This is a genomic window from Dysosmobacter welbionis, assembly GCF_005121165.3.
Lineage (GTDB): Bacteria > Bacillota > Clostridia > Oscillospirales > Oscillospiraceae > Oscillibacter > Oscillibacter welbionis.
The window spans coordinates 1,857,533-1,914,521 of the sequence record NZ_CP034413.3 but is presented as its reverse complement, the minus strand read 5'-3'; the positions used below and the strand labels follow the sequence as shown (position 1 = coordinate 1,914,521).

Sequence of the window (56,989 nt, the reverse complement as noted above, 5' to 3'; positions counted from 1 at the left end):
GTACACTGTTGTCGGCAAGCTCGATCTGTCCAATGAGGGAGATGGTCGGATGCAGACGCTGACACAGCGCCGCAGCGTGCCGGTGGACGCGGCCAAGACCGCTGCCATCTTCGGCACGCTGCTGATCCATGCCTCCGCCGCCGGGGGCTTTGCGGGAGCGCCGGGGTCCTTTGGGTGGACCTCCGCCCTGTTCTGGAACTGCCTGCTGCGCAGCGCGGTGCCGGTGTTCTTCCTGTGCAGCGGCGCGCTGCTGCTGCCGCCGGAAAAGGAGGTCACCGTCCGGCGGGTGTGGACGAAGTACATCCCCCGCATCCTGGCGGCCCTGCTTTTCTGGGCCGCAGCCTATGAGGGTGTGGAGCTGCTGCGGGGCTGGCGCGCTGCGGGCGTGCTGGAGCGGACGGCCCTCCGGCAGGCGGCGCTGAATCTGGTGCTGTTCCATCACAAGAACCATCTCTATTACCTCCACATCATTCTGCTGGTGTACGCGGTGCTGCCCCTGACCCGCCGCCTTGTGGCGGCGGCGGACCGGCGGCTGCTGAACTACGCTCTGGGGATCTGGTTCGTGCTGGGGTGTCTGGCCCCCACGCTGAAATTCTTCCCGCCCCTGTCCCTCGTCGGCGGCATCCCTGCCCAGTACCCCATCAACCTGACTTGGTGCGCCGTGGGCTATGGTGTGCTGGGCGATGTCCTGACTCAGGAGGCGCCCCGCCACAGGCCCCGGACCTTCGTTTGGCTGTATTTGGCGGGCACGGCGCTGACCTTCGGCCTGACGCTGGCGGCCTCCGTCAAAACCGGGGCGCTGTATCAGGTGTTCCTCCAGGGGAGCGCCCCCGGCGTCTGTTTGCAGGCGGCGGGGCTGTACGGCTTCTGCGCCGCCCGGTGGCAGAACCGGGACCGCTGGCCCATGGCGGAGACCGTCTCCAAGGCGTCCTTCTGCATCTACTTGACGCACCTGTTCTTCCTGGACTTCCTGGCGGGCAGGGGCCTCTCCGCCGGGACGCTGCCGCCCGTCTGGGGCGTGCCGGTGCTGGCGGCCGCGGCCTTCGGGGGCGGCTTTCTGGTGTGGCTGGTCCTCCGGCGGGTGCCGGTGGTGAAAACCTATCTGATTTGAGGAGAAAACTATGCTGTATGCCCTTTGCGCCGCGCTGTCCCTGGCCCTGCTGGGCCTGGACCAGTGGGTGAAGCACTATGTCACCGTCAACATCCCCCTGGGGGAGGCCCAGCCCTTTCTGCCCGGGCTGGTAGAGCTGCGGACCGTCCACAACTACGGGGCGGCCTGGTCCAGCTTCTCCGGTATGCGCTGGCTGCTGGTGGCGGTCACCTCCGTCATCGTGATCGCGGTGGCGGTGGTCCTGCTCCGCCGGATCGTCCGGCACCCCCTGGGGGTGGCGGCGGGATTCCTGATCCTGTCCGGCGGCGTGGGGAACATCATCGACCGGGTGCGGCTGGGGTACGTGGTGGACATGTTCCACCTGGAGTTCTGGCCCTCCTATCCGGTGTTCAACGTGGCGGACATCTGCGTGGTGTGCGGCGCCGTGCTGGCGGTAATCTATTACCTATGGTTCTACGAGAAATACGACAAGAGAGGCAAGGCCCATGGAGACGCGGACGCTCCAAGTGAATCCTGAGGACACCGGCACCCGGCTGGACGCCTGGCTGGCCGGGCAGCTGCCGGACGTGACCCGCTCCGCCGCCGCCCGGCTGTGCGAGGAGGGGCGGGTCACCGCTGCCGGAAAGCCCCTGGCGAAAAACTACCGCCTGGGCGGGGGAGAGGCCGTGTCCGTTACCCTGCCGGACCCGGAGCCGGTGGACGTGGCGCCCCAGGACATCCCCCTGGATGTGGTGTACGAGGACAGCGACGTGATCGTGGTGAACAAGCCCAAGGGGCTGGTGGTCCATCCGGCCCCCGGCCACCCGGACGGCACGCTGGTCAATGCCCTGCTGCACCACTGCGGGGACTCCCTCTCCGGCATCGGGGGGGAGCTGCGGCCCGGCATCGTCCACCGGATCGACCGGGACACCTCCGGCCTCCTCATCGCGGCGAAAAACGACTTCGCCCACCAGAAGCTCTCCGCCCAGCTTCAGGACCACACCCTGGCCCGGATTTACCGCTGCATCGTGATCGGGAATCTCCGGGAGGACAGCGGCACGGTGGACGCCCCCATCGGCCGCCACCCGGCGGACCGGAAGAAGATGGCGGTGGTGGCGGGCGGCCGGAGCGCGGTGACCCACTGGTCCGTGCTGGAGCGGTTCCCCGGCTATACCTATGTGGAGTGCCGACTGGAGACCGGGCGCACCCACCAGATCCGGGTCCACATGGCGCACATCGGCCACCCCATTCTGGGGGACACGGTGTACGGGGCGAAAAAGCCCGTGCCGGGCCTCCAGGGGCAGTGCCTTCATGCGGTGGGGCTGCGGTTTCTCCATCCCCGGACCGGGGAGCTGGTGGAGCTGTGGTGCGACCTGCCGGAGGCGTTCCAGACCCAGCTGCGGAAGCTGGAGAACCGAGGATAGAACAACGCCGGGCCGCTCTCAGCGGTCCGGCGCGTTTGCACCCGGCAGCCGGGTGTCCGGCGGGTCCTGGTCCGGGGTGCGGGGGATCCACAGGGGGCAGGACTGATCCTCCCGCCGGTCCTTCATGCGGGGATGGGCGCAGTGGCCCAGGCTCAGGGGCAGAAAGCACCCGTTGGGGGCGTTCCGGGCCTGCCGCCCGTCCCGCCAGATGTAGTGCCGGGTAAAGTGGCCGCAGGAGCCGCAGTACACGTCATCCCGTTTCTCATATAGAGCCATTTTTATCACCTCATGAAAATTATATCGGCTACACCGATATAAGTCAATATCGCTTTCACCGATGCGGTATGTTATCGCTTGAGGTGATGGCATCATGTATTTGAGGAGAGTCAAGGAACTGCGAGAGGATTCGGACACACCGCAGAAAGTGATCGCGGAGTATCTCGGTGTGAAACAGAACACCTACTCAGACTACGAAAACGGAAAGATCAAGATACCGCTGGAAGTCTTTTTCAAATTGGCAGATTACTACAAGGTCAGCTTGGACTATTTAGCGGGCCGCACAGACAAGCGATAGAAGGAGGGCACCCATGTTCACAGCCATTCTCTGGGACTACGACGGCACCCTGGCCAACACGCCGGTGAAGAACATCGCCGTCACCAGGGCCGTCCTTGGCCGCCTGGACCCGGCCCTGCTGGACCCGCTGCCGGAGGCGCTTTCCTCCCTGGCCGCCTATCAGGCCGCCAACTACCGCTGGCGCAACTGGCGGGAGCTGTACCAGCACGCCCTCCGCGTCCCGGCGGACCGGCTGGACGAGGCGGGGGCCCTGTGGGGCCCCTGCCAGCTGGCGGACCGGACCCTGCCGCCCCTCTTCGGCGGGCTTTTGGAGGTTCTGCCCCGTCTGGCCGCCCTGGCCCCCATGGGCATCTGCTCCCAGAACGACAGCGGCAACATCCGCGCCGCCCTGGCCGCCCACGGCGCGGCGGACTGCTTTGCCGCCGTGGTGGGCCACGCGGACGTGGACTTCGCCCGTCAGAAGCCGGACCCCGCCGCCTTCCTGGCCTGCCTGGACCGGCTGGGGCTTCGGGAGGGGCGCTTCGCCTACATCGGGGACCACGCCGGGGACATCGCCTTCGGCCGCAATGCCCAGGCGGCCCTGCGGGCCATGGGCCGGGCGGCGGAGGTGGTCTGCGTGGCCGCCGCCTGGGGCGGCGCCCCGTCCGTGGATTTGGCGGCGGCGGACGCCGTGGCCGCCCGCCCCGCGGACCTGCCGGATCTGCTGGCAGACCTGTGACACAACAGCGGCCCCGCCGGGAAGTTCCCGGCGGGGCCGCTGTCTGCCTGCCGGAGGTTTCTGCTTGTGCTTTGTTTTCTGGTGTGCTATGATATTTTAGTTAAAGTATCTGCATTTGGAGGAACTGATTTGGAACGCGAAAACGTATTGATCCCCCAGGCGGACCTGGACCGCCAGCGGGAGTTTGAGGAGAAAATCCGCGGCCTGTTCGCCGCCCGGGAGGCTCACCCCGCGGCCTGTGTGGACACCTTCGGCTGCCAGCAGAATGTGGCGGACGGACAGAAGCTCATGGGGATGCTGGAGGCAAGCGGCTTCACCCTCACCCAGGACCCGAAGGAGGCCGATCTGGTGCTCCTGAACACCTGCGCCATCCGGGAGCACGCGGAGGACCGGGTGTTCGGCAACCTGGGCGCCCTGACCCACACCAAGAAGGAGAATCCGGAGCAGGTGATCTGCCTGTGCGGCTGCATGGCCCAGGAGCCCCGGGTGTCGGAGCGGATCAAAAAGTCCTATCCCCACGTGGATCTGGTGTTCGGCCCCCAGGCCCTGTGGAAGTTCCCGGAGCTTTTGTGGCAGGTGTATGAGACGAAGAAGCGGGTCTTTTCCGTCCAGGACGAGCACGGCACCATTGCCGAGGGCATCCCCGTGGTGCGGGAGAAGGGCGTGAAGGCCTGGGTCTCCATCATGTACGGATGCAACAACTTCTGCTCCTACTGCATCGTGCCCTATGTCCGGGGCCGGGAGCGGAGCCGGGACCCCCAGGCCGTGCTGGCGGAGGTCCGGCAGCTGGTGGAGGCGGGGTACAAGGACATCACCCTGCTGGGCCAGAACGTGAACTCCTACGGCAACGATCTGGATTTGGATTACCACTTCCCGGACCTGCTGGCGGACATCGACCGGATCCCGGGGGAATATCTCATCCGCTTCATGTCCAGCCACCCCAAGGACGCCACGCCCCGGCTGTTTGACGTGATGGCCGCAAGCTCTCATGTGGCCAAGCAGCTGCACCTGCCCTTCCAGTCCGGCAACGACCGGGTCCTGAAAGAGATGAACCGCCGCTACACCCGGCAGCAGTACCTGGATCTGGTGAACTACGCCAAGCGGGTCATGCCCGGGCTGGTATTGACCTCCGACGTCATCATCGGCTTCCCCGGCGAGACGGAGGCGGAGGCCATGGACACCGTGTCTCTGGTGGAGGAGGTGGGGTTTGACGCCCTGTTCACCTTCATCTACTCCCCCGCCCCGGCACCAAGGCCGCGGCCATGCCGGACCCGGCCACCCGGGCGGAGAAGCAGAAGTGGTTTGACAGGCTCCTGGAGGTCCAGAACAATATGTCCGCCAAGCTCCACGCCGCCTATGTGGGCAAAACGGTGCGGGTGCTGGTGGACGGCGAGAGCGACGACCCGGAGTACCCCCTGACCTCCCGGACGGAGGGCAACCGTCTGGTGCGGCTGAAAGGGGACAAGGCCCTGATCGGGCAGTTCGCGGATGTGGCCGTCACCGGCAGCAACACCTGGGCGCTGTACGGCGAGGCCGTTTAACGGTAGACCTCCCGCGCGAGGAGGAAGGCCCTGCGGGCGTAGGCGTCCTGATAGGCGCTGCCTGCGGCGGCGGAGGCGTCCTCATAGGAATCCAGCAGCGCACGCTGCTGATCGGTGAGGGTGGCGGAAAGCGCGGTCAAGGCGTCGTTCGCCTGCTGGAGGGGGAGGAAGTAGTCCTTGCCCAGAGAGGGGTACAGCTCGTCCTCCAGGGCGGTGAGCAGGATGTCGATGTAATCGGACATAGGGGATCACTCCTGAATTTGTTTGACAGACACGATTGTGTCTTTTATAGTACGTATCATAGCAGACATATTTGTGTCTGTCAAGAGCGGAAGAGGAATTATGACGTTTGCAGAACACCTTCTTCAACTGAGAAAGCAAAGGGGCCTGAAACAAACCGAGCTGGCAAAAATCATCGGCATCGGTTGGCGGGCCTATCAGACGTATGAGCGTGGAGAGCGGGAACCGACCCTGTCCACACTGATTGCCCTGGCGGATTTCTACGGCCTGTCGCTGGATGAGCTGGTCTGCCGGGAGCGGTAGGGGCGGAACTGTGTGTCCGCCCGCCGGATTTCCGCCGGACCCCTGCAGGACCGTAGGGGCGGTTATCAACCGCCCGGGGGATTCAGCTGGGGTGCCAGCTGGGCAATGCGCCCCCCATTCTCTTTTTGGTTGCGCCAAAAAGAGAACGCGCCGCGCCCGGTGTAAGAGAAAAAGGCGCCGGGCGCGCTCCGGTGCAGTGGCCCTCCGCGCGTACGGGGGTCGGCGTACCAGTGCCTGCTCCGATTTGGCCTTGCCTTCGGGCACGCTATGCTCTTCTGCGATTTCCCCGACTGCCGTCCCGTGGCGGATGGTGCGGAAGTTGTCGGGGTGCAAGAACGCATTTGACCAGCTTCTCTTTCCGCGCGTTCCGCTTCGCTACGCGCTGCCCGGGCGGTTGTAGAGGCCGATGCCCTCATCGGCCCGCTGCGGAGGCTTTCATCAACCACCGGCCAGCGGCAGCGAAAATCAGCGCAGCGTGTATCCCAGACTTCCCCGGGCTGAAGGTTTCCCCAAGGGCCGGGCGTTTCCGTCTCTGACCGCCGCGCGGGATTGCCAACCTTCCCCCGCCGGCGGCAGGAGGTCTGCGCCTGCGCAGACCGACCCGCCGAGACATTTTTTCTTTTCCACCGGGCGCGGCGCATTTTCTTTTTGATGTCTCAAAAAGAAAATGGGGGGCGCATCCCGCATGGACAATGCCCCCGGCGGGAGCCAGACCCCTGTGGCCGCCGTTCGGCGGCCTGCCCAGCCCAGCCATCCACATGGCTGATTTCCCGCGTCCCATGGGACGCACCCCCATAAAACGAATCCAAATCCTTTGATAGAAAGAGAATGAGGTGACCCTTTTGGCCGAACTCACCCCCATGATGAAGCAGTACCTGGAGATCAAGAAGGACAATCCGGACTCCATCCTGTTCTTCCGGCTGGGCGACTTCTATGAGATGTTCGCTGACGACGCGAAGCTGGCCTCCCGGGAGCTGGACCTGACCCTCACCTCCCGGGACCACGGCAAGCACGCCAAGCCCGAGGAGGAGCGGGTGCCCATGTGCGGCATCCCCTACCACGCCAGTGAGGCCTACATCGCCCGGCTCATCGCCAAGGGCTACAAGGTGGCCATCTGTGAGCAGATGGAGGACCCGGCAACGGCCAAGGGGCTGGTGAAGCGGGATATCATCCGGGTGGTGACCCCCGGCACGGTGATTGACGCCGCCTGCCTGGAGGAGAAGGCCAGCAACTTCCTCTGCGGCATCTACATCGACAGCCAGAACGCCGGCGCGGCCTTCTGCGACATCTCCACCGGCAAGACCCACCTGACGGCCTTCTCCGGCCCGGACCGGGTGGAGCACGTCGTCAACGAGCTGGGCCGCTTTTCCCCGGCAGAGGCGGTGGTGAACGACGGGGCCGCCTCGGAAAAAGCCCTGACCGACGCCCTGACGGAGAAGTTCCGCTGCCGGGTGGAAAACGGCGGCGAGGGCCGCTTCCGCCTGGCGGAGGCGGAGCGAAACATCCGCCGCCAGTTCGGGGAGGAGGCGTTTGACCGCCTGCCCAGGACCAACCCGGCCGCGGCCATGGCCCTGGGGGGATTGCTGCACTACCTGTACGAGACCCAGAAGACGGACCTCTCTCACATCAACGACCTGGACTACTACGAGCAGGGCCGGTTTATGGAGTTGGACCTGACCGCCCGGCGGAACCTGGAGCTGACGGAGACCCTCCGGGACCGGGAGAAGAGAGGCTCCCTCCTGTGGGTGCTGGACAAGACCAGGACGCCCATGGGCGGGCGGCTGCTCCGCAGCTGGCTGGAGCGGCCGCTGCTGTCCGTCACCGCCATCGCCAAGCGCAATGCCGCCGTGGCCGCCCTGGTGGAGAGCACCATGGCGCGGGAGGAGCTCATCGCCGCCCTGACGGGCCTGGGAGATATGGAGCGGCTCATCGGCCGCATCGTCTACGGCACCGCCGGGGGACGGGACATGGTGTCCCTCCGCTCCGCCATCGAGCGGCTGCCCGCCCTCCGGGCCCAGCTGGCGGCCTTCTCCGGCGGACGGCTGGCGGAGCTGGCCGGGGAGCTGGACGACCTGACGGAGATCGGGGCACACATCGGCGCGGCCATCTGCGACGAGCCGCCGTTCTCCGTCCGGGAGGGCGGCTTCATCCGGGACGGCTACCACGAGGAGGTGGACCGCCTGCGGCACATCATGAACGGCGGCAAGGGCGTCCTGGCGGAGATCGAGGCCAAGGAGAAGGAGCGCACCGGCATCCGGACCCTGAAGATCGGCTACAACAAGGTCTTCGGCTATTACATCGAGGTGTCCAACTCCTTCAAGGACCAGGTGCCGGACACCTACATCCGCAAGCAGACCCTGGTGAACGGGGAGCGGTACATCACCCAGGAGCTGAAGGACTTGGAACACGAGATCCTCACCGCCTCGGACCGGGTGGTGGCATTGGAGTATGAGCTCTTCACGGCGCTGCGGCAGGAGATCTCCGCCCAGAGCGCCCGCATCCAGCGGACTGCCGCCGCGGTGGCGGAGGTGGACGCCCTGGTGTCCTTCGCGGCGGTGGCGGTGCGGAACCACTACTGCCGCCCCACGGTGGACGAGTCTGGGGCCACCGAGATCCACGACGGCCGCCATCCGGTGGTGGAGCAGATGCTCAAGGACAGCCTCTTCGTCCCCAACGACACCTTCATGGGGGAGAAGGAGGACCGGGTGGCCATCATCACCGGCCCCAACATGGCGGGCAAGTCCACCTACATGCGCCAGGTGGCGCTGATCGTCCTCATGGCCCAGATGGGCTCCTTCGTCCCGGCGGCCAGCGCCCGCATCGGTGTGGTGGACCGGATCTTCACCCGCATCGGCGCCAGCGATGACCTGTCCGCCGGCCAGTCCACCTTCATGGTGGAGATGACGGAGGTGGCGGACATTCTGCGCCACGCCACGAAGCACTCTCTGCTGATTCTGGACGAGATCGGCCGGGGCACCAGCACCTTTGACGGCATGTCCATCGCCCGGGCGGTGCTGGAGTACTGCGCGGACAAGAAGCTGCTGGGGGCCAAGACCCTGTTCGCCACCCACTACCACGAGCTGACGGAGCTGGAGAACACCCTGCCCGGCACGGTCAACTACAACATCGCCGTCAAGACCCGGGGGGAGGACATCATCTTCCTGCGGAAGATCCTCCCCGGCGGGGCGGACCGCAGCTACGGCATCGAGGTGGCCAAGCTGGCGGGGCTGCCGGACAAGGTGGTCCAGCGGGCCAAAACGGTCCTGAAAGAGCTGGAGGAGGAGAACGGCGTTCAGTACGTAGCGGCCCGGAAAGAGGAGGACCAGGTGTCCCTCACCGCCATCGGCGAGGGGGAGGTGCTGGACGCCCTCCGCCGCTGCCAGCCGGACACGCTGACGCCCATTGAGGCGATGAGCCTGATCTACGAGTGGAAGCAGAAGCTCAACTGAGCACCCGGCCGGGCAGGCACGGCGGGATGCGCCCTCTGCCGCGGGGGACCGGACGCGCTGACGGCGCCCGGAGAGCGGCCTTCAGGCCGGGACAGGGGATTCCGCGGAAATGAGGGGCCTGGCGGCGGGCGGACACGCGCCGCCCAAGCCCAGCGGATCAAAAGAAGACCCCGGCGGATCCGCCCGCCGGGGAAAACGAGCTGAAACAGAAGCCGGACGAAAACCGGGAGGGAACGAGATGCCAAGAAGAAAGAGCGCCGCCTATATGTCGGCGGGGGAACAGATCGCGGGCACGGTGCTCTTTGTGATCTACCTACTGGTGCTGCCCTTTGTCACAACCCCGCTGTTCCGCCTGATCGGCGGACTGCTGGGAGTGACCATCAGCACCGGATTGCAGAATATCCTGTATTACTACATCCTCTTCGCCGCCACGGTCATCATTTTCCACGGCTTTCTGGGTCGGACCTCCCGGCACTTTGCAGAGAACCTGGGCGGGGCCTGCAAGTTCATGGCCATCGGACTGGTGGCCCTGTACGGCCTGAACGAGCTGGTGTACCGCCTGACAAGACTGGTGGTATCCAACCAGACCAACCTGAACGACACCACCATCTCCGCCCAGATCGAGGACGCGCCCCACATGACGCTGCTGATCGTCATTTTCCTGGCGCCCTTTGTGGAGGAGGTGCTCTTCCGGGGACTGGTGTTCGGGAATCTCCGGCGCAAGAGCGCGGCGGTGGGATACCTGGTCAGCTGCCTGCTGTTCGCCCTGCTGCATGTGTGGCAGTTCGCGGTGGTGAACCGGGACATCACGTATTTCCTGCTGATGCTCCAGTATCTGGTGCCCGGGCTGGTGCTGGCGTGGGTCTATGACCGCACCGGCACCCTGTGGACGTCCATCGGTCTCCATGCGGCGGCCAACGCCCTCTCCGCTTGGACCCTTGTGGCGTAAGAACCGAATTCCGGAATGATGAGGGGAGAAAGGGACAGATGAATTTTTGGGACGTATTTGGCGAGATGCTGGTCATCCTGTTCGCCATTGCGGCGGGCTATGCGGCCAACCGGCTGGGGTACCTGGGCGGGGAGGCGGACCAGAAGGTCTCCAAGCTGCTGCTGAACATCACCATGCCCGCCATGATCGTGGCGGCGGTGATCACCGGCGAGGAGCTGCCGGAGCTGGGGACCATCCTCTCCATCCTGGAGGTTGGCGTGGTGTTCTACCTGCTGGAGGCGGTCTTTGCCCTGGTGGTGCCCCGGTTCCTGCCGGGCACACAGGGGCAGAAGGGCGTGTGGCGGTATGCCCTGGCCTTCCCCAACGTGGGGTTCATTGGCTATCCCGTAGCGGTGGCCCTGTTTGGAGACGGCGCACTGTTCTATGCCGCCATTCTGGCGCTGCCCTTCAATCTCTTGTCTTACAGTCTGGGCCCGCTGCTGCTGGCAGGGGCCGCCCGCTTCCGCTGGAAGCAGCTGTTCACCCCCTGCATCGTGGCCTCTGTCCTGGGATTGGTGCTGGCGCTGACCCGGCTGCGGCCGCCGGCCCTGGTGGGCGAGATGCTGGACTTTGTGGGAGACATCACCGTGCCGCTGTCCCTGCTGGTGGTGGGCTCCCTGCTGGCGGGCATGTCAGCCGGACAGGTGCTGCGCTCTCCCAAGCTGTGGCTGCTGACGGCCATCCGCCTGCTGTTGCTGCCGGTGGCCCTGTGCCTGGTCCTCCGGGCGCTGGGGATCGACTCCCTGGTGCTGGGGATCGCTGTCACCCAGATGGCCATGCCCGTAGCAGTGAACGGGACGCTGCTGAGCATGGAGTACGGCGGAGACACCGAGTGCATGGCACAGATCACCTTCCTGACCACGGCGGCGTCCATCGTGACCATTCCCATCGTCGCCGTGCTGCTGCTCTGAGCTTAGAAAGGAAACCAATATGCCTCACATTCAACAACTGGAGTCCCACGTAGCGGACCTGATCGCCGCCGGTGAGGTCGTGGAGCGGCCCGCCAGCGTGGTGAAGGAGCTGGTGGAAAACGCCGTCGACGCCGGCAGCTCTGCCGTGGTGGTGGAGATCCGCCGGGGCGGCATGGGCATGATCCGGGTGACGGACAACGGCTGCGGCATCGCGCCGGAGGAACTCCCCACCGCCTTCCTGCGCCACGCCACCTCCAAGCTGCGGACGGAGGAGGACCTGGGGAAGATCGGTACTCTGGGGTTCCGGGGCGAGGCCCTGGCCGCCATCTCCGCCGTCAGCCGGGTGGACATCCTCACCCGCCAAACCGGCACGACGGAGGGAGCCGCCCTCCATCTGGAGGGCGGTGTGCCCGGCGCAGTGGAGCCCGCCGGTGCGCCGGAGGGCACCACCATCACGGTCCGGGACCTGTTTTACAACACCCCCGCCCGGCTGAAGTTTATGCGCAAGGACAGTGCGGAGACTGCGGCGGTGAACGGCCTCATGCAGCATCTGGCCCTGTCCCATCCGGACATCTCCTTCAAGTTCATCAAGGACGGGGTGGAGGCCCTGCTGACCCCCGGTGACGGAAAGCTGGACTCCGCCGTCTACGCTGCCCTGGGCCGGGACTTCGCCCGGGGGCTGGTGCCGGTGTCCGGCAGCGGAGGGGACATCACGGTCTCCGGTTTTGTCACCGCGCCGCTGATGGGCCGGGGCTCCCGGTCCATGCAGGTGTTCTTCGTCAACGGCCGGTTCATCAAGTCCCAGCTGCTGACGGCGGCGCTGGAGGAGGGCTACCGCAACCAGATCATGAAGGGTAAGTTCCCTGGCTGCGTCCTGTCCGTCACCCTGCCGGTGACGGCGGTGGACGTGAACGTCCACCCCGCGAAGACTCAAGTGAAGTTCGCCCGGGAGCACGATGTGTTCGACGCGGTCTACCACACGGTGCTAGATGCCCTGGGCAAGACCGGCGCTCCCGCCGCCGCTCCCGCGCAGGAGGCGCGGCTCCCGGCGGCCTCCCGGCAGGACTTCTTCCAGACCATGGACGCCAAGACGTTCCGGCAGGGCGGTGCAAAGCCCGCTCCCCAGCCCGCGGCTCCGGCCCGGCCCGCCTGGAACACCGAGCTGCGGGCGCCCGCCCGGGTGGCGGACAGCGGGCAGACCTCTTTTTACCAGACCAAGCGCTCAGAGTCCGCGGCCCAGGGCGCTCTGGGAAGGGCGCCCGCCTCTGTGACGTCGCCGCCAGACACGCAGCAAAGCAGCCCGCCTGCACCCTCCTGCAACAAAGGTGCGCTGGGCAGACCGCCTGTCTCCGTGACCGCCCCACGGGCGGAGCGGACGGCTCCCTCCGCCCCCTGGACCTCTGCCCCAGTGTCCGTCCCTGCAGAAAAGACGACCTCGCCGGAATCTGCTCCCCGCCCCTTTGTGCCCGCCATCCCGCCGGAGCGGCTGAAGCTGACGGAGGATCTACCGGGCCAGACGACTGTTCTGGAGACGAAAGAGGCACCCTGGCGGATTGCCGGAGAGGTGCTGCGGACCTATATCATCTGCGAGAGCGAGGACGGCAGCGTCTGGCTCATCGACAAGCACGCCGCCCACGAGCGGATGAATTTTGACAAGCTGAAAAATGCTCAGGAGCCCCCCATGCGACAGACGCTGCTGGCCCCCATCGCGGCGGAGTTAAGCCGGGAGGACGGGGCGCTGCTGCTGGAGAACCTGCCCCTGCTGGAGCAGTTCGGTTTTGCCTGCGAGGACTTCGGGGCCGGCGCCCTGCTGGTGCGGGAGGTGCCGGCGGACATCGACGCCGCCGACACGGTGCCCACTCTGGAGGAGTTTGCCGAGCGCCTGCGGACCGGAAGATCCCCGGATGAAAAGCGGGAGGCGCTGCTGCATACCATGGCCTGCAAGGCGGCCATCAAGGGCGGCTGGGTCAGCGATCCGGCGGAGCTGCGGGTGCTGGTGGACCGGGTGCAGAGCGGAGAGATCAAATACTGCCCCCACGGCCGCCCGGTGGCGGTGAAGCTGACGAAGTACGAGCTGGAGAAGATGTTCAAGCGGGCGTGAGACTTCGAAGGGGGACTGCGTCCCCCCTTGACCTCCCCCCACACCAGTGACGTCGGTCACTGGTGTGTGCGCCCGAGGCGCACAGGTCAACGGATTTTCGGCAGGTACACGCCCTGCCGAAAATGATTGAGATTTCTTTGTTCGCCCGCGGCGAACGAACTGGGAAAAACCGCAGGGTTTTCCCCAGCCCTTTTTCCTGGCGGAGATGGGAGTGACGAATTTTTCAGGAGGTTTCCTATATGGCAAAAAAGGAAAAACGGTTTGTGCGGACCAGTGTGGAGAGCACCGGCTTTGAGGAAAACTCTGTCTGGATGGACCGGGAGACCGGGGTCAACTACCTGTGGCATTCCACCGGCCATGCCGGCGGGATGACGCCCCTGCTGGACCGGGAGGGGAAGCCCATCATTACCACCCTTTTGGAGGAGAAGGAGTGATTTGCATGAAACTGCTGTTTGTCAACGGCTGCATCAGCCAGCGAGGGGAGGAATCCCGCACCCTGGTGCTGGCGAGATCGTTTTTGGACGCATGGCAGGCCAGGCATCCGGAGGCCGAGGTGGAGACTGTGGAACCAGAGGCCCTGCTGGCGCTGAAGCCCTTTGCGCCGGAGATGCTGAACGACCGGGACGCCCTGGCGGGGATCCGGTGCTTCGATGCGCCGGTGTATGATCTGGCCCGCCAGTTCCGGGCCGCGGACCGGGTGGTGGTGGCGGCACCCTTCTGGGACCTGACCTTCCCGGCGGCCCTGCGGACGTATATTGAGTACATCTCCGCCAATGGCCTGACCTATCACTACGAGGCCGACGGCTGCCACGGGGATTGCCGGGCAGAGAAGCTGGCTTATCTCACCTCCGGCGGGGATCTGGAGCAGCCCGAGAGTCTGGGTGTCCTGTACTGGAAGCAGCTGTGCGCCATGTTCGGCATCCCGGCGTTCAGCTATGTGTTTGCCGGCGGACTGGACCTGGATCCCGCCAAGACGGAGGAGATTTTGACGGAGGCCTGTGAGAAGGCCCGCAGGCTGGCGGAGGACTTCTGAAAAGGAGGCGGCTGCCGTAAGGGGGAGATTGCCGGCTGCGCTGGCACTGGTGCTTCTGCTGTCCGCTTGCGGAGGGCCCCCTTTACATCCGGGAGCGGATCGTATACAGTGAGTATATCGATGCATCAGAAGCGGAACAGCCTTGACAGGCGAGAGGAGAGACGGCGATGGCTGAGAAGATCATCTGTGTGGTGGGGCCGACGGCCTGCGGCAAAACGAAGCTGGGTGTCCTGCTGGCAAAGCGGTATGACGGGGAAGTGGTTTCCGCCGACTCCATGCAGATTTACAAGGGCATGACCATCGGCACCGCCGCCCCCACCGCCGAGGAGATGGAGGGCGTGCCCCATCACATGATTGCCGTGGCAGACCCGGCGGAACAGTGGTCCGCCGCCCGGTACGCCCGGGCGGCCGTCCCCATCGTGGACGACATTCTGCGGCGGGGAAAGCGGCCCATCCTGGTGGGCGGCACCGGGCTGTGGCTGGATGCGGTGGTGCAGGGCCGGACCTTCGCCGGCGGCCACGCCGGCGGCGCTGTCCGCAGGGAGCTCCAGGCCCAGCTGGCCCGGGAGGGCATCGGCCCGCTTCTGGAGGAGCTGCGGCAGGTGGACCCGGAGGCGGCGGAACGCCTCCATCCGGCGGATGAGAAGCGCATCCTCCGGGCGCTGGAGGTCTACCGGGAGACGGGAAAGACCATCTCCGCCCACAACGCGGAGACAAGGGACCTGCCGCCCCGGTACGACGCCGTGTGGATCGGCCTCCAGTTCCGGGACCGGGCGGACATGAAGACCCTGATCGACCGCCGGGTGGACGCCATGGTGGCGGCGGGCCTGCTGGAGGAGGTGGGGCAGCTGCTGGAAAGCGGCCTGCCCCGGGAGGCCACGGCTCTCCAGGCCATCGGATACAAGGAGTTCCTGGGGGTTCTGGACGGCACCGCCACGGTGGAGGAGGCCGTGGCGGAGGTGAAGCTCCGCTCCCGGCAATACGCCAAGCGCCAGCTGACTTGGCTGCGGCGAAATCCGGACATTCACTGGATCTGGTGGGAAAAAGACCGGGATTTTGCCCGGGCCCTCCAGGTTTCGACGGAAATCCTGGCCGCCGCTGGCGTATTCTAGCGGTGAGCGGACGGGAGACAGGGAAATCGTCCGACTCATACAGAAAAAAGGAGCGGACATATATGCAGACAAAAGCGAATTTACAGGACCTGTTTCTCCTCCGGGCCAGACGGGACAAGCTGCCCGTCACCATGTTTCTGATGAACGGCTTCCAGATGCGGGGCACCATCGCGGGGTTTGACGCCTTTGTGGTGGTGCTGGACAGCGACGGCCGGCAGCAGATCATTTACAAACACGCGATCTCCACCATCGCGCCGGTGCGGCCGGTGGATCTGGAGGGTGAGGAACCGGCCGTCGCGGGCGCATGAGCGGCCTGCGGACCCGTTTTGAGGCCCGCCGCCTAAAGGGCGGCACTTAGGCCGGGATCACGTTTTGCGGACCAAAACCTTGAGCACGGCGGGCAAAGCCCGCCGTGCCTGGGGAAATGAGAACTGGCGGGCAGAAAATCATTTCAAGCACACGACCTCCGCCATCGCGCCGGTGCGTCCGGCGGTGGAGCTGGAGGTTGTGGAGGTCTGCGCCTCCGCAGAGGGTCCTGCATGGGGCCGGGAAGGCTTCGCGGACAGAGACAAAGAGGTAACCATGAAAGAGAAAACCCTTGGCACAAAACTTTTGCTGGCAGCGGTCACGCTGGGCGTGCTGGCCTATTTCTCGATTCAGGCGGTGCGCTATTTCGGCGACCCGCTGACCACCACCATCGCCTACCAGTATCAGGTGGAGATGTCCACGGTGCTGTCCGGCTATGTGGTGCGGGACGAGGCGATCCTGACGGACGACACCAGCGGCCTGCTGCAGCTGCAGCGGGCGGAGGGCGAGCGGATCAGCGACGGCGGCGTGGTGGCGCTGGTCTACGCGGACCAGGCGACGCTGGACCGCCAGAAGGAGATCCAATCCCTCCATACCCAGATCGAACAGTTGCAGTACGCGGAGGAGGCGGCGCTGGGGGCGGAGGTCTCTCTGCGACTGGACGCCCAGATCCTCCAGACGATCCGCGACTACCGGGGCGCTCTGGCGGCGGACCGGCTGGACACGGCGGAGGACTGCGGAGCCGAGCTGCGGAGCCTGGTGATGAAGCGGGACTACACGTATTCCGATACGGAGGACCTGTCCGCCCAGATGGCGGAGCTCCAGAGCCAGTTGAGCAGCCTGCGGGCCCAGGCGGGAAGCTCTGTCCGGCAGATCACCGCGCCGCAGGCGGGGCTCTATTCCGCCGTGGTGGACGGATATGAGAACATTCTAACGCCGGAGAGCCTGGAGACGCTGACGCCCAGGACCCTGGCGGCCCTGGAGCCGGACGAGTCCCTGCGCTCCAACCGGGTGGGCAAACTGGTGCTGGGGGACACCTGGTACTATGTGACGGCCCTGGAGGAGAGCGAGGCCCAGACCCTGCAGGAGAGCGGGAGACTGAAGCTGCGCTTTGCCAAGGGCGTGGGCCGGGACTTGAGCGTGAAGCTGACCCATATCAGCGAGGCGGAAGGCGGCCGGGTGGTGGCGGTGTTCCAGGGGGACACCTATTTATCAGAGCTGACGCTGCTGCGCCAGCAGAGCGCCGAGGTTATTCGGCAGACCACCACGGGCATCCGAGTGCCCAAGGAGGCCCTGCGGGTGCGGGAGCGAACGGTTACGGACGAGGACGGGAACGAGTCCGTGGTGAGCGAGACCGGCGTCTACTGCATGGTGGGCATGAAGGCCCGCTTCAAGCCGGTGGACGTGCTGTACAGCGGAGATGACTTCGCCCTGGTGCGCTCCACGCTGGACACGGCAGAGGAGGTCAGCAAGACCCAGGAGCAGATTCGCCTCCGGGCGGGGGACGAGGTGATCATCACCGCCTATGACCTGTATGATGGAAAGGTGATTGGCAGCTGACAGAGAGATGGCCGCAGGGCGGCCGCTGGAAAGGAGTATTGGAACGCTGATGACAATTGCGGAGAACATTGCCCGGATCCGGGCGAACATGGCCGCGGCGGCCCGGGAGGCCGGCCGGGACCCGAAGGAGATCCTGCTGGTGGGCGCCAGCAAGATGAACGATGCCGCCGCCTGCCGGGAGGCCGTGGCAGCCGGCATCGACGCCCTGGGGGAGAACCGGGTGCAGGAGATGGTACAGAAGCTGGAGCAGCACGCCTACGACGGCGCCCCCCTGCACTTCATCGGCCACCTGCAGCGCAACAAAGTCAAGCAGGTGGTGGGCCATGTGGCCCTGATCCAGTCCGTGGGCTCTCTGGAGCTGCTGGACGAGATCGAGAAAGTGGCCGCGGCCCGGGGGCTGGTGCAGGACATCCTGCTGGAGGTGAACATCGGCCGGGAGGCTGCCAAGAGCGGCTTTGCACCGGAGAAAGTCCTCCCCGCAGCGGAGGCCGCCCTGGAGCGGACCCATGTCCGGGTGCGGGGACTGATGACGATTCCCCCGGCAGACGCGCAGAGGGATGCCAATTTCCGGTATTTTCAGGAAGTTCAGGCACTTTATGTTGACATGAACCAAAAATTGTTTCATAATGAATTAGAATATCTGTCCATGGGCATGAGCGGCGACTATGAGGATGCGATCCGTGCCGGCGCCACCATGGTGCGGGTGGGCAGCGCCATCTTCGGCGCCCGCCATTACAACTGAAAAAGACCGGAGCGCGGCTCCGATGGGAGGCTATTATGAGCTTATTGGACGAACTGAAAAAGTGGACCCACCCCTACGAGGATGAGGACGAGGAGTATGATGACTTTGAGGAGCCGGTGCGGCAAAACGCCTTTGAGGACCGGAAGCTCAAGGTGGAGGACCGCCGCAACAAGGTGGTGAATATCCACGCCACCACCCAGCTGAAAGTGGTGCTGGTGAAGCCGGAGCGGTTCGAGAACGCCTCCGAGATCGCGGACCACCTGAAGGACAAGCGGACCGTGGTGCTGAACCTGGAGTCCACCAACAAGGATATCGCCCGGCGGCTGATCGACTTTCTGTCCGGCGTGGCCTATGCCGGCGAGGGCAAGATCAAGAAGGTGGCTGCCAATACATACATCATCACGCCCTATCATGTGGATATCGAGGGCGATCTGATCGACGAGCTGGAGAACAACGGCCTCTATTTCTGAGCGGACACGAGGGGGTAACATCGCACTATGCTGACACCACAGGAAGTTTCCACCCACGCCTTTTCCAAGGCAGTGATGGGCGGATATAACATGGCCATGGTCGATGAGTTTCTGGACGAGCTCACCGATGATTACACCGCGCTCTACAAGGAGAACGCGGCGCTGAAGGCCAAGCTGAAGGTCCTGGTGGAAAAGGTGGAGGACTACCGTGCCACCGAGGACTCCATGCGCGCCACCCTGCTGACCGCCCAGAAGATGGCGGACTCCATCGTCCACGAGGCAGAGGCCAAGCGGGACGAGATCCTGGCCCAAGCGGAGACCAGCGCCCGGGAGAAGATCGGCCAGCTGCGCCAGGAGGTGGAGGCCGCCGAGGAGCGGCTGCACCAGGGCCAGCGGGATCTGGCCCAGTTCATTGCCGCCAGCAGGGAGATCTGTGAGAAGGAGCTGAAATTCCTGGAGCAGCTGCCCGAGCTGCCGGTGGAGGCGGCGGAGCCGATTTCCCAGCAGGAGCCGGAGGAGGCCGTCCAGCAGATCGAGGAAAAGGTGCTGGCCGCTTTCAGCGAGCAGAGCGTGGAGGAGGAAGCGGCCCCGGCGGAAGCGGAAGAGGCGTCTCCGGCGGCGGAGGATGACTATCCGGAGGGGGACCCCTTTGCGGCTGATCCTGTGGATGAGCCTACCCGCCGCATCAATCTCAACGATCTGAAGTTCGGCCGCAATTACTCCGGCGGCGATGACTGAACGATCAAAGCGGCTCGCAGGAGCCGCTTTTTTCTTTCCCGGTCCCGGCGCTCAACGTCTTTTGATTGGAGGAGTCAGCCATGAAGCAACAGCCCATCGTGGCCTTTCTGTACGACTTTGACAAGACCCTCTGCACCACCGATATGCAGGACTACGCCTTCATCCCCTCCCTGGGGATGACCCCCGCAGAGTTCTGGGCGGAGGCCAACGGCTTCGGCCGCAGGAACCGGATGGACGGTATCCTGGCCTATATGTACACCATGCTGCGGGAGGCGGCGCGGCGGAACCGACCTTTCACCCGGACGGACCTGGTGGAGAAGGGGCGGAGCATCGTGCTGTTCCCCGGTGTGGAGGACTGGTTCCGGCGGATCAACGACTTCGGCGCCGGCCAGGGTGTCCAGGTGGAGCACTACATCATCTCTTCCGGCCTGCGGGAGATCATTGAAGGCTCGTCCATCAGCGGGGAATTCAAGGAGATCTATGCCAGCGAGTTTTACTACGATGAGAGCGGTGTGCCCGTGTGGCCCAAGCTGGCGGTGAACTTCACCGCCAAGACCCAGTTCGTCTACCGGATCAACAAGGGCGTGCTGGACGTGTCCAACGACCGGGATCTAAACGCCTCCATGCCTGACGACAGCAAGCGGGTGCCCTTCACCAGTATGATCTACATGGGGGACGGCCTTTCCGACGTGCCCTGCATGAAGATGATGCGGGCCTACGGCGGCCAGGCCATCGCCGTGTACCAGGCCAGCAACCGCGCCGGTGTGGAGGACCTGCTGGCAAAGGGCCGGGTGGATTATATCTTCCAGGCGGACTACCGGGCCGGGTCTGCGCTGGAGGCCACGGTGCAGGACATCATCCGCAAAATGGCGGTGACGGACCGCTTGTGGGAGGAGAATGCCCGCCAGGTGCGCAGCATCGGGGGAGACGTGCTGCTGGGGCAGGTGGGCCTGTTCTGAGCTGGACGGCAAGGAAACAGCGGGGGAAGGCGCCGCAGCGCCTTCCCCCGAAAAATGTCTGAATCCGTGGGATTTTTCTTTACAATCCGTATCGTATTTGTTAAGCTATACGTTATGTATTTAACTCTGAAGGAGAGAGAACGATGGCTTCCACAACTGAATTTTCACGGACCCTGTCCCTGCTGCGGCAGGAGCGGGGCGTCTCCCAGCGAACTGCCGCAGGGGATCTGGGAATCTCCCAGGCCCTGTTGAGCCACTATGAAAACGGCATTCGGGAACCGGGCCTGGCCTTTGTGGTGAAGGCCTGTGATTACTACCACGTCTCCGCGGACTTCATCCTGGGCAGGACCCTGTCCCGGGAGGGGAACATGCTGACGGAGCAGGAGATCCTGAACGCTGCGGAACCGGGCAACATCCTCCAGGGCAGCGTGCTGGCCACGCTCCAGAGCAAGCTGCTCTCCGGCGCTGTGGGGGTGCTGTTCGGCCTGCTGGGCAAGCTGAACGACAAGGCGTCCATCAACGCCGCTGCCGGATATCTGGGCAGCGCGGTGTACCAGCTGTACCGCCATCTGTACCGCACCGCCGGCGCCAACGAGGCGTACTTCTCTCTGGACCCGGCCGCCTGCACCATGGGCACAGCGGAGGCGGACATGAAGCTCTCGGAGATCCAGTACACCCGGAGCCTGCGGTCCCTGGCGGCCAAAAAGGCGGCGTTCCCGGACCTGTCCAACGAGGCCCTGACCGCCGCATACCCCGGACGGTGTCAGAGCCTGACCCAGGTGCTGAGCACCGCGGATGCCCGTCTCAGCGGCCTGACGGAGAAGACCAGATGAGCTTTCAGTCTCTGGCCTTTTTCGGCTTTCTGGCCGCAGCGCTGGCGGTGTGCCTGACAGCGGGGCGGCGCAGCCCCGAGCGGGTGCGGCGATGCTGGCGGCGGCCTCCGCGGTATTCTGCCTTCTGGGCCCCGGAGGATGGACGGTGGTGCTGGGGGCATTGCCTGCCTGCTGGCAGGCATCTGCGTGACAGCATGGGCTATCCGCCGGATGGCCCGGTCCGGCGGCCGCCGCCGGACAATGGTTCTTGCCTGCGTCTATCACATCGCCATACTGGTGGGATTCAAGTATACGGAGTTCCTCACCGGCGGCGCGGTGGAGGTGGGCTGGGCTCCGCTGGGGCTGAGCTTTTTCACCTTCCAGCAGCTGTGGTTGCTGAAGGAGGTCTATACCGGGGAATATGTCCCCGCGCCGGGGGATTCCCTTCTGCTCTACGGGCTGTTTTTCCCCACCGTTACCTCCGGCCCCATCCTGCGGCCCGGAATCTTTTTCCCCCAGCTGCGGGAAAAGGGATTCCTCCATCCGGACTGGTCCGACGCCGCGGCGGGTATCTACGCCATCTGTTGTGGCACCATCAAAAAGGTGCTGCTGGCGGACGCCTTCGGCACTGTGGTGAACAACGGCTGGGTACATCTGGAAGAGCTCAGCGCTCCGGCGGCCTGGCTGGTGATTTTGGGGTATACGCTCCAGCTGTACTTTGACTTCTCCGGCTACTGCGACATCGCAGCCGGTGTGGCCCGGCTCTTCGGGCTCCGCCTGCCGATGAACTTTGACTCCCCGTATCGCAGCGCCTCTGTGACGGAATTCTGGAAGCGGTGGCACATCACGCTCACCACCTTCCTGCGGGAGTGCCTGTATTTCCCCCTGGGCGGCAGCCGCCGGGGCGCGATCCGGACGTATTGCAATATTCTCATCGTCTTCCTGGTCAGCGGCTTCTGGCACGGGGCCGGGTGGACCTTCCTGGTGTGGGGCGCCCTCCACGGCCTGGCCCAGGTGGTGGAACGGGTTTGGGGCAGGGGCCGGGACCGGCTGCCCTTTGTCCTCCGGTGGGGGCTGACCTTTCTCTTTGTCAACATCGCCTGGGTGTTCTTCCGGGCACCGGACTGTACCGGGGCCCTGGAGCTGCTGGGCCGGGCCGTCACCGGCGGCTTTGCAAAACCGGCGGCCTGGCTGCTGGAGGGCCTTTTCGCCGAGGAGACCAGCGCGGTGCAGATGCTGATTCCCGCCTTCACGCCCTGGAAAAACATCCTGCGGGTGGTGCTGCTGTATGGGGCGGGGATGGTTGCCGTCCTCTGGCCCCGGAACACCATCCGTCGGATGGAGGACTTCCGGCCTACGCTCTGGCGGGGCGCGGCCCTCACAGTGCTGACGCTTTGGTGTGTGCTGTCCTTTACCGGCGTCACCACCTTCATCTATTCCAACTTCTGAGGAGGGCCGTATGAAGCAAGCATATCGACGCTGGGTCTGCGGCCTTCTGGCGTGTATTCTGGTGCTGCTGGCGGTCTGCGGAGCCGTTGTGTACGTGGTGGATCCCTGCCTGTATTATCGGGTGCCGGACAAGTGGCAGCCGGTGCTGTTCAATGAGCGGTACCAGATGGCGGGCCTGGCGAAGAATGTGGAGGCGGACACCGTGCTGGTGGGCACCTCCATGGCGGCCAACTACCGCTCCAGCTGGATTCAGGAGACCTTCGGCACCTCCGCGGTGCGGCTCACCATCCCGGACGGGTATTACAGCGAGTTCGACCAGGTGATGAACGTCCTCTTTCGGACCCAGGAGCCGGAGCGGGTGATCTTCGGCCTGGATGTGAACACCCTGATCCGGGATGAGAGCGGTGTGACTGCGGCCATGCCGGACTATCTCTACAACGCCAATCCGCTGGATGACATCCAATATCTGCTGAACAAGGATACGCTGTATTACAGCGCCTACACCCTGCTCTCCAACCACTGGGGAGAGGGCGACACCATCGACGAGGGATTCACCTGGGACCGGAATGAGTGGTGGAACCATATCTCCGCCCTGGAGAACTATGACCGGCCGGAGATTGCGGCGGAGGAGCTGCCCGCAGATGCCTATCGGGACGATGTGGCCGCCAATCTGGCGGTGGCGGAACGGTGGGTCACAGAGCATCCGGACACGGAATTCGATTTCTTCCTGCCCCCGTACAGCATCCTCTTCTGGGACAAGGTCATTCGGGAGGGGAGGACGGAGGCGGTGTTTGCGGCCATCCGCCAGGCAGGGCAGACGCTGCTGCAGTATGACAATGTGAAGTTCTACGGCTATCTCATGGACCCGGAGATCGTCACGAATCTGGACAACTACTGCGACTATATCCACCACTCCGGCGGCGTCTGCCGGGAGATTCTCGCCATGCTTCAAAGGGAGGAGGGCCGCCTGACAGAGGAAAATCTGGAGGAGACCCTCGCCAACTGGCGGGAATTTGTGGTACACTATGACTATGACCAGTTCTGGGACGAGCGATTCTGGATTCAGTGGAACGCAGAACATGCCGCGGCCCCATAAAGCGGCGGCCCGGGGAGGAACCCTGTGACAGGAGACTCCCAGGCGGAGCAGAGCCGTCCGGCGGCGAAGGCCGCATCCGCTCCCTTGCGCCTCACCACCCCATAGAATCTCGGATTTTATGGGGCCCCCATTCCGATTGAAAGAACGGCGATGCGCGCCGGGCCCTTGATGCGGGCCTTGCGTGGACCGGCCGATGGAGGAATATCCGAATATGACAAAACAGAGCAACATCCGAAATTTCAGCATCATTGCCCATATCGACCACGGCAAGTCCACGCTGGCGGACCGGCTGCTGGAGAAGTGCAACGCCGTCTCCGCCCGGGAGATGGAGAGCCAGCTGCTAGACAACATGGACCTGGAGCGGGAGCGGGGCATCACCATCAAGGCCCGGGCCGTGCGGCTGACCTACCATGCCCAGGACGGGGAGGACTATGAACTGAATCTGATCGACACCCCGGGCCACGTGGACTTCAACTACGAGGTGTCCCGCTCTCTGGCCGCCTGCGAGGGCGCCGTGCTGGTGGTGGACTCCACCCAGGGCGTGGAGGCCCAGACTCTGGCCAACACATATCTGGCCATGGAGCACGACCTGGAGATTCTGCCTGTGTTCAACAAGATCGACCTGCCGGCGGCGGACCCCGCCAAGGCCAAGCAGGAGGTGGAGGACATCATCGGCCTGCCGGCCATGGACGCGCCGGAAATCTCCGCTAAGATGGGCACCAACATCGAGGCGGTGCTGGAGGATATCGTAAAGAACGTGCCGCCCCCAAGGGGGACCCGAATGCGCCTCTGAAGGCGCTGATCTTCGACAGTCAGTATGACTCGTATCGGGGCGTCATCGTCTACTTCCGCATCATGGAGGGGACCCTCCGCACGGGCCAGCAGGTGAAGATGATGGCCTCGGGAGCCACTTATCAGGTCATCGAATGCGGCCATCTGCTGCCCCTGGGCATGGAGTCCTGCGACAGCCTCCGGGCCGGCGAGGTGGGCTACTTCACCGCCTCCATCAAGAACGTGAAGGACACCCGTGTGGGCGACACCGTCACAGATGCCGCCAGCCCCACGGCCGAGGCCCTGCCCGGCTACCGGCCCGTGCAGCCCATGGTCTACTGCGGTATCTACACGGAGGACGGCTCCAAGTATCCGGACTTGCGGGACGCGCTGGAAAAGCTCCAGCTGAACGACGCCTCGTTGAGCTTTGAGCCGGAGAGCTCCGTAGCCCTGGGCTTCGGCTTCCGGTGCGGCTTTTTGGGCATGCTCCACATGGAGGTGATCCAGGAGCGGCTGGAGCGGGAGTTCGACCTGGATCTGGTGACCACCCTGCCCTCCGTCATCTACCACGTGTACAAGACCGACGGTACCATGGTCACGGTGGACAATCCCCACAACTACCCGGACCCGGCGGTGATCGAGCACGCGGAGGAGCCCTATGTCAAGGTGAACATCATCGCTCCCAACGAGTTCGTGGGCAACATCATGCCCATGTGCCAGGACCGGCGGGGGGAGTTCAAGGACATGCAGTACCTGGACACCAATCTGGTGGAGCTCCACTACCAGATGCCGCTGAACGAGATCATCTACGACTTCTTCGATGCGCTGAAGGCCAACACCAAGGGCTACGCCTCTCTGGATTATGAGCTCTCCGGCTACCGGTCCAGCGAGCTGGTGAAGGTGGACATGAAACTCAACGGCGATACGGTGGATGCCCTGAGCTTCATCGCCCACAGAGACAAGGCGTATCCCCGGGCCCGCCGGCTGTGCGAGAAGCTGAAGGAGAACATCCCCCGGCAGCTGTTCGAGGTGCCGGTCCAGGCGGCCATTGGCGGCCGGGTCATCGCCCGGGAGACCGTCAAGGCCATGCGGAAGGATGTGCTGGCCAAGTGCTACGGCGGCGACATCAGCCGCAAGAAGAAGCTGCTGGAAAAGCAGAAGGAGGGCAAGAAAAAGATGCGCTCCCTGGGAAGCGTGCAGATCCCGACGGAGGCATTTCTCGCAGTGCTCAAGCTGGACGAGTAAGCCCTCCTTCCCGGGCCAGCGGCCCGGCGCCGCGGGAGCGGCGTCAAGCGGTTTCGGAAGGAAACCCTTGGAGCGGGCAGGCTCAGCCTGCCCGCTCTGATTGGATGAGGGGTCCCCGTAGAACCGGAGGTCCTGTGGGGTATGGCAAAGAGAAGATGTACTCCCTGGGAAGTGTGCAGATCCCGACGGAGGTATTTCTGGCAGTGCTCAAGCTGCGTCGTGCATGGAAGACCCGCCGCGGGCGATAGCCTGCGGCGGGTCTTCTGCGTTTATGGGGCGGGGGACGGCGTGCCGGCCGGAAGGCGGCGGCAAGTCACCAGCAGCACGCCGGGCATCCCCTCCAGCGGGGAACACCGCAGATGGTAAGGCGCTCCTTCCGGGGCCGGGAGGACCAGCTCCACAGAGGGAACTGCCTCCAGCTGGGACAAGACAGCCTCCAGGGAGAGGGCTTTCCGCAGGGCGGTCCGCTGGTGGGAGGGCGGCAGCTGCTGGAAATACCAGGCGGCCAGGGACCGGCAGGTGGCGTTCTCCGGCAGACGGCCTGCGGACGGTCCATAGGCACGGCAGGCACCGGAGCGGGCGTCCGCTGTCAGGACCAGCTCGTAATCCTGCCTGGTCAGGGTATCCAACAGAGTGCTTTGCAGCCTGCGGAAGCTCCGGTCCCACAGCTGGAAAAAGACTTCCAGATGCAGCGTGTCCGGGTTTTCCGCCATCTCTGCTTCTATCCGGACCCAGGACGGGCCGCCCTTTCCGGTAGAGATCCAGTGGTCCATGGAGAATTGGAACACGCCTTCTGCAAAGGCATCCGACAGAGCATCCGGAGAGAAGAGAGCCTGGAACCGCGCCCGCTCCTCTGCCTCCGGCAGGGCAGAGGCCATCTGCTGGAGGCAGGCGCCTGCGGTACGGTCGAACAGCGTGCGCAGCAGGTGCCGGGACGCGGCCTTGGCGTCCAATGTCTGTCCGGCGGTCAGATCCAGCCGGGCGGAGGCCAGACAGGCCCTGGCCTGCCGGCGGTGCCGGGCGGCCAACTGCCGGAAGTGTTCCGCAGCCGCCCGGCGGCCAGTCACATCTTCCGCTTTGCCCAGCAGACGGTACACATTTCCGGCTTCATCGAATAGGCTCATCCACGACACCTGATAGCGTCGCCAGCCGGTGTCCTCATAATCCGCCCGATAGGTGCAGGAGACCGTCCCGGGATGCGTGATGGCCCGACGGACCGCGCCTGCCAGCCGCCGCCGGTCCTCCGGGTGGAGGTAGGACGCGGTGAGCAGGCTCTTCAGATAGCCGGAGACGGTGCGGGAGGTCCTGCGGCCGCTGGTGCTGTGCCGCTGGATCTGGGCCAGGTCCCGGGCGGGGTCATAGTCCAGTGTCAGGAGGGAGGTGTGCTCTAACAGCAGGTCGTACATCCGGGAGCGGATCTGATGCTCGGCCTGGGCCGCGGCCTCTTGGGAGATATCGGCACAGGCGATGTATGCCAGCCAGGAGCCGTCCGGCTGTTCCACCCAGGACATGTGGAGAGAGAGGCAGAGTTCCCGCCCGCCGCCCAGGCAGACCCGACAGGCCCGGCGCAGGGGCAGGCCGCACTCCCGGGACCGAACAGCTGCGGCCAGCAGTTCCTCCCGCTCGCCCGTCGGCAGGCCGCTGCCCGGGTCTTCCGCCAGACGGCGGGCCAGAGCTGCGGGCGAGAGGCCCAGCAGCCGGGAGAGAACCTGATTGGCCCGCAGCAGCTCCACGCCACCGTCAGGTCGGCGGCGCAGCAGGCAGAGACCTACCGGCATCCGGTCCAGCAGCGTCTCCGCATCCCGCAGAGCCGTCTCCCGCCGGGAAAGGGCCGCCTGCAGGTCCTGCCCCTCCCGCCGGAGGCGGTCGATATCCAGAAAGACGCCGCGGAAGACCGTGGCCCCCTGGCGGGTCGACAGGATTTCCGCCCGGAGATTCACCCAGACTGCCCCACCGTCCCGCCGCAGCAGGCGGAAGTCGTGATCCACGCCCCGTTTCTCCCGCGCCGCGTCCAGCAGTTTCTGGAGCAGCGCCGGCCAGTCCGCCGGAGCCACCAGAGCGGAAAAGGCCCTGCCGCCCCGGTCCAGCAGCGCCCGCCGGGACCACTGGGTCAGCTGGCACAGCTGCCGGCTGCAGGCAAGGCACCGCAGTCCCTCCCGGTTCAGCTCCAGATCCGCGCCGGGCAGGAGCTCCGGCAACGCGCCGCTCTGGGCTCCGGCCCCCGACCGGGGATCCAGCAGGCAGGCCACCGTGCCGTACATCACCTGATAGCAGGTAACGGTGAGGGTTTGGCCCCCGGCGGTCACATAGGGGAAGGAGGCGGAGGAGCCGGAAAAAGCTACGGCCTGCATGGGCGCCAGCTGCTCCAGCGCCCGCTCTGACCCGAGCTGGGACAGGCGGCGGCCCTGCACCTCCTCCGGGGAGAGCCCCAGAAGCGCCGCCGCGGCAGGATTCAAAAAGCGGCACACCAGATCCACCATCTCCCCGCTGCCGTTGGTCAGTATCTCCGCCAGGGCGAAGGGGATGGGGCTGTCCCGGAAGGGCTGGGTAAACTTGTCCAGATGCTTTGCCACAGGATGCGCCTCCTCCCTGATTTTGCTGCCTTTATTATAAATGGCGGGCCACCGCATGACAACGGCGCCAGAAGAAATTTCTTTGTCCGGCAGTCCAAAATACCTTGCGGCCCGACTGCGGCGCGTTTTCGGGTGGAGCGGAAGTCTGCCTCCCGCTTCCGAAAGAACGCCCGGCAGACCCGCACATTGTCCAGCGCCGTCCAGAGGCGGGGCCGGGGCGGCGTCGATGCCGCCGTTGATGCAGCGGATGTCCGGCAGGTGGCCGAAGACATCGTCGCTGGTGATGATCCGGCCCTCTTGGGGAATGGGGAGGTGGGTGCTGCGGCAGATGGCAGCAGCGGAATACATGAAAGGGCTCTTTGGCGGTATAGCAGATCCGCTGGTTCCGGGGATCGGAGAAGAATGCCTCTTCGTCCTCCCGGGCGGGCATCCGGAATGCATGCAAACAGATCATAGGCGCACTCCTTTGCCGGAGCAGTTCTTCCGCCTGTGCAGATGAGCCGCTTTTCCTGCATCATAGCCCATTGGTTACTGCTTTGCAAGAGAGGCAGTGCGGCGGGAAATAGATCGACCTTTGCGAAAATGCACAAAAAGTAATACCTTCATCCCTGGAAAAGTCTACCGTGCCGCACTGCACGGGGGGATTGACTGCTTCAGAAAAAAAACGCATAATAACATCTAATAGGGATTTTCCGGTCGATGCGCCGGAGAGGGAGGACGACATGAAGAAGGGATATCTGGTATTACAGGATGGCCAGGTGTTTGAGGGCTTCCGGTTCGGGGGGCCGGCGGACGCCGTGGGCGAGCTGGTGTTCACCACCGGCATGTGCGGCTATCTGGAGACACTGACGGATCCCAGCTATGCTGGACAGATCGTGATGCAGACCTATCCTCTGATCGGCAATTATGGGATCATTCCGGAGGATTTTGAAGGCGCGTGTTGCGTCCGGGGCTACGTGGTGCGGGAGTGGTGCGAGGAGCCGTCCAATTTCCGCTGCCAGGGAGACCTGGACGCTTTTTTGCGGGACCGGGGCGTGCCGGGGCTCTGGGGTGTGGACACCCGGGAGCTGACCCGGATCATCCGGGAGCACGGCGTCATGAACGCCGCGATCTGTGATGAGGTTCCGGCGGATCTGACGGCGGTGAAGACCTATGCCGTCACCGGCGTGGTGGAGGCGGTGACCTGTAGAGCAGCATCCGCCCACCCGGCGGAGGGAGAGGAGCGGTTCCGGGTCAGCCTGCTGGACTACGGCGCCAAGCGCAACATCGTCCGGGAGCTGCAAAAGCGCGGCTGCACCGTCACTGTCCTGCCTGCGCAGACCAGTGCAGAGGAGGTGCTGGCGGCCAAGCCTGACGGCGTCATGCTCTCCAACGGCCCCGGGGATCCGGCAGAGAACGTCTATCAGATTGAGCAGATCAAAAAGCTCCTGGGCAAGGTGCCCCTGTTCGGTATCTGCCTGGGCCACCAGCTGACGGCCCTGGCGGTGGGGGGCGGCACCTACAAGCTGAAATACGGCCACCGGGGGGTCAATCAGCCCGTCCGGGACCTGGACGGCGTCCGCACCTACATCACCAGCCAGAATCATGGCTACGCCGTGGACGGTACCAGCCTGCCGGTGGGGAAGGTCCGCTTCATCAACGCCAACGACGGCACCTGCGAGGGCATCGACTATCCGGACCTGCGGGCATTCACGGTCCAGTTCCATCCAGAGGCCTGCACCGGGCCCAAGGACACATCGTTCCTGTTCGACCAATTTGTAGCTCTGATGAAAGGGGGTGACCGGTAATGCCGCTGGATAAGAGCATTCAGAAAGTGCTGGTCATCGGCTCCGGCCCCATCGTCATCGGCCAGGCGGCGGAGTTCGACTACGCCGGCGCCCAGGCCTGCCGGGTGCTGAAGGATGCCGGCATCAACGTGGTCCTCTGCAACTCCAACCCCGCCACCATTATGACGGATCAGGCCATGGCGGATGAGATCTACCTGGAGCCCCTGACCGTGGAGACCGTCAAGCGCATCATCAAGAAGGAACGCCCCGATTCCATCCTGGCGGGCCTGGGCGGCCAGACCGGCCTGACCCTGGCCATGCAGCTGGACAAGGAGGGCTTTCTCCAGGCCCAGGGCGTCCGCCTTCTGGGGACCGACGCAGCGGCCATCTCCCGGGCGGAGGACCGGGAGCTCTTCAAGGAGGCCATGGCGGAGATCGGCCAGCCGGTGATTGCCTCCGACATCGCGGAGACCGTGGACCAGGCCCTGGCGGTGGCGGAGAAGATCGGCTACCCCGTCATCGTGCGGCCCGCCTTTACCCTGGGCGGCGCGGGCGGCGGCGCGGCCAAGGATCCCGACGAGCTGAAGATCATCGCGGGCACCGGCCTGGACGCCTCGCCCATCACGCAGATTTTGGTGGAGAAGGCCATCTTCGGCTGGAAGGAGATCGAGTTCGAGACCATGCGGGACAGCGTGGGCAACGTGATCGCCGTCTGCTCCATGGAGAACCTGGACCCGGTGGGTGTCCATACCGGCGACTCCATCGTGGTGGCCCCCACCCAGACCCTGGCGGACAAGGAGTTCCAGATGCTCCGCAAGGCGTCTCTGGACATCATCACCCACCTGGGGATCGTGGGTGGCTGCAACGTGCAGCTGGCATTGAACCCGGAGAGCTTTGAGTACGCGGTCATCGAAGTGAATCCCCGGGTCAGCCGGTCCTCGGCCCTGGCCTCCAAGGCCACCGGCTACCCCATCGCCAAGATCACCACCAAGATCGCTCTGGGCTACACCCTGGACGAGATTAAAAACGACATCACGGGCAAGACCTGTGCCTGCTTCGAGCCCACCCTGGACTATATCGTGGTGAAGATGCCCAAGTGGCCCTTCGACAAGTTCGCCGATGCCAGCCGGGCCCTGGGCACGCAGATGAAGGCCACAGGCGAGGTGATGGCCATCGCCCCCAGCTTCGAGATGGCCTTGCTCAAGGCTGTCCGGGGCGCGGAGATCGGCATGGACACCCTGAACCGGAAACCGGACCACGGGGACGACGCCCCCATCCGGGAGCGGCTCCGCCGAGTGGACGATCACAGGCTCTTCACGGTGTTCGAGGCGCTGAAATCCGGCGTCACCGTAGAGGAGATCCACGACATCACCAGAATCGACCCCTGGTTCCTCTGCAAGCTGCGGAAGCTGGCGGCGTTCGAGGCTTCCATTGCAGACGGCCTGTCGGAGGCGCAGTACCGGGAGGGCAAGCGGCTGGGCTATCCCGATGAGGCTCTCCGCAGGCTTTCCGGCGGCGGAGAACTGCCGGAGCACCGGGATGCGGTGTACAAGATGGTGGACACCTGCGGCGCGGAGTTTGACGCGGAGACGCCCTATTTCTACTCCACCTATGACCGGTTCTGCGAGTCCCGGGCCTTCCCCCGCAGCGGCAAGCCGGTCATCATGGTGCTGGGCTCCGGCCCCATCCGCATCGGCCAGGGCATCGAGTTTGATTACTCCTCTGTCCACTGTGTCTGGACGCTGAAGGAGCTGGGCTACGACGTGGTGATTGTCAATAACAACCCGGAGACTGTCTCCACGGACTACGACACTGCCGACCGCCTGTATTTTGAGCCGCTGTACCCGGAGGACGTCATGCACATCATCGCCGTGGAGAAGCCGGTGGGCGTGGTGGTGGCCTTCGGCGGCCAGACGGCCATCAAGCTGACGAAATTCCTGGACAGCCGCGGCATCCCCATTCTGGGCACCAGCGCCGAGTCCATCGACATGGCGGAGGATCGGGAGCGGTTCGACGCGCTGCTGGAGCGGTTTTCCATCAAGCGGGCCGCCGGCCGGGGCGTGCTGGGTATGAATGAGGCGCTGGAGGCAGCGAATGAATTGGGGTATCCTGTTCTGCTGCGGCCCAGCTACGTCATCGGCGGCCAAAACATGGTCATCGCCCACAACGATGAGGAAGTCCGCCGCTACATGGAGATCATCCTCTCCGGCAAGATTGAGAACCCGGTGCTGGTGGACCAGTACCTGATGGGCAAGGAGCTGGAGGTGGACGTCATCTCTGACGGCACCGATGTACTGATCCCCGGCGTCATGCAGCACATCGAACGTACCGGCGTCCACTCCGGCGACTCCATCGCCGTGTACCCGCCCTTTTCCATCGGGGACAAGATGCTCCAGACCATCGTGGACTGCTCCGAAAAGCTGGCCCTGTCCCTCAAGACCCGGGGGCTTATCAACATCCAGTACCTGATCTATCAGGGAGAGCTGTACGTCATTGAGGTGAACCCCCGGGCCAGCCGGACGGTGCCCTATATCTCCAAGGTCACCGGCGTACCCATGGTGGACCTGGCCACCCGGGTCATGGTGGGCCAGCCCCTGAAGGCCCTGGGCTATGGCACAGGCCTGTACAAACGTCCGCCCTACGTGGCGGTGAAGGTGCCGGTGTTCTCCTTCGAGAAGATTACCGACGCCAACGCCGCCCTGTCCCCGGAGATGAAATCTACCGGCGAGGTGCTGGGCCTGGGCGCCAATATGCAGGAGGCGCTGTTCAAGGGCCTGGTCTCCGCCGGGTACAAGGTGGAGAAGAGCGGACACGCGGGGGTATTGATCTCCGTGAACCGCCGGGATCAGCCGGAGATTGTCAACATCGCCCGGAAGCTGGATGAAATGGGCTTCCGCCTCTACGCCACCGACGGCACCGCACGGGAGATCTCCCGCCTGGGCACGGACGTGGAGGTGGTGGGCAAGCTGGGCCGGGACAACCGGGTCTTCCAGCTGCTGGAGTCCGGCAGGATCGACTACGTGATCCTCACCGGCTCTACGGAGCCGGAGTATATCCGGGACTTCATCCACCTGAACCACCGGTGCGTCCAGCTGGGCATTCCCTGCCTGACCTCGCTGGATACGGCCGGTGCCCTGACGGACATCCTGGCCAGCCGCTACAACCAGGAGAACACGGAGCTCGTCGATATCTGCCATCTGCGGACGGAGCGGCAGAAGCTGCCCTTCGCCAAAATGCAGACCTGCGGCAACGACTACATCTTCCTGGAGAATTTCAGCGGGGAGATCACCTGCCCGGAGTCCCTGTGCGTCACCCTCTGCGACCGGCACTACGGCATCGGCGCCGACGGCATCATCCTCATGGAGGGATCCCGGAAGGCGGATGCCAAGATGCGGATGTTCAACGCCGACGGGTCTGAGGGCTCCATGGCCGGCAACGCCCTGCGGTGTATGGCGAAGTACCTCTATGACAACGGTATCGTCCGCAAGGAGGAAATGACCCTGGAGACGGACAAGGGCACCAAGACCGTCCGGGTCTACACCACCGACGGCAGGGTGACCTCTGCCTGCGTGGACATGGGCTACGCGACCCTGGACACCACGGCCCTCCGGCTGAATATCCCGAAGCGGCAGGTGGTGAACTATCCGGTGGAGATTGCCGGGCAGCCCTGGGAGATCACCTGCGTGGACATGGGCAATCCCCACTGCGTGGTGTTCTGTTCCCGGGTGGACGGCGTGGATGTGGCCCGGATCGGGCCGCAGTTTGAACATGCGCCTTATTTTCCGGACCGGATCAACACGGAGTTTATCCGGGTGGTAAATCCCAGCACCATCAAGATGCGGGTCTGGGAGCGGGGCAGCGGTGAGACGCTGGCCTGCGGCACCGGCGCCTGTGCCGCGGTGGTGGCGGCGGTGGCCAACGGCCTCTGTGAAAAGGGACGGGACATCACGGTCCGGGTCCAGGGCGGCGACCTGGTGGTGCATTACACCGACGAAGCCGTCACCCTCACCGGCGATGCCAAGCTGGTCTACACCGGCGTAGTGGAGTACTGAGCGCAGCACAGCCCCGGCATCCGTTTAGATGCCGGGGCTGTAAAATTTCTGTAGGGACCAGGAAAGCCGCCCGGTTTGGATTGACACGATGCAGCGGCCCCGGTAGAATGGAGAAAACCGGCCCCGGGCCGAGAAGAGAAAGGAGCACACCATGGAATATCAGATCGAGGGAGCACCGCTGCCGGTGGTGATCTGCCAGCTGGAGGCCGGCGAGACCATGCTCACCGAGCGGGGGAGCATGAGCTGGATGACCCCCAACATGAAGATGGAGACCAGCACCAACGGCGGTCTGGGGAAGGCGTTTGGGCGGATGCTCTCCGGCGACTCCATTTTCCAGAACCGCTACACCGCCCAGGGCGGCCAAGGACTGATCGCCTTTGCCTCCAGTTTCCCGGGCAGCATCCGGGCCTTTGACATCGGTCCGGGCCGGGAGCTGGTGGTGCAGAAGAGCGGCTTCCTGGCCAGCGAGGCGGGCGTCCAGCTGTCCGTCTTTTTCCAGAAGAAGCTGGGCTCCGGCTTCTTCGGCGGCGAGGGCTTCATCATGCAGAAGCTCTCCGGCCGGGGGATTGCCTTCACCGAGTTCGACGGGCATATCGTGGAATACGACCTGGATCCCGGTGAGTCCCTGGTGGTGGATACCGGATATCTGGCGGCCATGGATGCCACCTGCTCCATGGATATCCAGGCGGTCCCGGGGCTCAAGAACATGGTGTTCGGCGGTGAGGGGATCTTCAACACCATTATCACCGGACCGGGCCATGTCTATCTCCAGACCATGCCGATCTCTCAGGTGGCAGGGGTTCTGCGGCCCTTCATGCCCACAGCGAAGTGACTTATGCATCGATACAAAGAAACCGGACCGCCCTCTTTGGGCGGTCCGGTTTTTTATGAGAGAGAAGATTACTTCTCGTCCTTGATGGCAGCCTGTGCCGCAGCCAGCCGGGCGATGGGCACCCGGAAGGGAGAGCAGGACACATAATCCAGGCCCGTCCGGTGGAAGAACTCCACACTGGAGGGGTCGCCGCCGTGCTCGCCGCACACGCCCAGATGCAGCTCGGGGTTGGTGGCGCGGCCCATCTTGCAGGCCATATCCACCAGCTTGCCCACGCCGGTCTGGTCCAGCTTGGCGAAGGGATCGTTCTCGTAGATCTTCTTGTCGTAATAGGCGTCCAGGAACTTGCCCGCGTCATCACGGCTGAAGCCGAAGGTCATCTGAGTCAGGTCGTTGGTGCCGAAGGAGAAGAAGTCCGCCTGCTTGGCGATCTCATCGGCGGTCAGCGCGGCCCGGGGGATCTCGATCATGGTGCCCACCAGGTACTTCATGTTGGAGCCGGCCTCCTTGATGATGGCATCGGCGGTCTCCACCACGACCTTCTTCACGTATGCCAGCTCCTTGACCTCGCCCACCAGGGGGATCATGATCTCAGGCACCATGGTCCACTCGGGATGCTTGGCCTGGACGTTCAGCGCAGCCTTGATGACGGCGCGGGTCTGCATGGCGGCGATCTCCGGATAGGTGACCGCCAGACGGCAGCCCCGGTGACCCATCATGGGGTTGAACTCGTGCAGGCCGGCGATGATGGCCTTGATCTCCGCAACGCTCTTGCCCATGTCCTTGGCCAGCAGCTCGATGTCGGCCTCCTCAGTGGGCACGAACTCGTGCAGCGGGGGATCCAGGAAACGGATGGTGACAGGCAGGCCCTCCATAGCCTCATAGATGCCCTCGAAGTCGGACTGCTGCATAGGCTCCAGAACAGCCAGAGCGGCCTCACGCTGCTCCACGGTGTCGGAGCAGATCATTCGGCGGATGGCGGGAATGCGGTCTGCGTCAAAGAACATGTGCTCGGTCCGGCACAGGCCGATGCCCTCAGCGCCGAACTTCCGGGCCTGGGCGGCGTCGTGGGGGGTGTCCGCATTGGTGCGGACCTTCAGGCGGCGGTACTGGTCGGCCCAGCCCATGACCCGGCCGAACTCGCCGCCGATAGAGGCGTCCACCGTGGGGATGGCGCCGTCGTAGATCTTGCCGGTGGAACCGTCGATGGACAGCCAGTCGCCTTCGTGGAAGGTCTTGCCGGAGAGCTCAAACTGCTTATTCTCCTCGTCCATCTTGATGGCGCCGCAGCCGGAGACGCAGCACTTGCCCATGCCGCGGGCCACCACGGCCGCGTGGGAGGTCATGCCGCCCCGCACAGTCAGGATGCCCTGAGCAGCTTTCATGCCCTCGATATCCTCAGGAGAGGTCTCCAGCCGGACCAGGACCACCTTCTCGCCGCGCTCGGCCCAGGCCTTGGCGTCCTCAGCGGAGAAGACGACCTTGCCGCAGGCGGCGCCGGGAGAGGCGGCCAGGGCGCTGCCGATCACGGGGGTCTTCTTCAGCACCTCGCCGTCAAACTGGGGATGCAGCAGGGTGTCCAGGGTGCGGGGATCGATCATGGCCACGGCCTGCTTTTCGTCGATCATCCCCTCGTCCACCAGGTCGCAGGCGATCTTGAGCGCAGCGGCAGGGGTGCGCTTGCCGTTGCGGGTCTGCAGCATGTAGAGCTTGCCGTTCTCCACGGTGAACTCCATATCCTGCATATCGTGATAGTGATCCTCTAGAATCTTGCAGACCTTCTCAAACTGGGCGAAGGCCTCGGGGAACTTTTCGCTCATTTCGCTGATGGGCATGGGAGTCCGGATGCCGGCCACCACGTCCTCGCCCTGGGCATTGGTCAGGAACTCACCGAACAGCTTCTTCTCGCCGGTGGCGGGGTTGCGGGTGAAGGCCACGCCGGTGCCGCAGTCGTCGCCCATGTTGCCGAAGGCCATGGACTGGACGTTGACGGCGGTGCCCCAGGAGTAGGGGATGTCGTTGTCCCGGCGGTACACGTTGGCGCGGGGGTTGTCCCAGGAGCGGAACACGGCCTTGATGGCGCCCATCAGCTGCTCCTTGGGGTCGGTGGGGAAGTCTGCGCCGATCTTGGACTTGTACTCGGCCTTGAACTGGCCGGCCAGCTCCTTCAGGTCGTCGGCAGTCAGCTCCACGTCCTGGGTGACGCCGCGGGCCTCCTTCATCTGGTCGATGAGCTGCTCAAAGTACTTCTTGCCCACTTCCATCACCACGTCGGAGTACATCTGGATGAAGCGGCGGTAGCAGTCCCAGGCCCAGCGGGGGTTGCCGGACTTCTTGGCCAGCACGTCCACCACGTCCTCGTTCAGACCCAGATTCAGGATGGTGTCCATCATGCCGGGCATGGAGGCCCGGGCGCCGGAACGCACGGAGACCAGCAGGGGGTTCTCCAGATCGCCGAACTTCTTGCCGGTGATGCCCTCCAGCTTGGTGATATACTCCATGATCTCCGCCTGGATCCCGTCGTTGATCTTCTGGCCGTCCTCATAGTACTGGGTGCAGGCCTCGGTGGTGATGGTGAAGCCCTGGGGCACCGGCAGGCCAATGTTGGTCATTTCGGCCAGATTGGCACCCTTGCCGCCAAGCAGCTCCCGCATGTTGGCGTTGCCCTCGCTGAACAAATAGACATATTTTTTGCTCATGTAGTCCAAACCTCTCTTTCCTGCCGCAGTCGAAAGTCGGGTGGACTCCAATCTGCGGTTAAACGATTAGCCCATTTTGATAACGATAACATTATATTGGGAATTTTTTCGGAAAACAATACATAAAAATGCTAAGAAATTTGGGGATAGCTGGAGTATTTTCACAAATGTTTGTGCAATCCACACAATTAACAGTTGCGCAACAAAGAAAATATTTACGTTCTTTCCTTTTTCGGGGCCATGTGGTACAATGGCTCCAGTGTGCCCGCCGGAAGGCCGCCGGGCGCCCCAAACACCCGGCGCCGCCGGAAAATCTGCAGATCAGCCCGTGCTCACAGCGGGAAAAGGAGAGTACGCCATGTCCCTGTTCGGCCTGCGGCCGGAGGAGCCAGCCGCCATCCGCATCCGGGAGGCCGCCACTCGCGGCACCCTGTCCCACGCCCTGCTGCTCACCGGCAGCGGCGACCGGATGTCCGCCGCCTGCTTTGCCGCCGCCGCCCTGGAGTGCACGGGGGAGGAGAGCCGCCCCTGCGGCGTCTGCCCCGCCTGCCGGAAGGTGCTGGCGGGCATCCATCCGGACGTGATCACCGTCCGGGACCCAGACCATAAGAACATCGCCGTGGACGTGGTGCGCGCCATCCGGGCAGACGCCTACATCCGCCCCAACGAGGGGCGGCGGAAGGTCTATGTGTTTCCGGACTGCGCCCTGCTGACGGAACAGGACCAGAACGTGTTGCTGAAGGTGGTGGAGGAGGGGCCGCCCTATGCGGCCTTTCTCTTCTGTGCGGAAAATGCCGCTGTGGTGCTCCAGACCCTGCGCTCCCGGTGCGTGGAGCTGAAGCTGCACCCGGCTGCGGAAGGCGGCGGTGAAGAGGTCCAGGCGGCAGAGGCCCTGTGCCGCTGCCTGGCCGCCCGGAAGCGGGGAAAGGTGACGGAGCTGGCGGTGCGGCTGGAGAAAAAGCGCATCACCCGGGAGGACCTGTCCGCCCTGCTGGAGCGGAGCCGGGCCCTGTGCGCGGCGGCGCTGCTGCTGCAATATGGACAGGAACCGGAGGAAAGCTGCCGGGAAATCGCCCCAATTCTCGCGAAAAACTTGACAAAATCCCAAATCATGCGCACAATAGAGCTGTTACAGAAGTATCGCGGGGAGTGCACGTACAACGTGGGAACCGGCCATGTGCTGGGCGCCATCGCGGTGGAATTGGAGGGCATCCTTTGACAGAAGTTATCAGCGTCCGCTTTCGAGGCGGCTGTAAAAATTACTATTTCAATCCAAACGGCAACCAGGTGAAGATGGGAGACCAGGTGATCGTGGAGACCGCCCAGGGCCCGGAATTCGCCACCTGCACGGAGGGGAACCACGAGGTGGAGGACTCCGCCATTGTCAAGCCCCTGAGCCCTATGCTGCGGATGGCCACGGACAGCGACCGCCGCACCGTGGAGCAGAACAAGAAGCGGGAGAGCGAGGCCTTTGACATCTGTGAGAAGAAGATCGCCGCCCACGGGCTGGAGATGAAGCTGGTGAACGTGTCCGCCAGCTTTGACGGCAACAAGATCGTCTTCTACTTTACCGCCGACGGCCGGGTGGACTTCCGGGAGTTGGTGCGGGATCTGGCCGGGGTGTTCCGGGCCCGGATCGAGCTGCGGCAGATCGGCGTCCGGGACGAGGCCAAGATGATCGGCGGTCTGGGGATCTGCGGCAGACCCTTCTGCTGCTCCCAGTTTCTGGACGGGTTCCTGCCCGTGTCCATCAAAATGGCCAAGACCCAGAATCTTAGCCTGAATCCCACCAAAATCTCCGGCACCTGCGGGCGGCTGATGTGCTGCCTGAAATACGAGCAGAACGTCTATGAGGACGCAGCCAAGCGGATGCCCAAGGCAGAATCCTTTGTTCAGACGCCGGACGGCCCCGGCAATGTGAAGAGCGTGGACCTGCTGCGGGAGACCGTGAAGGTCAGCCTGGACAGTGCGCCGGAGCCTTTGAAGTGCTATCACAACTGTGAGGTGTGCGTTCTGCGCAACGGCAAGGGCAGCCGGGAGGGCATCGCCATTCCGGAGCGCCCCGCCCGCTATGTGGAGCCGAAGGAGGCGGAGGAGTTCCGGGAGGAGGCCCCGGCCCTGATGCCGCCCTTCTATATGGACACGCAGCTGGAAGAGGCGCCCATGCGGGAGAAGATCGGCGCACCCGGCAGCGGCGACGGCAAGCCACGCCGCCGGCATCGGGGCGGCCGCCGGAGAGGGGGAGCCAAAAGCGGAGAGGGGGTCGAGCAGCCCAAGGCCGAGGCCAGGGGGCCGGAGAAGAAGGAAGGGCGGCCCCGTCCCCCAAACAGGAGAGCAGGCCTGCGCAGCCCAAGCCGACAGAAGCCAGACCTGGGGAGAACAGGGCGGCGGCCCCGGACGGTGAAGGCGAGGCCAAGCGCCGCCGCAGGCCCCACCACCGGGGGGGCGCCGCCGGAACAAAAACGGCGGCGAGGGCGGCGGTTCCGCCCCCAAGAGTGAGTGAATCCGGCTGGACCGCCGCCCCTTTTTCGGGCGGCGGTCTTTTGAAATGCCGGGAGAGCAGGCAGATGGAGCGGATCTGCCTTTTCAGAGAGATAGGATGGAGGAGTTTTTATGGGAAAATTTGACGGTGTACTGCTGGCCAGCGATTTTGACAATACCCTGCTGAATACGGAGACGGCCCGGCGCACGGGCGCCGAGGTGCCGGAGGTGTCCCGCCGGAACTGGGAGGCGCTGGAGTATTTCATGGCCGGCGGCGGGAGATTTGCCATCGCCACCGGCCGGGCGCTGGCGGCCTTCATCAAATTCGCGGATCAGGTGCCCATGAACGCGCCGGGCATTGTGTGCAACGGCGCGGCCCTGTATGATTTTCAGAAGGGGGAGTATCTGGAGACCATTCTGCTGGACGAGAGCACCCGCCGGCGGGGACAGGAGACTCTGGACCGATTCCCCACGCTGGCGGTGGAGGCATACCACATCGACAACGTGATCCACGCCGTCCGGCCCAATCTCTATACCCGCCAGCATGAGCACGTCACTCATGTGAGCGTGGTGGAAAAGCCCTCCCTGCTGGATGTGCCCCTGCCGCTGGGAAAGATCATGTTTGAGGAGGACCACGCCGTTTTGGAGGAGGTCAAGGCGTTTCTGCAGTCCCAGCCCTGGGCGGGGGAGTATGAGATCTTCTTCTCTGACCGGACACTGCTGGAGGTCACCGCCAGAGGCGCCACCAAGGGTGGCATGGTGGCCCGGCTGGCGGAGCGGCTGGGCATCTCCCGCCAGCACGTCTACTGCGCCGGGGACGAGGCCAACGACCTGTCCATGCTGACCTGGGCGGCGGAGGGATTTGCCCCCGCCAACTGCGTACCCGCTGTCCGGGCCTGCGGGGCCACCATCGTGGCAGATGCGGACCACGACACTCTGGCGGACATCGTGTCCCGCCTGGACAAAATGTACGCCTGAGCGCCGGAAACACCGCTCCGCTACCTGTGGTAGCGGAAATTCCAGGTTTGGTTGCTGGCATGTCCCGGTATCGTCTGGTATCCTGAACGTGTGAAAACGGCAGGGGAGGGAAGCGCCATGACCTTTGGAGAGAAGCTGCAAAAGCTCCGGACCCGGGCGGGATTGAGCCAGGACCAGCTTGCCAAGCTGCTGGATGTGAGCCGCCAGGCGGTGAGCAAGTGGGAGCGGAACGAGGCTATGCCGGAGGTGGAGAAGCTCGTCCGCATCAGCCGCCAGTTCGGCGTGTCCACGGATTACTTATTGCTGGAAGAACTAGAGGAGCCGGAGACGGCCAATACCACGGCTCCTGCGGCGGGCCTGTGGGTCCGGGTCAAGCAATGGTACCGGAACAGGGGCTATCTGCTGGCCTGGGTTCTGGCGGCCTGGGGTGTCTGGAACCTGGTTGACCTGGCTGTTCTTGCGGCCAATACATACCAGCAGGCGCAGGACCTCGAGAATTTTGCCTGGGTGAAATACGTGCAGATGGTGTATATTCCCACAATGATTCCCCATGTGCTGCTGATTCTCGTGTCTGTGATTCTGGTATTCCGGGGCCGCCAATTGGCAGGGCGGCTTCGTTGGTATCATCTGGGCTGGCTCCTGGTGCTGATGGGTCTGCTGAACATGCGGCTCCCCCTTCCCGCGCCTCTGCGGTTTTTGCAGACGGGGCCGGTCTGGAGTATTTCCACTGCGTTGCTGGTGTATCTGGCGGAGTATGGGCCGGAGAATATGTGGGAATTTGTGGAGGTGACTTTTTGGGACGACCTGCCCTGTCTTCTGGTGACCATTTTGGGCTTCGCCATCCTCATCCTGGGCTGCCGGTATGATCAGAGAACCTCCCTCCGCAAAATCGAATAACCGATGAATCCCTTGCGCCGCAGCGATAAGCCGCTGCGGCGCTTTTGCCTCTCCAAAATTTTTTTCGAATCCACTTGACAAATCTGGAGAATGTGCTATTGTATTACTTGCTTAGTACAACAACACAAATGGGAGGTGCTTCTGTGAAGTGGCAGTTTTCCAATGACGCGCCGATCTATTCCCAGCTGATCGCGCAGATCAAGGTGGGCATTGTCTCCGGCGCGTTCCCGCCGGGGGAGCGGCTGCCTTCCGTGCGGGACCTGGCTACGGAGGCCGGGGTGAATCCCAACACCATGCAGCGGGCCCTGACGGAGCTGGAGCGGGACGGACTGGTATACAGCCAGCGAACCACGGGTAGATTTGTGACGGAGGATCAGGCCATGATTGCATCTGCAAAGAGAAGTTTGGCGGAGCGCCACATTCAGGCGTTCCTGGAGGCCATGACCCACCTGGGCTATGGCCGGGAGGAGATCCTGACGCTGCTGCGGCAGGAGGAGACCAAGGGAGGAGAAGACAATGGCAGTTCTGGAATGTAAAGATCTGAGCAAGCACTACGGCAACGCGCCGGCGCTGAACCATGTGAGCCTGGCGGTGGAACCGGGCCGGATCGTGGGATTGCTGGGCCCCAACGGCAGCGGCAAGACCACCCTCATCAAGCTGGCCAACGGCCTGCTGACCCCCAGCGAGGGAGAGGTGCTGGTATGCGATATGGCCCCTGGAAAGGAGAGCCACGCCAGCGTCAGCTACCTGCCGGAGCGGACCTGCATCCCCACTTGGATGTCCGTGAAGCAGCTGCTGGATTTCTATGGCGACTTCTACCGGGACTTCAATCGGAAGGCGGCGGAGGAGATGCTCACCCATCTGAACATCCGCCTGACCCAGCGGATCAAGCAGATGTCTAAGGGAACCCGGGAGAAGGTGCAGCTCATCATGGTGATGAGCCGGGCGGCAAAGCTGTATCTGCTGGATGAGCCCATCGGCGGCGTGGACCCCGCCACCCGGGACTACATCCTCTCCACCATCATCGGCAATTACAATCCCGAGGCGGCAGTGATTATCTCCACCCACCTGATCGCCGATGTGGAAAAGGTTCTGGACGAGGTCATTTTCATCAATCAGGGCCAGGTGGTGCTCCAGTCCTCTGTGGATGAGATCCGGGAGGAGAAGGGCATGAGCGTGGACGCCCTGTTCCGGGAGGTGTTCAAATGCTGACGAAACTCTTGAAGCACGAATTCCGTGCCACGGCCCGCATCATGGGGCCTTTGTACCTGGTTCTGCTGGCGGTGGCCCTGGGCTTCAATTTCTCCGCCAGGCTGATGGACTCAGGCAACTTTGTGCTGAATATGCTGGCCGCTTTGGTGGTCATGGCCTATGTGGTGGCCATTACCGCCGTGTTCATTGTGGCGTTCATTCTGATGCTCCAGCGGTTCTACAAAAATCTGCTGGGGACGAGGGCTACATCATGTTCACTCTGCCCGCCTCGGTTCACCAGCATGTGTGGAGCAAGCTGATCGTCTCCGCCGTGTGGTTCATCGCCACCGGCGTGGTGGTGTTCCTGTCTGTTTTTGTGGCGGCCTTCAACGTGAGCTTCTTGACGGATTTGGCGAGTGTTTTCCCCAAGCTGTTCCAGCAGATGACCGCCTACTACGCCGTCAACGGCACCGTTTTCGCGCTGGAGCTTCTGGCGCTGATGCTGGCAGCCTGCATGAGTTTCTCCCTGCAGTTCTATGCCGCTCTGGCGGCGGGCCACAGCTTTGCCAACCATAAGATGGCCCTGTCCGTGGCGTTCTTCTTTGTGTTCCAGTTTGTGGTGCAGATGGCGGGGGCCATCGTTCTGGTCCTGCTGGACGAGGGGCCGTTGCACCAGTTCCTGCTGACGCTGGATTTCCAGCTCACCGGCGTGGCGGCGGTCCACTTCACGATGGTGGCTTTGCTCCTGCTGACAGTGCTCTACGGTGCGATTTTCTATATTGTAACCACAATTACCTTGAAAAAGCGCTTGAATCTGGAGTAAACTGGACCATACGCTTCCGGCGGGCCGTGGGAGTGATCCCACGGCCCCGGAAATCTTAAGGGAGGCCGCCATGCCCGTAGAGGAAAACCTGATGCAAGCGATCCTGCTGACCTTCGGCACCGCTATGGTGCCGGTGCTGGAGCTCCGGGGCGCCATTCCTGTGGGAGTGGCGGCGGGACTCTCCCCGGCCGCGGCCTGCCTGGTGTCCATCCTGGGCAATATGGTGCCGGTGCCTTTTATCCTGCTGCTGATCCGCCGGATCTTCGACTGGCTCCGGGGCACCCGCCTTTTCGGCCCCAGGATCGACTGGCTGGAGCGCCGGGCTCACCTGAAGGGCCGGATGGTGCGGAAGTACCGCCTGCCGGGACTCATCATTCTGGTAGCCATCCCCCTGCCGGGGACTGGGGCCTGGACGGGGGCTCTGGTGGCGGCCCTGCTGGACATCCGGATGCGCCACGCGCTGCCCGCCATCTTCCTGGGCGTGGTGATTGCCGGGGCCATCGTCACCACGCTGACCTACGGCGTGGTGCAGCTGTTTTGAATCTTATAAGGGGTTCGTTATCTATGAGGAAATTCCTTTTTGCATGTGGCATGATTTCCTTGATGCTGTTTACCCTGACCGCCTGCGGCAGTGAGGACCCGGCAGAGGAGATCTCCCGAGCGCTGCACATCGATGTGTCCGCCGGAGAGGAGATCTCCTCTTCTGACACCCACGGCGGCTTCCACGGCGACGGCATTTCCTGCGTTGCCCTGCAGTTTCCTGACAGCCAGGTAGCCGACGCCATTGCGGCGAACGCCGCCTGGACACCGCTTCCCCTGGACGAGACGGCCCAGGCACTGGCCTATGGCGTCACCCGAGAGGACGGCGGCGAAGTTTTCAGCGCGGGCCCTTATCTCACCGATGACAGCGGAGATCCCCTGCTGCCGGGGATCGCCAATGGCTTCTACCGCCTGATTGACCGCCACAGTGACGCCGGGGATGGACAAAACCTTCTGGAGCGGGCTTCGCTGAATGTCACCTTGGCCGTGTATGACGCGGACAGCGACACGCTGTATTTCTGCGAAATGGATACCTGACTGACATCCCGGTGGGCGAACGAGGGCAGAAGGAGATCCAACCCATCCGCAGGGGCCGATACCCTCATCGACCCGCAGCCCAGATGCCCCGTGACCGCCGGGGGAACGGCAGCGGGGAGAGCCCTCAACGAACCCCACCCACTGAAAAACACAGGAGGCAGCCATGAAAAGACATATAATCCCCTGTATCCTTTCCCTGACTCTGCTGCTGACCGCCTGCGGCGGGGAACAAGCTGCGGCCGACACCGCTGAGGAGGCAGTGAAGGACCACTACTACCAGATTCTGGACGCCGCCGGTAAAGAGCTGTACACCGTCACAGACAGCGGGGCCGTGGCAGAGATCGACGCCCTCATCAACAAGGCCGGCGGCGAGAACGCCGACCACGGGAATGCGGAGGGAGACCCTCTCTACACTTATGTCTACTGGCAGGAGACTACCCTCCACGCTGGGGAGGACCCGGATGCGGAGCGGGAATACCTGGAGGTCTTCCGGACCCAGGTGCGGCAGGGCAGCAACGCCGTCACCACGGAGGTCCTGTCCGATACCCTGGAGGGCGTTGGGAGCTTTGTAGGCGTGGAAGGACTGGGCGGTCTGCTGACGTTTACCGCTGAAGTGCCCCGGGAAACGGCGGACGCCCTGCGGGACCCGGCGCAGTTTGCCGGGGCGTGAGCAATACAAAATAGATGCGGCGCATCCGTTTCAGGGTGCGCCGCACGTTTGCTTTTAGGGGTGTGCCGGCCCATACCACTCCCCAGGGAGGCCTCCCTGACGGGAACAAAAAAGAGCGGGACACACAGCATCCCGCTCTTTGATCAACCCTCTGCGGAGAATACCTTCCGTCCCTCGCTCCAGACCGCCCGGATGGCGCCGCCCTGACGCAGATACACCGCCCGCTCCAGCCGCTCCTGGGGCGTCATGGGATGGGGCTGGGGAAGATCATCGTCCGCCAGGACCAGGGCGTGGAGATGATTGCCTGGGGCAAAGCCCGGCTGCTCGGCGAAGTATGCCGCACCGGCGGAGGTGGCCAGGTACCAGCCCTCCGGCACCGTGAGGAAATCCGTCTCCCAGTTGTCCAGCACCCGCCGGGCCTTGGAGGCCCGGATGGAGGCGGCCACCACATCGAACATGTGCAGGTGGTCCCCACCGGCAATGTCGCTGCCCAGGGCCACCTTCACGCCCTCATTCAGCATGGCCCGCACCGGCGCCACGCCGGAGCAGATGTTCTGGTTGGAGTCGGCGCAATGGACCGCTGTCACGCCGGCGTCCCGCATGGCCTGCCGCTCCCGCGCATCGGACCAGACGCAGTGGGCCATGACGGCGCGGCTGGTCCACAGGCCGTATTTGGCATAGGTCTCCCAGTACTGCTGGCAGCCCGGGTGGAGCTGGCGCACCCAGGCCATCTCTGCCTGGTTCTCCGACAGGTGGGACTGGACGGGGAGATCCCGCTCCGCCGCCAGTTTGCCCAGAAACGCCATCAGCTCATTAGTACAGGAGGGGGTGAACCGGGGCGTCAGCATGGGCTTCACCAGGCGGAAGTCCTGACAGGCATCCAGCCAGCGGAGCGTCTCACGCCTGGACTCCTCTGTGGTCTCCTCCAACAGGCCGGGGGCAGCGTTCCGGTCCATGTTCACCTTGCCCACGTAGCCGGTGACGCCGGCCTTCTCCAGTTCCTCCATCAGGATCAGCGTGGCGTCCGTGTGGAGAGAGGAGAACATGCACACCCGCGTGGTGCCGTTTGCAATAAGCTCCCGGGCCAGGCGGCTGTAAATCTCCCGGGCGTAGCCTGTGTCCGCGAACCGGGCCTCTGTGGGAAAGGCGTATGCGTTCAGCCAGTCCAGCAGGGGCAGGTCCATGCCCATCCCCAGCATGGGGTACTGGGGCGCATGGAGGTGCAGATCCGCAAAGGACTGGAGGATCAGCGCGTCTCCCCAGTCCTCCACCGGGGCACCGGCGTACTGCTCGGGCAAAGACCCGTACACACCCCGGATGAGGCCGTCCTCGGCCACCAGATATCCGCCCGGCAGGGCATCCAGCTGTCCCAGGGTGGGAGCGGACAGAATAGTTCCCTTGATGATCGTCAGTGACATGGCAAATCTCCTTTTGTTTCCGTTCCGGATTTTTCAGACAGAAAAGAAGCGCCTGCCGGCAGGGGATGGCCCCTTCCAACAGACACTCATAGAAGAGCCTTCGGCGGCTCCGTAGAGACGTTCGCGCCATGACAGCGAACTTATATGAGCTTTTCCTGCTGCCTATACCATATCACACATCGTCCCCGGATGCAAGCCCTGTCACGCCGGGAAGTCCTGCCGCTTATACTGGCATACGGGCGGTGTTCCGCCTGAATCAGAGAAAAGGCGTTGGTGCTATGCTGCAGTCTCTTGGCTGGGCGGCCCTGGGTACGGGCTTCACATTTTTGATGACCGCTCTGGGCGCGGCCATGGTGTTTTTTTTCGCCGGGGAACCCCGGCCCCACTTTCAAAAGACCCTGCTGGGCTTTGCTGCTGGAGTCATGACGGCGGCCTCCGTGTGGAGCCTGCTGCTGCCGGCCATCGACCGGGCCGCAGAGGGGGCGCTGCCGGACTGGCTGCCCGCCGCGGGCGGAATGCTGTTGGGCGTGGTCTTCCTGTCCGCTCTGGATGCCTTGCTGCCCCATCTGCGGCGGGACCGGACCTGGCAGGATGCCTCTTGGCGGCAGACCACTCTGCTGATGACAGCCATCACCCTACATAACGTCCCGGAGGGGATGGCGGTGGGGCTGGCCTTTGCCCTGGTGTCCGGAGGGGAGGGCTTTGCCGGGGCGGCGGCCCTGGCCATGGGCATCGGCATCCAGAATTTTCCGGAGGGAGCCGCCGTGGCTCTGCCCCTGCGGCAGGGCGGCTGGTCCCGTCCCAGGGCCTTTGTGGGGGAATGCTCTCCGGCGCCGTGGAGCCGGTGTTCGGCGTGCTGGCGGCACTGGCCGCGGCCGGCGTGGACCCGCTGATGCCCTGGTTGCTGAGTTTTGCTGCCGGAGCGATGCTGTACGTGGTGGTGGAGGAGTTGATTCCCCAGGCCCACAGCCGGGCGGGGACCTGCGGTTTTGTGATGGGGTTCCTGGTGATGATGGTGCTGGACGTGGCACTGGGCGGCTGAGACCGCCCTCTGGACTCCGGCAGAAAAGGGCCGGGAGGCCGCCTGCAGGCGGTCTCCCGGTCTTGCGCAGCTCAGGCCTCTCTGCTGGGCTGCAGAGCCAGAATCACCAGAGTGGCTTCGCCGTCCCGAACGGTAACGCTGCTGTTGCTGTTCAGGGAAAAACGGGTAGCCTCCTCCACGGAGATGATGAAAGAGGCAGAGCCGGATACACTGGTATTGTCGATACCGGTCCGATTGTAGACGCCGTACTCCAGATGACCGCGTCCTCCGTAGCCCGGTGTGATTTGAAGATATCCGGCGGTCAGAAGGTTGGCGGCAAAGTGGTAGGCGATGAGATATACTCCCGGTTGCAGGAGGAGCTGAGTGGTAGATTCCTGCACAATGTGGCCGGTCACATCCGTTGCTGCCGCACTCAAAGAGATTGAGCTGCCGTTGAAAAACTCCTGCTGGTAGGTGACAAAAGACGCATAGGCCGGAATACCCGACGGACCCTGAGGTCCTTGGGGACCCTGGAGTCCTTGTGGGCCCTGGAATCCTTGTGGGCCCTGAGGTCCTTCCGGCCCCTGAGGCCCTTGCGGCCCCTGGGGTCCTTCCGGCCCCTGAGGCCCTTCCGGTCCCTGAGGCCCTTGCGGCCCCTGAGGTCCCTCCGGCCCCTGGGGTCCTTCCGGCCCCTGAGGTCCTTCCGGTCCCTGGGGTCCTTCCGGCCCCTGAGGTCCTTCCGGCCCCTGGGGTCCTTCCGGCCCCTGGGGTCCTTCCGGCCCCTGAGGTCCTTCCGGCCCCTGAGGTCCTTCCGGTCCCTGGGGTCCTTCCGGCCCCTGAGGCCCTTCCGGTCCCTGGCAGCCGATTGGCCCCCGGGGTCCAGCCGGGCCCGGATTACCCCTTGGAATGGCAAAGTCCAGCTCCACACCGCAGGGCGTGGGCGAGGCGGTTACCCGGGCCCGGGTGCCGGGGGGTGTCGTGACAGTGCTGCCCACCGTAACAGTGGGAATGATACAACACGGGGGATAACAGAAATCCCCCTGAGAATAGTGCATATACAGAAGCCTCCTCTCTGAAGGGCTAGGCCAGTATATGCCCCACAGGCCCCCTTGGGTGCGCGCTTATCCGATGGGCAGGCCGGTGAGATACCGCCGGACCACGTCCAGAGCGTGGTTGGCGGCCAGCTCCTGGATGCGGTCCCGCCGGCGGCGGCCGGAGTCCGTCCGGCGGCAGAAGGTGCCCTCCGGCGTGGCCAGGCCAATGTACACCAGCCCCACCGGGTTGTCCCGCTCATCCCGGTCCGGGCCCGCCACGCCGGTGACGGACACGGCGATGTCTGCCCCGGTGATCTGCCGGGCGCCCTCCGCCATGGCCCGGGCTGTCTCCTCCGACACGGCGCCGTACTGGTCCAGCGTTTCCTGGGGCACGCCCAGCACCGCCGCCTTGACAGAGGTCCAGTAGCTGACCACGCCGCCCCGGTACACGCTGGAGACGCCGGGCAGGGCAGTGATCCGCTCCGCCACCCGGCCGCCGGTGCAGCTCTCCGCAGTGGACAGGGTGAGATTCCGCTCCTTCAGCAGCTGGAAGCACACCGCTTCCAGGCCCTTCACATCCACGCCGTACACATAGTCTCCCAAAGCCGCGCGGACCTCTGCCACCACCGGGGCGAGCATGGCCTCCGCCTCCTCTGCGCCGGCGGCCTTGGCGGTGGCCCGCAGCCGCACCTCGCAGGGCTTGGCATAAGTGGCTAGGGTGGGGTTCACCATGCGGACCATCCGGTCATGGAGCAGCTGGTCCACAGAGCTCTCGCCCATGCCGAAGGTCATGATATCGTGGGAGACGATGACCTCTTTGGAGAGGGCGCGGAGGTACGGCTCCACGCACCGGCGGAGCATAGTCTCGCACTCGTGGGGCGGCCCCGGCAGCATCAGCACATGGACGCCGTCCGCTTCAAAGGCGCAGCCGGGGGCGGTGCCCACCGGATTGTCGAACACGGTGCAGCCCTCCGGCAGCTCCGCCTGCTGGGTGTTGTTTTCCGGCATGGGCACATGGAGGGCGGACTGATAAAAGGCCCGGATGTCCTCCAGAATATCTTCGTGCAGCACCAGCTTCTGGCCGAAGGCCGCACAGATGGTCTGCTTGGTCAGATCGTCGTAGGTAGGACCCAGGCCGCCTGTGGTGAGAATGATGTCGGCCCGGTGCCGGGCAATGTCCAGAGCCTCCCGCAGGCGCTGAGGGTTGTCCCCCACTACCGTGTGCCAGAAGACGTTGACGCCCAGGGTGGACAGGCTCTGAGAGAGCATCTGGGCGTCGGTGTTGGCGATGTTACCCAGCAGGATCTCTGTGCCGACGGCGATGATCTCCGCGGTGTGTGACATGGAAAGACCTCCTTTTTGAAACAGCGGCCCCGCCGGCGACAGGCGGCGGGGCCGGGAACAGATTGGATCAGATCCGGGCCGGATCCGTGGACTTCACCCGCACCCAGGTCTCGTCCGCCAGGGCCTTCTGCACCAGGGACTCCACGTCCAGGGCGGCCTCCGCCTGCCGCACATCTTCCAGCCGGGGCCGGGTGGCGGGGTGGCGGGGCGTGAACACCGTGCAGCAGTCCTCATAGGGGAGGATGGAGGTGTCGAACACCCCGATCTCCCGGGACATGCGGATGATCTCCACCTTGTCCATGCCGATCAGGGGCCGCAGCACCGGCAGGGAGGTCACATCCTCGGTGACCCCCAGGGCCAGCATGGTCTGGCTGGCCACCTGGCCCAGGGACTCGCCGGTGACCAGGGCGCCGGCGTTGGCCTTCCTGGCGATGGCCTCGGCGATGCGCATCATGAACCGGCGCATAATGAGGGTGAAGTACTCCTCCGGGCAGTTCCGCCGGATCTCCTCCTGGATCTCCGTGAAGGGGACGATGTGGACCAGCAGCCGCCCGGTCCAGGCAGTCAGCAGCCGGGCCAGCTCCAGTACTTTGTCCTGGGCCTGCTGGGAGGTGTAGGGCGGGGAGACAAAGTGGACCATCTCCAGCTCCACGCCCCGGCGGGCCATCATCCAGGAGGACACCGGGGAGTCGATGCCGCCGGAGAGCAGGCTCACCGCCCGGCCGCCCATGCCGATGGGCAGGCCGCCCGCGCCGGGAACAGAGGGAGTATGAACATAGGCGTACTTCTCCCGGATCTCCACAAATACTGTCAGATCGGGAGTGTGGACATCCACCGCCACATGGGGGAACAGCTCCGCCAGATCGCCGCCCACAGCTTGGCTCAGCTGGATGGAGTTCATGGGAAACATCTTGTCTGCCCGCTTGCTCTCCACCTTGAAGCTCTTCGCAACGGCAAAGGCGTCCGCCAGATAGGTCCGGGCGGCCTCCACAATGGCGTCCACTGTCTTTTCACAGGGCACGGCCCGGGCCACGGCGGCAATGCCGAACACCTGGCGGCAGGCGTCCCAGGCGGCCTCCATATCGCAGTCCTCTCCCTGGGGCTCCACGTAGATGGTGCTCTGCCGGAGGGAGCACTGGAAGCTGCCGCAGTTTTTCACCCGGCGGCGGACGTTGGCCAGCAGCTTGTCCTCAAAGGACTGGCGATTCTGTCCCTTCAGGACCACCTCGCCCAGTTTCAGCAAAAAGATCTCCTGCGGGGCAGGGGAAGCATTCATCATAACGGACCTCCATATCAGAACAGTTTGGAATATCGGCCCCTATTATAGCGCATTTTTCCGGGAATAGAAAGCCTGTTTTGTAGGGAAGGGCCAGCGGCGCGAAAAAAATAAAAAAATTTTCCGCACGGTGCAATAAAACCTCTTCTGGCGCCGTTAATGGTGCAGAAGGGGCGGGAGAGACCCGCCGAATGCAGAACATGAAAAGGAGAATGAACAATGAAGCAGAACGGTTTCTGGAAGGGCTTCGGCTCCGGTTTGGTCCTGACGGTCCTGATCGCAGCACTGTGCGTCACGGCCACCGCCACCTCCAAGCGCAGCATCCAGGTGGAGGACGGCATCGGCATCACCCTCAACGGCGCCAGATTCACCCCGCGGGATGCCGCCGGAAAGCAGGTCCCCGTGTTCCTCTACAACGGCACCACCTATGTCCCCGTCCGGGCCATCAGCGAGGCCATGGGTATGGACGTGTCCTTCAACTCGGCCACCCGCACGGTCCAGCTGACCACCGCGGACCGGACCGCCAGCCAGCAGGGCGCCTCTTCCGCCTCCGGCAACTATATCAGTGCCGACCGGGCCAAGCAGATCGCCCTGAATGACGCCGGTGTCAAAGAGGCCAACGCCGTGTTCCTGCGGGCCAACCTGGACTGGGATGACGGCCGGATGAAGTATGAGGTGGAGTTTTACAGCGGCACCACCGAATATGACTACGACATCGACGCCGTCACCGGCGCCATCCTCAGCTCCGATCGGGAGCTGGAGAATTTCCAGATCTGGAACAACGGCACCAGCCGCCCCTCCGGGAACGGCAGCAACTCTTCCAGCGGTGACTATATCACCGCAGAGCGGGCCCAGCAGATCGCCCTGGCGGAGACGCCCAGCGGCTCCACGGTGGTGAAGTGCCAGTTTGACTGGGATGACGGCCGGGCGCAGTATGAAGTCGAGATCCGCAACGGCTGGACCGAGTACGAATTTGAGATCGACGCCGTCACCGGGACCATCTTCAGCCGGGACATCGACAACGACCGCTGGTGATCTTCCCCAGAGCCCCAAAGAGACGCCCGTCAGGGCGTCTCTTTTTATGGGGGAAAAGGAGCTCTTGCCCGCCGTCCAGCCCTCTGCTATAATGGAGGGACAACAGGGGGAAACCAAATTATGGAGGGGAAGTTTATGAAGATCGTGGCCATCAACGGCAGTCCCAGAAAGAACGGCAACACCGCCCAGGTGCTGGAGGTGGTCCGGCGGGAGGTGGAGGCCGCCGGGGTGGAGTTCCAGGTGTTCCAGCCCGGGGCGAAGGTCCATCCCTGCATGGCCTGCTACCACTGCCTGAACACCGGCAGCCTCCGGTGTGTCCAGACCGACGATATGGTCAACGACATCATCGCCGCCTGCATCGAGGCGGACGGCATCCTGCTGGCAGCTCCGGTGTATCACGGCGGTATTTCCGGCAATATGAAGTGCGTGCTGGACCGGCTGATGCTGGCGGCGGGCTGCGGGGTGAATCAGCTCCACCACAAGGTGGGGGGCGCCCTGTGCACCCTGCGCCGCAGCGGCGGCATGGAGACGTATCAGCAGCTGCTGGGCACCATGGATGCCATGGAGATGGTCATCGTCACCTCCGACTACTGGGGCGCCGTACACGGCGCGGACCCCGGCGAGGCCCTGAAAGACGAGGAGGGCATGGAGGTGGCCGCCCGCCTGGGCCGGGATATGGCCTGGATGGTGAAGGTGCTGGCGGAGAGCAGGGTCCCTGTGCCGGAGAGCACGCCCCGTCCCATGATGAACTTCATCCGGTAAAGAGGAGAGTCGGCGATTGGCGGAAGGAGGAATCTGGAGAATGAGCCCGCTGTATTATGGTTCCAACGGAGACGGATGGTTTTCGGTTTTTGTGATCGTACCGGTGATCGGCCTGGTGATCTGGGGCCTGAACACGTTCTGGCTGCACCGCCTGAAAAAGGGAGATATGGATTACTCGCCGGAGGGGTTCCGCAAAAGGGCCCGGATCTTCGCCATAATATTGGCAGCGGTGCTTCTGGGAGTGCCGCTGCTGGCGGCCCTGCTTCTCTGGAACCGGCACTGACCACGTTATTTCCGCCACAGTGAACCAGGCGGCCCCATTCCGGGGCCGCCTGGTTTTCTGATCCTTTGGGAATGTCCGGTTCCGGAACGGAATGGCTTCCGCCTTGCCCCCGTAAAGTCCGCTGCGCTGGGCTGCGGCGGGGACCCGGTTATCCCTTCAAAATATCGGTATTCCGGAACTGGATGGCCTCTGCCAGATGCTCCGGCCTGATGTCCGCCGCACCGTCCAGGTCCGCGATGGTCCGGGCTACCCGCAGAATCCGATCATGGGACCGGGCGGTGAGGCCCATCCGCTCGAAGGCGGACTTCATCAGCGCATCGCCGGCGTGGTCCAGGCGGCAGAACTGCCCGATCATGGGGGCGGTCATGTGGGCGTTGCAGGTGACGCCGGTGCCGGCAAAGCGGGCGGTCTGGACAGCCCGGGCCGCGTCCACCCGGCACTTCACATCGGCGGAGCTCTCCGGAGTCTCTTTCCGCCGCATGGATGCGTATTCCACCGCGGGAACGCTGACGTGGAGATCGATCCGGTCCAGCAGGGGGCCGGAGATCTTCTCCACATACTTGGCCACCTCCCGGTCCGAGCAGGTACACCGCCCGGAGGGGTGCCCTCGCCAGCCGCACCGACAGGGGTTCATGGCGCACACCAGCTGGAACCGGGCGGGCAGGTGCAGCGTCCCGCCGGAGCGGGCCACTGTCACCGTGCCGTCCTCCAGGGGCTGGCGCATGGCCTCCAGCACGTCCCGGTGGAACTCCGGCAGCTCGTCCAGAAACAGCACGCCGTTGTGGGCCAGGGAGATCTCCCCCGGCCGCAGCAGCGGCCCGCCTCCAGTGAGGGCGGCGGCGGATGCGGTGTGGTGGGGACTGCGGAAGGGGCGCCGGGTCAGCAGGGGGTGCTGCGGGTCCGCCAGCCCCGCCACGGACCAGATGCCGGAGACCTCCAGCGCCTCCTCCCGGCTCATATCCGGCAGGATGGAGGGCAGCCGCTTGGCCAGCATGGACTTGCCTGCGCCGGGGGAGCCGATCAGCAGCAGGTTGTGGCCGCCTGCCGCGGCGATCTCCAGGGCCCGCCTGGCATTTTCCTGGCCCATCACATCCCGCAGATCCGGCCCGGCGGCCTCCTCTGCCTCCGGCACCCAGGCCGAGGCGGGGGAGAGGCGCTCCTCGCCCCGCAAGTGGCGCACCAGCGCCCCTACATCCGGTACGCCGTAGACGGTGAGGCCGCCTGCCAGCGTGGCCTCAGCGGCGTTCTCCGCCGGGACATACAGCTCCTTCACACCGGCGTCCCGGGCTGCCAGGGCCATGGGCAGCACGCCGGTGACGCCCCGCAGCGCCCCGGTGAGGGACAGCTCCCCGATAAACGCCGCTTGCTGGGCCGGCGGCGGCAGCTCCCGTCCTGCGGCCAGCAGCCCCACAAAGATGGGCAGGTCGTAGACTGTGCCCGCCTTTTTCTGCCCGGCCGGGGCCAGATTCACCGTGATTCGGCTGACGGGGAACTTGGCCCCGCAGTTCTTCACCGCCGCCCGGACTCGCTCCCGGGCCTCCCGCACGGCGGCGTCCGGCAGACCCACGATGTCAAAGGCGGGCAGCCCGCCGGAGAGGAAGCACTCCGCGCTGACCGCATACCCGGCAATGCCGTTCAGTCCCAGGGAGCGCACCGTCACCACCATAAACGACCACCTCCAGAAGCCCTCCCGCTCCAGGCTGCCGCCCGCTGCCGGAAGAGCCGATTGCGAATTGTCGAAAACCGCCGTTTTCACGGAAGTCAGTTTACCACAAAACGACGAAATAAGAAACCCCGGATTCCAAAACTGGCCTGAAAATTCCAGGAAGTCTTGACGTTTCCGCAGAAACCAGAAAATTTGCGCAAAAAATAACAAGGCAGTTATTTACACGGCAAATTTCAAGTGATATAATAACACTGCATGAGCATTCGGGGGAATGCGACCGTGTTCATGTTGGTTCAGAATGCTGTCGTGTGGGCAGCACATTTATAGGAGGTAAGTTTATGGCAAGAAAGTTCAAGTCCATGGACGGTAACAACGCAGCTGCGTATGTCAGCTATGCGTTTACCGAAGTGGCGGGGATCTATCCCATCACCCCGTCCTCTCCCATGGCAGACTTGGTCGACCAGTGGTCCGCCGCTGGTCAGAAGAACATTTTCGGCACCACTGTCAAGGTCGTCGAGATGCAGTCCGAGGCGGGTGCCTCCGGCACGGTCCACGGCTCCCTGGCCGCCGGTGCGCTGACCACCACCTACACCGCATCCCAGGGCCTGCTGCTGATGATCCCCAATATGTACAAGATCGCCGGCGAGCTGCTGCCCTGCGTGTTCCATGTGTCCGCCCGTACCGTGTCCACCCACGCCCTGAACATTTTCGGCGACCACTCCGACGTCATGGCCTGCCGCCAGACCGGCTTCGCCATGCTGTGCGAGGGCAACGTGCAGGAGGTCATGGACCTGGCGCCCGTGGCCCATCTGGCCGCCATTGAGGGCCGCGTTCCCTTCGTGAACTTCTTCGACGGTTTCCGGACCTCTCACGAGATCCAGAAGGTCGCCGTGTGGGATTACGATGACCTGAAGGAGATGTGCGACATGGACGCCGTGGCGGCGTTCCGCAAGCACGCCCTGAATCCCGAGCGGCCCAACATGCGCGGCTCTCACGAGAACGGCGACATCTTCTTCCAGCATCGTGAGGCCTGCAACAGCTACTACACCGCTCTGCCCGACGTGGTGGAGAAGTACATGGGCAAGATCAACGAGAAGCTGGGTACCGACTATCAGCTGTTCAACTACTACGGCGCTGCCGACGCAGACCGCGTCATCATCGCCATGGGCTCCATCTGCGACGTGGCTGAGGAGGTCATCGACTATCTGAATGCGGGCGGCGAGAAGGTGGGCCTCATCAAGGTCCGGCTGTACCGGCCCTGGCGTGCGGACAAGCTGCTCGCCGCCATCCCCGCCACCTGCAAGAAGATCGCCGTGCTGGACCGCACCAAGGAGCCCGGCTCCCAGGGCGAGCCCCTGTACATGGACGTGGTCACTGCTCTGGCCAACGCCGGCCGGACCGACATCCAGGTGATCGGCGGCCGTTACGGCCTGGGCAGCAAGGACACCCCGCCCGCCTCCGTCTTCGCCGTGTATGACG

The 56,989-nt window shown here is 64.2% G+C and carries 51 protein-coding genes, 2 pseudogenes and 1 riboswitch (2 of these 54 cut by a window edge); of the genes and pseudogenes, 44 read left to right on the top strand and 9 right to left on the bottom strand.

The annotated features are described in order from the left end of the window. The 3 genes in view from EIO64_RS10275 to EIO64_RS10265 are tightly spaced (at most 10 nt apart) and all read left to right on the top strand, a layout consistent with a single transcriptional unit that may run on beyond the window. A protein-coding gene (locus EIO64_RS10275; protein ID WP_158629765.1) for an acyltransferase crosses the window boundary here: on the top strand, positions 1–1,111 show its 3' portion. 2 nt of this gene lie to the left of the window's left edge; 1,111 of the gene's 1,113 nt are visible here — the last part of the coding sequence; its start codon straddles the left edge of the window (only 1 of its three bases is visible, at position 1); it ends in the stop codon at positions 1,109–1,111. Positions 1,112–1,121: 10 nt separating this feature from the next. Further along, positions 1,122–1,628: a signal peptidase II gene (gene lspA, locus EIO64_RS10270; protein WP_021748676.1), complete on the top strand. Its 507-nt coding sequence runs from the start codon at positions 1,122–1,124 to the stop codon at positions 1,626–1,628. Continuing rightward, positions 1,597–2,514: an RluA family pseudouridine synthase gene (locus EIO64_RS10265; RefSeq protein ID WP_136891298.1), complete on the top strand. Its 918-nt coding sequence runs from the start codon at positions 1,597–1,599 to the stop codon at positions 2,512–2,514. Before lspA ends, EIO64_RS10265 begins: the two co-directional genes overlap by 32 nt. A gap of 18 nt (positions 2,515–2,532) precedes the next feature. Here EIO64_RS10265 and EIO64_RS10260 read toward each other — a convergent pair whose 3' ends face one another. Next, positions 2,533–2,790, bottom strand: coding sequence for a hypothetical protein (locus EIO64_RS10260; protein ID WP_036629957.1), 258 nt, complete (start codon positions 2,788–2,790; stop codon positions 2,533–2,535). A 94-nt stretch (positions 2,791–2,884) separates the two neighbouring features. On the opposite strand from EIO64_RS10260, the gene EIO64_RS10255 reads away from it, so the two are divergent. The 4 genes from EIO64_RS10255 (at position 2,885) to EIO64_RS19025 (ending at position 5,347) form a co-directional block, all read left to right on the top strand. Continuing rightward, entirely contained in the window at positions 2,885–3,088 is a 204-nt protein-coding gene (locus EIO64_RS10255; RefSeq protein ID WP_021748673.1) for a helix-turn-helix domain-containing protein, read from the top strand. Positions 3,089–3,101: 13 nt separating this feature from the next. Beyond that, on the top strand, positions 3,102–3,806 hold the full coding sequence (locus EIO64_RS10250; protein ID WP_119311841.1) for an HAD family hydrolase: 705 nt from the start codon (positions 3,102–3,104) through the stop codon (positions 3,804–3,806). Between the two features lie 129 nt (positions 3,807–3,935). Continuing rightward, the gene (miaB, locus tag EIO64_RS10245; RefSeq protein WP_346730039.1) at positions 3,936–5,225 is read left to right on the top strand and encodes a tRNA (N6-isopentenyl adenosine(37)-C2)-methylthiotransferase MiaB; all 1,290 of its coding nucleotides are present in this window, start codon (positions 3,936–3,938) and stop codon (positions 5,223–5,225) included. Further along, positions 5,138–5,347, top strand: coding sequence for a TRAM domain-containing protein (locus tag EIO64_RS19025; RefSeq protein WP_346730038.1), 210 nt, complete (start codon positions 5,138–5,140; stop codon positions 5,345–5,347). The genes miaB and EIO64_RS19025 overlap by 88 nt, the downstream gene beginning before the upstream one ends. Here EIO64_RS19025 and EIO64_RS10240 read toward each other — a convergent pair. Continuing rightward, on the bottom strand, positions 5,344–5,589 hold the full coding sequence (locus EIO64_RS10240) for a hypothetical protein (protein ID WP_021750636.1): 246 nt from the start codon (positions 5,587–5,589) through the stop codon (positions 5,344–5,346). The two genes, EIO64_RS19025 and EIO64_RS10240, sit on opposite strands and share 4 nt — an antisense overlap. Positions 5,590–5,689: 100 nt before the next feature. Between EIO64_RS10240 and EIO64_RS10235 the strand changes: the two genes are divergently transcribed. The 18 genes and pseudogenes from EIO64_RS10235 (at position 5,690) to lepA (ending at position 25,632) form a co-directional block, all read left to right on the top strand. Further along, positions 5,690–5,890: a helix-turn-helix domain-containing protein gene (locus EIO64_RS10235; protein ID WP_021750635.1), complete on the top strand. Its 201-nt coding sequence runs from the start codon at positions 5,690–5,692 to the stop codon at positions 5,888–5,890. Positions 5,891–6,732: 842 nt separating this feature from the next. After that, complete coding sequence (gene mutS / locus EIO64_RS10230; protein ID WP_174233006.1) at positions 6,733–9,339, top strand: DNA mismatch repair protein MutS; 2,607 nt, start codon at positions 6,733–6,735, stop codon at positions 9,337–9,339. A gap of 238 nt (positions 9,340–9,577) precedes the next feature. Continuing rightward, positions 9,578–10,288 (top strand): CPBP family intramembrane glutamic endopeptidase, encoded by a 711-nt coding sequence (locus EIO64_RS10225; RefSeq protein ID WP_025545572.1) that lies wholly within the window; start codon positions 9,578–9,580, stop codon positions 10,286–10,288. 38 nt (positions 10,289–10,326) lie between these two features. Beyond that, the gene (locus EIO64_RS10220) at positions 10,327–11,238 is read left to right on the top strand and encodes an AEC family transporter (RefSeq protein ID WP_025545571.1); all 912 of its coding nucleotides are present in this window, start codon (positions 10,327–10,329) and stop codon (positions 11,236–11,238) included. A 19-nt stretch (positions 11,239–11,257) separates the two neighbouring features. Continuing rightward, positions 11,258–13,339 carry a DNA mismatch repair endonuclease MutL gene (gene mutL, locus EIO64_RS10215; RefSeq protein WP_136891297.1) on the top strand — a complete coding sequence of 694 codons (2,082 nt, stop codon included), beginning with the start codon at positions 11,258–11,260 and terminating at the stop codon, positions 13,337–13,339. A 239-nt stretch (positions 13,340–13,578) separates the two neighbouring features. After that, complete coding sequence (locus EIO64_RS10210) at positions 13,579–13,773, top strand: DUF6440 family protein (RefSeq protein WP_136891296.1); 195 nt, start codon at positions 13,579–13,581, stop codon at positions 13,771–13,773. Positions 13,774–13,778: 5 nt separating this feature from the next. After that, positions 13,779–14,372 carry an NAD(P)H-dependent oxidoreductase gene (locus tag EIO64_RS10205; protein WP_119311839.1) on the top strand — a complete coding sequence of 198 codons (594 nt, stop codon included), beginning with the start codon at positions 13,779–13,781 and terminating at the stop codon, positions 14,370–14,372. 167 nt (positions 14,373–14,539) lie between these two features. After that, positions 14,540–15,484, top strand: coding sequence for a tRNA (adenosine(37)-N6)-dimethylallyltransferase MiaA (miaA, locus tag EIO64_RS10200; RefSeq protein WP_021752061.1), 945 nt, complete (start codon positions 14,540–14,542; stop codon positions 15,482–15,484). Between the two features lie 62 nt (positions 15,485–15,546). Continuing rightward, entirely contained in the window at positions 15,547–15,792 is a 246-nt protein-coding gene (gene hfq / locus EIO64_RS10195; RefSeq protein ID WP_021751189.1) for an RNA chaperone Hfq, read from the top strand. Positions 15,793–15,856: 64 nt separating this feature from the next. Continuing rightward, positions 15,857–17,350: a biotin/lipoyl attachment domain-containing protein gene (locus tag EIO64_RS10190; RefSeq protein ID WP_119311838.1), complete on the top strand. Its 1,494-nt coding sequence runs from the start codon at positions 15,857–15,859 to the stop codon at positions 17,348–17,350. Between the two features lie 49 nt (positions 17,351–17,399). Then, entirely contained in the window at positions 17,400–18,092 is a 693-nt protein-coding gene (locus EIO64_RS10185) for a YggS family pyridoxal phosphate-dependent enzyme (RefSeq protein WP_036631279.1), read from the top strand. 35 nt (positions 18,093–18,127) lie between these two features. After that, positions 18,128–18,562, top strand: coding sequence for a cell division protein SepF (locus tag EIO64_RS10180; RefSeq protein WP_021751192.1), 435 nt, complete (start codon positions 18,128–18,130; stop codon positions 18,560–18,562). A gap of 27 nt (positions 18,563–18,589) precedes the next feature. Beyond that, positions 18,590–19,300 carry a DivIVA domain-containing protein gene (locus EIO64_RS10175; protein WP_025545188.1) on the top strand — a complete coding sequence of 237 codons (711 nt, stop codon included), beginning with the start codon at positions 18,590–18,592 and terminating at the stop codon, positions 19,298–19,300. 80 nt (positions 19,301–19,380) lie between these two features. Further along, positions 19,381–20,259, top strand: coding sequence for an HAD family hydrolase (locus EIO64_RS10170; RefSeq protein WP_021751194.1), 879 nt, complete (start codon positions 19,381–19,383; stop codon positions 20,257–20,259). A 143-nt stretch (positions 20,260–20,402) separates the two neighbouring features. Next, positions 20,403–21,092 carry a helix-turn-helix domain-containing protein gene (locus EIO64_RS10165; protein ID WP_021751195.1) on the top strand — a complete coding sequence of 230 codons (690 nt, stop codon included), beginning with the start codon at positions 20,403–20,405 and terminating at the stop codon, positions 21,090–21,092. 138 nt (positions 21,093–21,230) lie between these two features. Continuing rightward, a complete protein-coding gene (locus EIO64_RS10160; protein WP_136891295.1) occupies positions 21,231–22,520 on the top strand; it encodes an MBOAT family O-acyltransferase in 1,290 nt (429 codons plus the stop codon). A 10-nt stretch (positions 22,521–22,530) separates the two neighbouring features. Then, positions 22,531–23,616: a hypothetical protein gene (locus EIO64_RS10155; protein WP_136891294.1), complete on the top strand. Its 1,086-nt coding sequence runs from the start codon at positions 22,531–22,533 to the stop codon at positions 23,614–23,616. A 211-nt stretch (positions 23,617–23,827) separates the two neighbouring features. Further along, a pseudogene (gene lepA, locus EIO64_RS10150) lies at positions 23,828–25,632 on the top strand (translation elongation factor 4). A gap of 269 nt (positions 25,633–25,901) precedes the next feature. On the opposite strand, the gene EIO64_RS10145 reads toward lepA, so the two are convergent. Continuing rightward, positions 25,902–28,553, bottom strand: coding sequence for a PAS domain-containing protein (locus EIO64_RS10145; RefSeq protein ID WP_158629764.1), 2,652 nt, complete (start codon positions 28,551–28,553; stop codon positions 25,902–25,904). Positions 28,554–28,927: 374 nt separating this feature from the next. On the opposite strand from EIO64_RS10145, the gene EIO64_RS10140 reads away from it, so the two are divergent. The 3 genes from EIO64_RS10140 to EIO64_RS10130 all read left to right on the top strand — a co-directional run bounded on the left by EIO64_RS10140 (position 28,928) and on the right by EIO64_RS10130 (position 34,855). Continuing rightward, positions 28,928–29,992: a carbamoyl phosphate synthase small subunit gene (locus tag EIO64_RS10140; protein WP_021751202.1), complete on the top strand. Its 1,065-nt coding sequence runs from the start codon at positions 28,928–28,930 to the stop codon at positions 29,990–29,992. Further along, the gene (gene carB / locus EIO64_RS10135) at positions 29,992–34,023 is read left to right on the top strand and encodes a carbamoyl-phosphate synthase large subunit (RefSeq protein WP_119311833.1); all 4,032 of its coding nucleotides are present in this window, start codon (positions 29,992–29,994) and stop codon (positions 34,021–34,023) included. The genes EIO64_RS10140 and carB overlap by 1 nt, the downstream gene beginning before the upstream one ends. A gap of 151 nt (positions 34,024–34,174) precedes the next feature. Continuing rightward, a complete protein-coding gene (locus EIO64_RS10130; protein WP_025544920.1) occupies positions 34,175–34,855 on the top strand; it encodes a TIGR00266 family protein in 681 nt (226 codons plus the stop codon). Positions 34,856–34,923: 68 nt separating this feature from the next. Here EIO64_RS10130 and ppdK read toward each other — a convergent pair whose 3' ends face one another. Then, positions 34,924–37,554 (bottom strand): pyruvate, phosphate dikinase, encoded by a 2,631-nt coding sequence (gene ppdK, locus EIO64_RS10125; protein WP_021751206.1) that lies wholly within the window; start codon positions 37,552–37,554, stop codon positions 34,924–34,926. Positions 37,555–37,912: 358 nt separating this feature from the next. Between ppdK and EIO64_RS10120 the strand changes: the two genes are divergently transcribed. The 11 genes from EIO64_RS10120 (at position 37,913) to EIO64_RS10070 (ending at position 45,671) form a co-directional block, all read left to right on the top strand. Beyond that, a complete protein-coding gene (locus EIO64_RS10120) occupies positions 37,913–38,773 on the top strand; it encodes a DNA polymerase III, delta' subunit family protein (RefSeq protein WP_021751207.1) in 861 nt (286 codons plus the stop codon). Next, on the top strand, positions 38,770–40,053 hold the full coding sequence (locus EIO64_RS19365) for a PSP1 domain-containing protein (protein ID WP_136891292.1): 1,284 nt from the start codon (positions 38,770–38,772) through the stop codon (positions 40,051–40,053). The genes EIO64_RS10120 and EIO64_RS19365 overlap by 4 nt, the downstream gene beginning before the upstream one ends. A 114-nt stretch (positions 40,054–40,167) precedes the next feature. Then, positions 40,168–41,013, top strand: a complete 846-nt coding sequence (locus tag EIO64_RS10110; RefSeq protein WP_119311831.1) for an HAD-IIB family hydrolase — start codon at positions 40,168–40,170, stop codon at positions 41,011–41,013. Between the two features lie 117 nt (positions 41,014–41,130). Next, positions 41,131–41,910, top strand: a complete 780-nt coding sequence (locus tag EIO64_RS10105; RefSeq protein ID WP_119311830.1) for a helix-turn-helix domain-containing protein — start codon at positions 41,131–41,133, stop codon at positions 41,908–41,910. A gap of 143 nt (positions 41,911–42,053) precedes the next feature. Further along, positions 42,054–42,446, top strand: a complete 393-nt coding sequence (locus tag EIO64_RS10100) for a GntR family transcriptional regulator (RefSeq protein WP_025545026.1) — start codon at positions 42,054–42,056, stop codon at positions 42,444–42,446. Further along, positions 42,427–43,122 carry an ABC transporter ATP-binding protein gene (locus EIO64_RS10095; protein WP_021747584.1) on the top strand — a complete coding sequence of 232 codons (696 nt, stop codon included), beginning with the start codon at positions 42,427–42,429 and terminating at the stop codon, positions 43,120–43,122. Before EIO64_RS10100 ends, EIO64_RS10095 begins: the two co-directional genes overlap by 20 nt. Then, positions 43,116–43,421, top strand: coding sequence for a hypothetical protein (locus EIO64_RS10090; protein ID WP_136891291.1), 306 nt, complete (start codon positions 43,116–43,118; stop codon positions 43,419–43,421). The genes EIO64_RS10095 and EIO64_RS10090 overlap by 7 nt, the downstream gene beginning before the upstream one ends. Then, positions 43,373–43,924, top strand: a complete 552-nt coding sequence (locus EIO64_RS10085; RefSeq protein ID WP_136891290.1) for a hypothetical protein — start codon at positions 43,373–43,375, stop codon at positions 43,922–43,924. Before EIO64_RS10090 ends, EIO64_RS10085 begins: the two co-directional genes overlap by 49 nt. Before the next feature lie 70 nt (positions 43,925–43,994). After that, on the top strand, positions 43,995–44,465 hold the full coding sequence (locus tag EIO64_RS10080) for a COG2426 family protein (RefSeq protein ID WP_021747586.1): 471 nt from the start codon (positions 43,995–43,997) through the stop codon (positions 44,463–44,465). A gap of 50 nt (positions 44,466–44,515) precedes the next feature. Continuing rightward, positions 44,516–45,001 carry a hypothetical protein gene (locus EIO64_RS10075; RefSeq protein ID WP_119311828.1) on the top strand — a complete coding sequence of 162 codons (486 nt, stop codon included), beginning with the start codon at positions 44,516–44,518 and terminating at the stop codon, positions 44,999–45,001. A gap of 163 nt (positions 45,002–45,164) precedes the next feature. Then, on the top strand, positions 45,165–45,671 hold the full coding sequence (locus EIO64_RS10070) for a hypothetical protein (protein WP_119311827.1): 507 nt from the start codon (positions 45,165–45,167) through the stop codon (positions 45,669–45,671). A 143-nt stretch (positions 45,672–45,814) separates the two neighbouring features. On the opposite strand, the gene EIO64_RS10065 is transcribed toward EIO64_RS10070, so the two are convergent. Next, complete coding sequence (locus tag EIO64_RS10065) at positions 45,815–47,089, bottom strand: amidohydrolase family protein (RefSeq protein WP_119311826.1); 1,275 nt, start codon at positions 47,087–47,089, stop codon at positions 45,815–45,817. A 69-nt stretch (positions 47,090–47,158) separates the two neighbouring features. Further along, positions 47,159–47,257, bottom strand: a riboswitch (purine riboswitch). Between the two features lie 110 nt (positions 47,258–47,367). Between EIO64_RS10065 and EIO64_RS10060 the strand changes: the two are divergent. Further along, positions 47,368–48,131, top strand: a pseudogene (locus EIO64_RS10060) (ZIP family metal transporter). Between the two features lie 71 nt (positions 48,132–48,202). On the opposite strand, the gene EIO64_RS10055 reads toward EIO64_RS10060, so the two are convergent. The 3 genes from EIO64_RS10055 to thiI all read right to left on the bottom strand — a co-directional run bounded on the left by EIO64_RS10055 (position 48,203) and on the right by thiI (position 51,767). After that, positions 48,203–48,547 carry a hypothetical protein gene (locus EIO64_RS10055; RefSeq protein ID WP_025545020.1) on the bottom strand — a complete coding sequence of 115 codons (345 nt, stop codon included), beginning with the start codon at positions 48,545–48,547 and terminating at the stop codon, positions 48,203–48,205. A 684-nt stretch (positions 48,548–49,231) separates the two neighbouring features. Further along, the gene (locus EIO64_RS10045) at positions 49,232–50,488 is read right to left on the bottom strand and encodes a competence/damage-inducible protein A (RefSeq protein WP_119311825.1); all 1,257 of its coding nucleotides are present in this window, start codon (positions 50,486–50,488) and stop codon (positions 49,232–49,234) included. Between the two features lie 67 nt (positions 50,489–50,555). Beyond that, the gene (gene thiI, locus EIO64_RS10040; protein ID WP_021750820.1) at positions 50,556–51,767 is read right to left on the bottom strand and encodes a tRNA uracil 4-sulfurtransferase ThiI; all 1,212 of its coding nucleotides are present in this window, start codon (positions 51,765–51,767) and stop codon (positions 50,556–50,558) included. A gap of 216 nt (positions 51,768–51,983) precedes the next feature. Here thiI and EIO64_RS10035 point away from each other — a divergent pair, with 216 nt between their 5' ends. The 3 genes from EIO64_RS10035 to EIO64_RS10025 all read left to right on the top strand — a co-directional run bounded on the left by EIO64_RS10035 (position 51,984) and on the right by EIO64_RS10025 (position 53,844). Further along, positions 51,984–52,799, top strand: a complete 816-nt coding sequence (locus EIO64_RS10035; protein ID WP_021750818.1) for a PepSY domain-containing protein — start codon at positions 51,984–51,986, stop codon at positions 52,797–52,799. A 120-nt stretch (positions 52,800–52,919) separates the two neighbouring features. Next, positions 52,920–53,561, top strand: a complete 642-nt coding sequence (locus EIO64_RS10030; RefSeq protein ID WP_021750817.1) for a flavodoxin family protein — start codon at positions 52,920–52,922, stop codon at positions 53,559–53,561. A 40-nt stretch (positions 53,562–53,601) separates the two neighbouring features. Then, entirely contained in the window at positions 53,602–53,844 is a 243-nt protein-coding gene (locus EIO64_RS10025) for a hypothetical protein (protein ID WP_136891287.1), read from the top strand. 148 nt (positions 53,845–53,992) lie between these two features. Here EIO64_RS10025 and EIO64_RS10020 read toward each other — a convergent pair whose 3' ends face one another. Beyond that, on the bottom strand, positions 53,993–55,510 hold the full coding sequence (locus EIO64_RS10020) for a YifB family Mg chelatase-like AAA ATPase (RefSeq protein ID WP_036631099.1): 1,518 nt from the start codon (positions 55,508–55,510) through the stop codon (positions 53,993–53,995). Between the two features lie 338 nt (positions 55,511–55,848). Between EIO64_RS10020 and nifJ the strand changes: the two genes are divergently transcribed. After that, a protein-coding gene (gene nifJ / locus EIO64_RS10015; RefSeq protein ID WP_136891286.1) for a pyruvate:ferredoxin (flavodoxin) oxidoreductase crosses the window boundary here: on the top strand, positions 55,849–56,989 show its start. Its footprint extends 2,486 nt past the window's final position; 1,141 of the gene's 3,627 nt are visible here — the first part of the coding sequence; the start codon lies at positions 55,849–55,851; its stop codon lies off the right edge, out of view.

Bases quoted from the DNA above. Each gene is read 5' to 3' on its own strand.
- EIO64_RS10085 (WP_136891290.1), top strand. From the start codon at position 43,373: ATGTTCACTCTGCCCGCCTCGGTTCACCAGCATGTGTGGAGCAAGCTG.
- EIO64_RS10025 (WP_136891287.1), top strand. From the start codon at position 53,602: ATGAGCCCGCTGTATTATGGTTCCAACGGAGACGGATGGTTTTCGGTT.
- EIO64_RS10165 (WP_021751195.1), top strand. From the start codon at position 20,403: ATGGCTTCCACAACTGAATTTTCACGGACCCTGTCCCTGCTGCGGCAG.
- EIO64_RS10110 (WP_119311831.1), top strand. From the start codon at position 40,168: ATGGGAAAATTTGACGGTGTACTGCTGGCCAGCGATTTTGACAATACC.
- EIO64_RS10105 (WP_119311830.1), top strand. From the start codon at position 41,131: ATGACCTTTGGAGAGAAGCTGCAAAAGCTCCGGACCCGGGCGGGATTG.
- EIO64_RS10265 (WP_136891298.1), top strand. From the start codon at position 1,597: ATGGAGACGCGGACGCTCCAAGTGAATCCTGAGGACACCGGCACCCGG.
- EIO64_RS10020 (WP_036631099.1), bottom strand. From the start codon at position 55,510: ATGGTGGTGACGGTGCGCTCCCTGGGACTGAACGGCATTGCCGGGTAT.
- EIO64_RS10030 (WP_021750817.1), top strand. From the start codon at position 52,920: ATGGAGGGGAAGTTTATGAAGATCGTGGCCATCAACGGCAGTCCCAGA.
- EIO64_RS10210 (WP_136891296.1), top strand. From the start codon at position 13,579: ATGGCAAAAAAGGAAAAACGGTTTGTGCGGACCAGTGTGGAGAGCACC.
- EIO64_RS10155 (WP_136891294.1), top strand. From the start codon at position 22,531: ATGAAGCAAGCATATCGACGCTGGGTCTGCGGCCTTCTGGCGTGTATT.
- EIO64_RS10130 (WP_025544920.1), top strand. From the start codon at position 34,175: ATGGAATATCAGATCGAGGGAGCACCGCTGCCGGTGGTGATCTGCCAG.
- miaA (WP_021752061.1), top strand. From the start codon at position 14,540: ATGGCTGAGAAGATCATCTGTGTGGTGGGGCCGACGGCCTGCGGCAAA.
- EIO64_RS10180 (WP_021751192.1), top strand. From the start codon at position 18,128: ATGAGCTTATTGGACGAACTGAAAAAGTGGACCCACCCCTACGAGGAT.
- ppdK (WP_021751206.1), bottom strand. From the start codon at position 37,554: ATGAGCAAAAAATATGTCTATTTGTTCAGCGAGGGCAACGCCAACATG.
- EIO64_RS10240 (WP_021750636.1), bottom strand. From the start codon at position 5,589: ATGTCCGATTACATCGACATCCTGCTCACCGCCCTGGAGGACGAGCTG.
- EIO64_RS10160 (WP_136891295.1), top strand. From the start codon at position 21,231: ATGGACGGTGGTGCTGGGGGCATTGCCTGCCTGCTGGCAGGCATCTGC.
- EIO64_RS10080 (WP_021747586.1), top strand. From the start codon at position 43,995: ATGCCCGTAGAGGAAAACCTGATGCAAGCGATCCTGCTGACCTTCGGC.
- hfq (WP_021751189.1), top strand. From the start codon at position 15,547: ATGCAGACAAAAGCGAATTTACAGGACCTGTTTCTCCTCCGGGCCAGA.
- EIO64_RS10035 (WP_021750818.1), top strand. From the start codon at position 51,984: ATGAAGCAGAACGGTTTCTGGAAGGGCTTCGGCTCCGGTTTGGTCCTG.
- mutL (WP_136891297.1), top strand. From the start codon at position 11,258: ATGCCTCACATTCAACAACTGGAGTCCCACGTAGCGGACCTGATCGCC.
- EIO64_RS10140 (WP_021751202.1), top strand. From the start codon at position 28,928: ATGAAGAAGGGATATCTGGTATTACAGGATGGCCAGGTGTTTGAGGGC.
- EIO64_RS10120 (WP_021751207.1), top strand. From the start codon at position 37,913: ATGTCCCTGTTCGGCCTGCGGCCGGAGGAGCCAGCCGCCATCCGCATC.
- EIO64_RS10205 (WP_119311839.1), top strand. From the start codon at position 13,779: ATGAAACTGCTGTTTGTCAACGGCTGCATCAGCCAGCGAGGGGAGGAA.
- EIO64_RS19025 (WP_346730038.1), top strand. From the start codon at position 5,138: ATGTCCGCCAAGCTCCACGCCGCCTATGTGGGCAAAACGGTGCGGGTG.
- EIO64_RS10065 (WP_119311826.1), bottom strand. From the start codon at position 47,089: ATGTCACTGACGATCATCAAGGGAACTATTCTGTCCGCTCCCACCCTG.
- carB (WP_119311833.1), top strand. From the start codon at position 29,992: ATGCCGCTGGATAAGAGCATTCAGAAAGTGCTGGTCATCGGCTCCGGC.
- EIO64_RS10070 (WP_119311827.1), top strand. From the start codon at position 45,165: ATGAAAAGACATATAATCCCCTGTATCCTTTCCCTGACTCTGCTGCTG.
- lspA (WP_021748676.1), top strand. From the start codon at position 1,122: ATGCTGTATGCCCTTTGCGCCGCGCTGTCCCTGGCCCTGCTGGGCCTG.
- EIO64_RS10220 (WP_025545571.1), top strand. From the start codon at position 10,327: ATGAATTTTTGGGACGTATTTGGCGAGATGCTGGTCATCCTGTTCGCC.
- EIO64_RS10075 (WP_119311828.1), top strand. From the start codon at position 44,516: ATGATTTCCTTGATGCTGTTTACCCTGACCGCCTGCGGCAGTGAGGAC.
- EIO64_RS10145 (WP_158629764.1), bottom strand. From the start codon at position 28,553: ATGTATTCCGCTGCTGCCATCTGCCGCAGCACCCACCTCCCCATTCCC.
- EIO64_RS10090 (WP_136891291.1), top strand. From the start codon at position 43,116: ATGCTGACGAAACTCTTGAAGCACGAATTCCGTGCCACGGCCCGCATC.
- EIO64_RS10250 (WP_119311841.1), top strand. From the start codon at position 3,102: ATGTTCACAGCCATTCTCTGGGACTACGACGGCACCCTGGCCAACACG.
- thiI (WP_021750820.1), bottom strand. From the start codon at position 51,767: ATGATGAATGCTTCCCCTGCCCCGCAGGAGATCTTTTTGCTGAAACTG.
- EIO64_RS10045 (WP_119311825.1), bottom strand. From the start codon at position 50,488: ATGTCACACACCGCGGAGATCATCGCCGTCGGCACAGAGATCCTGCTG.
- EIO64_RS10185 (WP_036631279.1), top strand. From the start codon at position 17,400: ATGACAATTGCGGAGAACATTGCCCGGATCCGGGCGAACATGGCCGCG.
- EIO64_RS10175 (WP_025545188.1), top strand. From the start codon at position 18,590: ATGCTGACACCACAGGAAGTTTCCACCCACGCCTTTTCCAAGGCAGTG.
- EIO64_RS10235 (WP_021750635.1), top strand. From the start codon at position 5,690: ATGACGTTTGCAGAACACCTTCTTCAACTGAGAAAGCAAAGGGGCCTG.
- EIO64_RS10170 (WP_021751194.1), top strand. From the start codon at position 19,381: ATGAAGCAACAGCCCATCGTGGCCTTTCTGTACGACTTTGACAAGACC.
- EIO64_RS10225 (WP_025545572.1), top strand. From the start codon at position 9,578: ATGCCAAGAAGAAAGAGCGCCGCCTATATGTCGGCGGGGGAACAGATC.
- EIO64_RS10095 (WP_021747584.1), top strand. From the start codon at position 42,427: ATGGCAGTTCTGGAATGTAAAGATCTGAGCAAGCACTACGGCAACGCG.
- EIO64_RS10260 (WP_036629957.1), bottom strand. From the start codon at position 2,790: ATGGCTCTATATGAGAAACGGGATGACGTGTACTGCGGCTCCTGCGGC.
- EIO64_RS10255 (WP_021748673.1), top strand. From the start codon at position 2,885: ATGTATTTGAGGAGAGTCAAGGAACTGCGAGAGGATTCGGACACACCG.